51 protein-coding genes and 1 pseudogene (1 of these 52 only partly in view) are annotated in these 57501 nt (G+C 61.1%); 25 read left to right on the forward strand and 27 right to left on the reverse strand.

The annotated features are described in order from the left end of the window. Positions 1-382 (reverse strand): nucleoside-diphosphate kinase (ndk, locus tag QZ571_RS09395; RefSeq protein WP_295533791.1); only part of this gene is annotated, 382 nt, incomplete at its 3' end. Between the two features lie 232 nt (positions 383-614). On the opposite strand from ndk, the gene QZ571_RS09400 reads away from it, so the two are divergent. Next, positions 615-2504, forward strand: a complete 1890-nt coding sequence (locus QZ571_RS09400; RefSeq protein WP_295533793.1) for an ABC-F family ATP-binding cassette domain-containing protein — start codon at positions 615-617, stop codon at positions 2502-2504. Positions 2505-2677: 173 nt separating this feature from the next. After that, positions 2678-3676: a Fe(3+) ABC transporter substrate-binding protein gene (locus tag QZ571_RS09405; RefSeq protein ID WP_295533795.1), complete on the forward strand. Its 999-nt coding sequence runs from the start codon at positions 2678-2680 to the stop codon at positions 3674-3676. A 6-nt stretch (positions 3677-3682) separates the two neighbouring features. Here the strand turns inward: QZ571_RS09405 and QZ571_RS09410 are convergent, their stop codons facing one another. Further along, complete coding sequence (locus tag QZ571_RS09410; RefSeq protein WP_295533797.1) at positions 3683-4459, reverse strand: hypothetical protein; 777 nt, start codon at positions 4457-4459, stop codon at positions 3683-3685. Between the two features lie 137 nt (positions 4460-4596). Here QZ571_RS09410 and QZ571_RS09415 point away from each other — a divergent pair. The 6 genes and pseudogenes from QZ571_RS09415 (at position 4597) to QZ571_RS09440 (ending at position 10926) form a co-directional block, all read left to right on the forward strand. Then, a pseudogene (locus QZ571_RS09415) lies at positions 4597-5532 on the forward strand (nucleoside hydrolase). A gap of 120 nt (positions 5533-5652) precedes the next feature. Continuing rightward, positions 5653-7083 carry a YdiU family protein gene (locus tag QZ571_RS09420; RefSeq protein WP_295533799.1) on the forward strand — a complete coding sequence of 477 codons (1431 nt, stop codon included), beginning with the start codon at positions 5653-5655 and terminating at the stop codon, positions 7081-7083. Between the two features lie 26 nt (positions 7084-7109). Next, on the forward strand, positions 7110-7826 hold the full coding sequence (locus QZ571_RS09425; RefSeq protein ID WP_295533801.1) for an endonuclease/exonuclease/phosphatase family protein: 717 nt from the start codon (positions 7110-7112) through the stop codon (positions 7824-7826). Positions 7827-7891: 65 nt separating this feature from the next. After that, entirely contained in the window at positions 7892-8770 is an 879-nt protein-coding gene (locus tag QZ571_RS09430) for a DMT family transporter (RefSeq protein WP_295533803.1), read from the forward strand. A gap of 93 nt (positions 8771-8863) precedes the next feature. Then, a complete protein-coding gene (eno, locus tag QZ571_RS09435; protein ID WP_295533805.1) occupies positions 8864-10138 on the forward strand; it encodes a phosphopyruvate hydratase in 1275 nt (424 codons plus the stop codon). A gap of 107 nt (positions 10139-10245) precedes the next feature. Then, positions 10246-10926: a haloacid dehalogenase type II gene (locus tag QZ571_RS09440; protein ID WP_295533807.1), complete on the forward strand. Its 681-nt coding sequence runs from the start codon at positions 10246-10248 to the stop codon at positions 10924-10926. A 79-nt stretch (positions 10927-11005) separates the two neighbouring features. Here the strand turns inward: QZ571_RS09440 and QZ571_RS09445 are convergent, their stop codons facing one another. Continuing rightward, a complete protein-coding gene (locus tag QZ571_RS09445; protein WP_295533808.1) occupies positions 11006-12115 on the reverse strand; it encodes an anhydro-N-acetylmuramic acid kinase in 1110 nt (369 codons plus the stop codon). Between the two features lie 59 nt (positions 12116-12174). Here QZ571_RS09445 and tyrS point away from each other — a divergent pair, with 59 nt between their 5' ends. Further along, positions 12175-13422: a tyrosine--tRNA ligase gene (tyrS, locus tag QZ571_RS09450; protein WP_295533810.1), complete on the forward strand. Its 1248-nt coding sequence runs from the start codon at positions 12175-12177 to the stop codon at positions 13420-13422. 33 nt (positions 13423-13455) lie between these two features. Here tyrS and QZ571_RS09455 read toward each other — a convergent pair whose 3' ends face one another. The 5 genes from QZ571_RS09455 to QZ571_RS09475 all read right to left on the reverse strand — a co-directional run bounded on the left by QZ571_RS09455 (position 13456) and on the right by QZ571_RS09475 (position 19037). Next, a complete protein-coding gene (locus tag QZ571_RS09455; protein WP_295533812.1) occupies positions 13456-14424 on the reverse strand; it encodes a GAF domain-containing protein in 969 nt (322 codons plus the stop codon). 145 nt (positions 14425-14569) lie between these two features. Further along, entirely contained in the window at positions 14570-15337 is a 768-nt protein-coding gene (locus QZ571_RS09460) for an RlmE family RNA methyltransferase (RefSeq protein ID WP_295533814.1), read from the reverse strand. Beyond that, entirely contained in the window at positions 15337-16479 is a 1143-nt protein-coding gene (locus QZ571_RS09465) for a Ppx/GppA phosphatase family protein (protein WP_295533816.1), read from the reverse strand. Before QZ571_RS09465 ends, QZ571_RS09460 begins: the two co-directional genes overlap by 1 nt. Before the next feature lie 542 nt (positions 16480-17021). Next, complete coding sequence (locus QZ571_RS09470; RefSeq protein WP_295533818.1) at positions 17022-17942, reverse strand: manganese-dependent inorganic pyrophosphatase; 921 nt, start codon at positions 17940-17942, stop codon at positions 17022-17024. Between the two features lie 87 nt (positions 17943-18029). Next, the gene (locus QZ571_RS09475) at positions 18030-19037 is read right to left on the reverse strand and encodes a TraB/GumN family protein (protein WP_295533820.1); all 1008 of its coding nucleotides are present in this window, start codon (positions 19035-19037) and stop codon (positions 18030-18032) included. Positions 19038-19222: 185 nt separating this feature from the next. Between QZ571_RS09475 and QZ571_RS09480 the strand changes: the two genes are divergently transcribed. Beyond that, positions 19223-19510 (forward strand): co-chaperone GroES, encoded by a 288-nt coding sequence (locus QZ571_RS09480; protein WP_295533822.1) that lies wholly within the window; start codon positions 19223-19225, stop codon positions 19508-19510. A gap of 63 nt (positions 19511-19573) precedes the next feature. After that, entirely contained in the window at positions 19574-21220 is a 1647-nt protein-coding gene (groL, locus tag QZ571_RS09485) for a chaperonin GroEL (RefSeq protein ID WP_295533824.1), read from the forward strand. A gap of 71 nt (positions 21221-21291) precedes the next feature. Here the strand turns inward: groL and QZ571_RS09490 are convergent, their stop codons facing one another. After that, on the reverse strand, positions 21292-21594 hold the full coding sequence (locus QZ571_RS09490; protein WP_295533826.1) for a YciI family protein: 303 nt from the start codon (positions 21592-21594) through the stop codon (positions 21292-21294). Between the two features lie 103 nt (positions 21595-21697). On the opposite strand from QZ571_RS09490, the gene QZ571_RS09495 reads away from it, so the two are divergent. From QZ571_RS09495 to QZ571_RS09535, 9 genes are all read left to right on the forward strand, one after another. Next, the gene (locus QZ571_RS09495; RefSeq protein WP_295533828.1) at positions 21698-22453 is read left to right on the forward strand and encodes an SDR family oxidoreductase; all 756 of its coding nucleotides are present in this window, start codon (positions 21698-21700) and stop codon (positions 22451-22453) included. Position 22454: 1 nt separating this feature from the next. Further along, complete coding sequence (locus tag QZ571_RS09500; RefSeq protein WP_295533829.1) at positions 22455-23123, forward strand: HAD family hydrolase; 669 nt, start codon at positions 22455-22457, stop codon at positions 23121-23123. Between the two features lie 5 nt (positions 23124-23128). Next, a complete protein-coding gene (locus QZ571_RS09505; RefSeq protein WP_295533916.1) occupies positions 23129-24073 on the forward strand; it encodes a sugar-binding transcriptional regulator in 945 nt (314 codons plus the stop codon). 138 nt (positions 24074-24211) lie between these two features. Further along, entirely contained in the window at positions 24212-25531 is a 1320-nt protein-coding gene (locus QZ571_RS09510; protein ID WP_295533831.1) for a sugar ABC transporter substrate-binding protein, read from the forward strand. 78 nt (positions 25532-25609) lie between these two features. After that, entirely contained in the window at positions 25610-26482 is an 873-nt protein-coding gene (locus tag QZ571_RS09515) for a carbohydrate ABC transporter permease (protein WP_295533833.1), read from the forward strand. A 3-nt stretch (positions 26483-26485) separates the two neighbouring features. Then, on the forward strand, positions 26486-27316 hold the full coding sequence (locus QZ571_RS09520) for a carbohydrate ABC transporter permease (protein ID WP_295533835.1): 831 nt from the start codon (positions 26486-26488) through the stop codon (positions 27314-27316). 10 nt (positions 27317-27326) lie between these two features. Further along, positions 27327-28322, forward strand: coding sequence for an ABC transporter ATP-binding protein (locus QZ571_RS09525; RefSeq protein ID WP_295533836.1), 996 nt, complete (start codon positions 27327-27329; stop codon positions 28320-28322). Further along, positions 28322-29083: an L-iditol 2-dehydrogenase gene (locus tag QZ571_RS09530; protein ID WP_295533838.1), complete on the forward strand. Its 762-nt coding sequence runs from the start codon at positions 28322-28324 to the stop codon at positions 29081-29083. Before QZ571_RS09525 ends, QZ571_RS09530 begins: the two co-directional genes overlap by 1 nt. A gap of 1 nt (position 29084) precedes the next feature. Further along, positions 29085-30548: a mannitol dehydrogenase family protein gene (locus QZ571_RS09535; protein WP_295533840.1), complete on the forward strand. Its 1464-nt coding sequence runs from the start codon at positions 29085-29087 to the stop codon at positions 30546-30548. A gap of 46 nt (positions 30549-30594) precedes the next feature. Here QZ571_RS09535 and QZ571_RS09540 read toward each other — a convergent pair whose 3' ends face one another. The 7 genes from QZ571_RS09540 to QZ571_RS09570 form a co-directional block, all read right to left on the reverse strand. Further along, positions 30595-30945, reverse strand: a complete 351-nt coding sequence (locus QZ571_RS09540; protein WP_295533842.1) for an H-type lectin domain-containing protein — start codon at positions 30943-30945, stop codon at positions 30595-30597. 100 nt (positions 30946-31045) lie between these two features. Then, on the reverse strand, positions 31046-31447 hold the full coding sequence (locus tag QZ571_RS09545) for a F0F1 ATP synthase subunit epsilon (RefSeq protein WP_295533844.1): 402 nt from the start codon (positions 31445-31447) through the stop codon (positions 31046-31048). A 9-nt stretch (positions 31448-31456) separates the two neighbouring features. Next, positions 31457-32878 (reverse strand): F0F1 ATP synthase subunit beta, encoded by a 1422-nt coding sequence (gene atpD / locus QZ571_RS09550; RefSeq protein WP_295533918.1) that lies wholly within the window; start codon positions 32876-32878, stop codon positions 31457-31459. A 14-nt stretch (positions 32879-32892) separates the two neighbouring features. Next, positions 32893-33771 (reverse strand): F0F1 ATP synthase subunit gamma, encoded by an 879-nt coding sequence (locus tag QZ571_RS09555; protein WP_295533846.1) that lies wholly within the window; start codon positions 33769-33771, stop codon positions 32893-32895. Between the two features lie 21 nt (positions 33772-33792). Beyond that, complete coding sequence (gene atpA, locus QZ571_RS09560) at positions 33793-35322, reverse strand: F0F1 ATP synthase subunit alpha (protein WP_295533848.1); 1530 nt, start codon at positions 35320-35322, stop codon at positions 33793-33795. Next, the gene (locus QZ571_RS09565) at positions 35323-35883 is read right to left on the reverse strand and encodes a F0F1 ATP synthase subunit delta (RefSeq protein WP_295533850.1); all 561 of its coding nucleotides are present in this window, start codon (positions 35881-35883) and stop codon (positions 35323-35325) included. A gap of 410 nt (positions 35884-36293) precedes the next feature. After that, a complete protein-coding gene (locus tag QZ571_RS09570) occupies positions 36294-37052 on the reverse strand; it encodes a methyltransferase domain-containing protein (protein WP_295533852.1) in 759 nt (252 codons plus the stop codon). A gap of 62 nt (positions 37053-37114) precedes the next feature. Here QZ571_RS09570 and gloB point away from each other — a divergent pair, with 62 nt between their 5' ends. Continuing rightward, positions 37115-37885, forward strand: coding sequence for a hydroxyacylglutathione hydrolase (gene gloB / locus QZ571_RS09575; RefSeq protein ID WP_295533854.1), 771 nt, complete (start codon positions 37115-37117; stop codon positions 37883-37885). A 45-nt stretch (positions 37886-37930) separates the two neighbouring features. Here the strand turns inward: gloB and QZ571_RS09580 are convergent, their stop codons facing one another. After that, complete coding sequence (locus tag QZ571_RS09580; protein ID WP_295533856.1) at positions 37931-39028, reverse strand: transglutaminase-like domain-containing protein; 1098 nt, start codon at positions 39026-39028, stop codon at positions 37931-37933. Between the two features lie 159 nt (positions 39029-39187). On the opposite strand from QZ571_RS09580, the gene QZ571_RS09585 reads away from it, so the two are divergent. From QZ571_RS09585 to QZ571_RS09595, 3 genes are all read left to right on the forward strand, one after another. Further along, positions 39188-40438 (forward strand): HPP family protein, encoded by a 1251-nt coding sequence (locus tag QZ571_RS09585; protein ID WP_295533858.1) that lies wholly within the window; start codon positions 39188-39190, stop codon positions 40436-40438. 289 nt (positions 40439-40727) lie between these two features. Next, on the forward strand, positions 40728-43049 hold the full coding sequence (gene clpA / locus QZ571_RS09590) for an ATP-dependent Clp protease ATP-binding subunit ClpA (protein ID WP_295533860.1): 2322 nt from the start codon (positions 40728-40730) through the stop codon (positions 43047-43049). Between the two features lie 54 nt (positions 43050-43103). Beyond that, positions 43104-44021: a M23 family metallopeptidase gene (locus tag QZ571_RS09595; RefSeq protein WP_295533862.1), complete on the forward strand. Its 918-nt coding sequence runs from the start codon at positions 43104-43106 to the stop codon at positions 44019-44021. A 10-nt stretch (positions 44022-44031) separates the two neighbouring features. Here the strand turns inward: QZ571_RS09595 and QZ571_RS09600 are convergent, their stop codons facing one another. Continuing rightward, positions 44032-45912 (reverse strand): sodium:proton antiporter, encoded by a 1881-nt coding sequence (locus QZ571_RS09600; RefSeq protein WP_295533864.1) that lies wholly within the window; start codon positions 45910-45912, stop codon positions 44032-44034. A gap of 261 nt (positions 45913-46173) precedes the next feature. Here QZ571_RS09600 and QZ571_RS09605 point away from each other — a divergent pair, with 261 nt between their 5' ends. After that, on the forward strand, positions 46174-47796 hold the full coding sequence (locus tag QZ571_RS09605; protein WP_295533866.1) for a DEAD/DEAH box helicase: 1623 nt from the start codon (positions 46174-46176) through the stop codon (positions 47794-47796). A 109-nt stretch (positions 47797-47905) separates the two neighbouring features. On the opposite strand, the gene QZ571_RS09610 is transcribed toward QZ571_RS09605, so the two are convergent. The 9 genes in view from QZ571_RS09610 to QZ571_RS09650 are tightly spaced (at most 49 nt apart) and all read right to left on the reverse strand, a layout consistent with a single transcriptional unit that may run on beyond the window. After that, entirely contained in the window at positions 47906-49531 is a 1626-nt protein-coding gene (locus QZ571_RS09610) for a ribonuclease J (protein WP_295533920.1), read from the reverse strand. A 47-nt stretch (positions 49532-49578) separates the two neighbouring features. Next, positions 49579-50355, reverse strand: a complete 777-nt coding sequence (locus QZ571_RS09615; RefSeq protein WP_295533868.1) for a type III pantothenate kinase — start codon at positions 50353-50355, stop codon at positions 49579-49581. Positions 50356-50373: 18 nt separating this feature from the next. After that, a complete protein-coding gene (locus tag QZ571_RS09620; RefSeq protein WP_295533870.1) occupies positions 50374-51132 on the reverse strand; it encodes a biotin--[acetyl-CoA-carboxylase] ligase in 759 nt (252 codons plus the stop codon). Next, positions 51122-52561 (reverse strand): NADH-quinone oxidoreductase subunit NuoN, encoded by a 1440-nt coding sequence (gene nuoN / locus QZ571_RS09625; RefSeq protein WP_295533872.1) that lies wholly within the window; start codon positions 52559-52561, stop codon positions 51122-51124. Before nuoN ends, QZ571_RS09620 begins: the two co-directional genes overlap by 11 nt. A gap of 12 nt (positions 52562-52573) precedes the next feature. Next, on the reverse strand, positions 52574-54112 hold the full coding sequence (locus QZ571_RS09630) for an NADH-quinone oxidoreductase subunit M (protein WP_295533874.1): 1539 nt from the start codon (positions 54110-54112) through the stop codon (positions 52574-52576). Further along, positions 54112-56253 (reverse strand): NADH-quinone oxidoreductase subunit L, encoded by a 2142-nt coding sequence (gene nuoL, locus QZ571_RS09635; RefSeq protein WP_295533876.1) that lies wholly within the window; start codon positions 56251-56253, stop codon positions 54112-54114. Before nuoL ends, QZ571_RS09630 begins: the two co-directional genes overlap by 1 nt. A gap of 7 nt (positions 56254-56260) precedes the next feature. Next, positions 56261-56566, reverse strand: a complete 306-nt coding sequence (gene nuoK, locus QZ571_RS09640) for an NADH-quinone oxidoreductase subunit NuoK (protein ID WP_295533878.1) — start codon at positions 56564-56566, stop codon at positions 56261-56263. Between the two features lie 49 nt (positions 56567-56615). Further along, complete coding sequence (locus QZ571_RS09645) at positions 56616-57224, reverse strand: NADH-quinone oxidoreductase subunit J (protein WP_295533879.1); 609 nt, start codon at positions 57222-57224, stop codon at positions 56616-56618. Continuing rightward, positions 57221-57501: the 3' portion of a carboxymuconolactone decarboxylase family protein gene (locus QZ571_RS09650; protein WP_295533881.1), read on the reverse strand. Its footprint extends 142 nt past the window's final position; 281 of the gene's 423 nt are visible here — the last part of the coding sequence; its start codon lies off the right edge, out of view; it ends in the stop codon at positions 57221-57223. Before QZ571_RS09650 ends, QZ571_RS09645 begins: the two co-directional genes overlap by 4 nt.

The following is a 57501-nucleotide window of genomic DNA, read 5'->3' on the forward strand; positions in this document are numbered from 1 at the left end:
CCGGCGCCGCGGTGGCTGGCGCATCCGTGCCATGCACCGAGTGTGCGCCCACGGCGAGCGCGAATTCCTTGCGGGTCGGGCCGTCAGCCGCGTCTGCGGGGTTGGTTGCGCCCATCACTTCGCGGTTTTTCAAGATCGCACTTTCGCCCTCAAGCACCTGAACGACCACCGGCTCGGACGCCATGAATTCGCACAGCTCGCCATAGAAGGGGCGCTCTTTGTGGACTTCGTAGAATTGACCCGCCTGATCCATGGTCAGTTTGATGCGCTTTTGGGCGACGATACGCAGACCGGCTTCCTCGAACTTGGCGTTGATCTTGCCGGTGAGGTTGCGACGGGTTGCGTCGGGTTTGATGATGCTGAGCGTGCGTTCGATGGCCATTTGTGACCCTTTCATTGGTGGTTCGTGGCCGGTCTGTCCGGCCCTGAATATCTCGCGCCTGCTAGCATGCAGGGCGGGGCTTGAAAAGCCCTCACGCGCGTGTCGCGCCCCCATATGCCACAGCTTCGTTGCAACTTGATGAAGGCCTGCACGCCTTTTATGGGCAACATTTTCGCCACCATCGACGCAGCGCCGATTGACGCGCCCGCCTGCCTGCTGCAAGGGAGGGCGCATGTTGCGCATCACAGATATATCCTATTCGATCGAAGGCCGCCCGCTCTTTGCAGGTGCCTCTGCCACCATCCCCGAGGGCCACAAGGTCGGCCTTGTCGGGCCCAATGGCGCGGGGAAAACCACGCTGTTTCGCCTGATCCGGGGCGAGCTGACGCTGGATGGCGGGGAAATCACCCTGCCCTCGCGCGCCAAGGTTGGCGGTGTGGCACAGGAAGTGCCCTCGTCCTCGACCTCGCTTTTGGACACGGTTCTAGCGGCGGATGAGGAACGCGCCAGCCTGCTGGCGGAATCCGAAACCGCCACCGATCCCCATCGCATCGCCGATATTCAGTCCCGCCTTGTCGATATCGACGCGTGGTCGGGCGAGGCGCGCGCCAGTTCGATCCTGCGCGGTCTTGGCTTTGACAATGAGGCCCAAGCCCGCCCCTGTTCGGATTTCTCGGGCGGATGGCGGATGCGCGTGGCGCTGGCGGGCGTGCTGTTTGCCCAGCCCGACCTGCTGCTGCTGGACGAACCGACCAACTATCTCGATCTTGAGGGCGCGCTGTGGCTGGAGCAATATCTGGCCCGCTACCCCCACACTGTGATCGTGATTTCCCACGACCGTGAGCTGCTCAACCGCGCGGTCGGCGCGATCCTGCATCTCGAAGAGCGCCAGTTGACGCTCTATCAAGGCGGCTATGACACCTTCGCGCGCACCCGCGCGCTGCGCCGTGAGGCCCAAGCCGCTCAGGCCAAGAAACAAGACACGCGCCGCGCACATCTGCAAAGCTTTGTGGATCGCTTTCGCGCCAAGGCCAGCAAGGCCAAACAGGCTCAGGCCCGCGTGAAGATGCTCGAAAAGATGGTGCCGATCACCGCGCCCGAAGAGGCCGCGCAACAGGTGTTCAGCTTCCCCGAACCCGAACAGCTCAGCCCGCCGATCATCACGATGGAGGGCGCGGCTGTCGGCTATGGTGGCCCCGCGATCCTCAAGCGGCTGGATCTGCGCATCGACCAAGACGACCGCATCGCGCTGCTCGGGCGCAATGGCGAGGGGAAATCGACCCTGTCGAAGTTTCTCGCCGGCAAGCTTGAGGCGATGGAGGGCAAGATCACCCGCTCGTCTAAGCTGCGCATCGGCTATTTCGCCCAGCATCAGGTGGACGAATTGCACCTTGATGAAACGCCGCTGCAGCACCTGCGCAGCCAGCGCCCCGACGAGGCGCAGGCTAAACTGCGCGCCCGTCTCGCTGGCTTTGGCCTGCGCGCCGATCAGGCGGAAACGGCTGTGGGCAAACTTTCGGGCGGGCAGAAGGCGCGGCTGTCGCTGCTGTTGGCGACGCTCGATGCACCCCATTTGCTGATCCTCGACGAGCCGACCAACCACCTCGATATCGAAAGCCGCGAGGCGCTCGTTTCGGCGCTGACGGAATATTCCGGCGCGGTGATTTTGGTCAGCCACGACATGCACTTACTTAGCTTGGTGGCCGATCGGCTGTGGCTGGTCAAAGATGGTGGCGTCGCACCTTATAACGGTGATCTCGACAGCTATCGCGCCGAATTGCTGGCCCCGGCTGCCCCGGCGGGCAAACAGAAACCGGCCAAGCAATCGCAAAAAACCGCGCCCACTGCACCCGCTACGCAAAGCGCCCCAAAGCCTGCGCGCGATGAACGTCAAAACCTGAAAAAGGCGCTGCGCGAAAGCGAGGCGCGCGTGGCCAAGCTGACCGAGATGCTCGAAAAGCTTGATGCAATCATGGCCGATCCCAAGCTCTATTCCGCCGCCCGCGCCGCCGAGGCCGAACGTTGGTCGAAGAAACACGCCGAGTTGCGCACCGCCATGACCCGCGCCGAGGCGCTTTGGCTCGAAGCGCTGGAAAAATTCGAGACGGCTGAAAAGAGCTGATCGCGCGCAAGGGCGCTGGCCCCTATCGTTGCTCCAAAACGACGCCCGGCTCGCTCACGCGCCGGGCGTTTCCTTTTCTGCGTCAAATTTATTTCCGATAATTTCACTCAACTATTGACGAAAGCGTGATCGCCTTCTACCTCTGGCCGCGAACCGCGTGACAGGAGAGAGACATGAAAACGCCCCTATCCCTAACTTTGGCTGCCCTGATCGCCAGCCCTGCGCTGGCCGATGTGAACGTCTATTCGCATCGCCAACCCGAGCTGATCGCCCCCCTGTTTGACGCATTCACCGCGCAGACCGGCATCAAAGTGAACACCGCATTCGTCGATAAAGGCATGCTCGAACGCCTGCGCGCCGAGGGCAAACGCAGCCCCGCCGATCTGGTGCTGACGGTCGATATCGCGCGCATAGAAGAGGTCGTGGCTGCGGGCGTGACCCAGCCCGTCGATGACCCCGCCCTGATCGCCGCGATCCCGGCCAATCTGCGCGATCCGGGCAACCAGTGGTTCGCGCTCAGCACGCGGGCGCGCATCGTCTATGCCGCGAAAGATCGCGTCGCGCCGGGCGAAGTGACCACCTATGAAGATCTCGCCGATCCGAAATGGAAGGGCCGCATCTGCACCCGTTCTTTCACAAGCGATTACAACGTGGCGCTCACCGCCGCCTATCTTGCCCATCACGGCGAGGCCGCGACCAAAACGTGGCTAGAGGGCCTCAAGGCCAATCTCGCCAAACGCCCCGAGGGCAATGACCGCAGTCAGGTTAAATCAATCTGGGCGGGGCAATGCGATATCTCGCTGGGCAACACCTATTACATGGGCCAGATGCTGGCTGATCCCGAACAGCAGGAATGGGCCAATGCGGTGCGCCTTGAGTTCCCGGTCTTTGAGGGCGGGGGCACGCATGTCAACATTTCCGGTGTAGCGATGACCAAAGCCGCGCCAAACAAGGCTGAAGCGTTGAAGTTGATGGAATTTCTGGTCTCGGACGCGGCGCAGGAAATCTATGCCGAGACCAATCACGAGTTTCCCGTGAAACCGGGGGTAGCCCCTTCGAAACTGGTGGCAAGCTGGGGTGTGCTGAAGCCAGATATGCTATCTCTGGATAAGATCGCCGCGCTGCGCCCTGCCGCCCTCAAGCTGATCGATCAAGTCGATATAGACGGCTAAAGCGCGCTATTGCGCAGCGATTGCAAAATCCAGATCGGCGCCGATGCGCGTGCGCGCCATCGCGGCGATCTGGTCCATATCCTGCGCGTAACGTTTGCGCAGCTTGACGCTGTCGATCGCGTTGAACGCGGCCAACGGGGCGCCTTGGGGCTGGCGCGCGTGAAACGCCGCGAGACGTTGGATTTGATGGGGGTCCAGCGTGACATTGGCTCGGTGCAGGCGCTGCAACATCGCAATCGCACTATCGGGACGATCCAACTGGGGCGGCGTGCGCGGGTCCAACCGCGCGCCCGGCACCAAAGCGGCCAAGGCTTCCTCGACCAAAACCGGAGCGGGCAGCACCACGATCTCTTGCGGCGCAAGCGCTGCGTGCAGATCAGCAATGACCTGCGCCCAGCCCCGCGGACGCTCCATCAGCCGCGCCACCGCGCCCTCAAAGGGTTTCAGCGCGCGCCCTGTCGCCATATGACGCCACATCATCGGGTAATACTGATCATAGGGCAGCGTCTGGATCACCACCCGGCCAATGGGCGCATCAAGACGCCGCGCGAAGCGCATCGCATTCTTGCCCGCCTGCTCGAAAAAGCTGAACAGCCCGCAGCTCACATCGCCAATCAACTTCGCATCCAGATGAATCTGGCCGCTGCGATGGGGCCCCAGCACGGCCTCGCCATAGCCTGCCTTGGCAAGCTGCGCCTGCCCGCTGGCCAAACTACGCGCAACTTGCGCCCCAAGCGCCCCCGAGGCGGGCGACGCGATAAACAGGTGATGGTGCCGGCTCATGCTCTGCCTCCGGTTATTGCTGGCCTCAAAAATAGCGGCGCAATATGGCGAAAAGGCGCCCGATTGAGGAAGGTTTCGCGGCGGATGGACAACGCCCGCGCCCTGTCCCATCTTGGCACGACAGCGAGAGGGCAAACATGACGCGCAAGATCATCATCGACACCGATCCCGGCCAAGACGACGCGGTGGCGATTTTGCTGGCCTTGGCCAGCCCCGAGCTTGAAGTGCTCGGCATCACCTGCGTGGCGGGCAACGTGCCACTGGCGCTGACGGCGCTGAATGCGCGCAAAGTGTGCGAACTGGCCGGGCGACCCGATATGCGCGTCTTTGCAGGCTGTGATCGCCCGATGGCGCGCGCGCTGGTGACGGCGGAATATTTGCATGGCAAAAGCGGGCTGGACGGCATCGTTCTGCCCGAGCCCGAGATGGAATTGCAAGAGCAGCATGCCGTCGATTTCCTGATCGAGTCCTTACGCGAGTCCCCTGCGGGTACGATCACCCTCTGCCTGCTCGGCCCCCTGACCAACATCGCCACCGCGTTCGAACGCGCGCCCGATATTAAGGATCGCGTCGCCGAGATCGTGCTGATGGGGGGCGCCTATTTCGAGGTTGGCAACACCACGCCTGCGGCAGAATTCAACATTCATGTCGACCCACAAGCCGCTGAAATTGTGTTCAAATCAGGCGCTCAGATTGTGGTGATGCCGCTGGATGTGACCCATAAGGCGCTGACTTCGCGCGCGCGCATCGAGGCGTTTCGCGCGATGGGCACGCAGGTGAGTCACGCCGTTGCCAGCTGGACCGATTTCTTCGAGCGCTTCGATATGGCGAAATACGGCTAGCAGGGCGCGCCGCTGCATGACCCCTGCGTGATCGCCTATCTGCTGGCGCCCGATCTGTTCACCGGGCGCCATATCAATGTCGAGATCGAAACCCAGTCCGAGCTGACAATGGGCATGACTGTCGCCGATTGGTGGGGCGTCACCAATCGCGCGCCCAATGCGCTGTTCATGGGCGATATTGAGGCGACCGGATTTTATACGCTCCTGAGTGAGCGCATTGCACGGCTTTGAGGGCTGCGGGGGCGCTGCCCCCTCTGGCCTGCGGCCATTCACCCCCGGGATATTTCAATCAAGAGGAAGAGGGATTGGGATCATCGCCAGCGCGGCCTATATTATGCGAAAGGAGCGCGCATGACCCTCAATTTCGACAATAGCTACGCTCGGTTGCCAGCCGATTTTTTCACCCCCCAGCAACCCGATCCGGTGCCAGAACCAAAGCTGGTGGCCCTCAATCGCGATCTTGCTGCGCGCCTGGGGCTGGATTGCGATTGGCTGGAAAGCCCCGAGGGGGTGGAAATGCTGGCAGGCAACCAGATGCCCGCAGGCGCCGAGCCGATCGCGCAGGTCTATGCGGGGCATCAATTTGGCGGGTTTGTGCCGCGCTTGGGGGATGGGCGCGCGGTTTTGCTGGGCGAGGTTGTGGCGCCGGACGATGCCCATTTTGATCTGGTGCTTAAAGGTGCGGGGCGCACGGCGTATTCGCGTGGGCGCTCGGATGGGCGGGCATGGATCGGACCGGTCTTGCGCGAATATGTGCTGTCTGAGGCCATGGCCGCACTTGGCCTGCCCACCACCCGCGCGCTGGCCGCCGTCACAACGGGCGTATCTGTATCGCGCGATGGTTGGGGGCGGCCCGGCGCGGTCTTTACGCGCGTCGCGGCAAGCCATATCCGCATCGGAACCTTTCAATATTTTGCGGCGCGCGGTGATGTCGACGCTTTAGAAACGCTGTGTAACTATTCGATATCACGTCATTTTCCAGATGCGGAGGGGCCGCTGGGCCTGTTGCGCGCCGTTGTTGCGGCGCAGGGCGACTTGATCGCGGGCTGGATGTCATTTGGCTTTGTGCATGGTGTGATGAACACCGATAACATGGCGATTTCGGGCGAAACGATTGACTATGGCCCCTGTGCTTTTCTGGATGCCTATCACCCGCAAAAAGTGTTTTCCTCGATTGATCAATTCGGGCGCTATGCCTTTGGCCAGCAGGCCCAAATCGCGATCTGGAATCTGGCGCAACTGGCCAATTGCTTGCTGCCGTTGATGGGCGAGAAAGATGCCGCGATCGAGGCCGCCAGCGCAGCGGTGGACAGCTTTATTCCGATCTATCAGGCGGCGTGGCTGAAACGGTTTGGCGCAAAGATCGGGCTGGCGGATGCAGGCGAGGATGATCTGCCGCTGATCCATTCCCTGCTGGAACGCATGGCCACGGAACAGGCCGACTTCACCCGTGTTTTCAGTGCCTTGCGGAGAAATCCTGACGCAGCCCGTATCGAGTTCACCGAAAGCATGGCCTTTGATCAATGGGCCGAAGGCTGGCGCGCTCGATTGCAACGCGAACCTAACCCAGAGGCCGTGATGGCGGGGGCCAATCCGATGCGCATTGCGCGCAATCATCAGGTCGAAGCGATGATCGAGGCGGCATTGTCCCAAAATTACGCCCCGTTTCACCGCTTGAACGCTGCCCTTGCGGACCCGTTTGCGCCCGATGCACGTTTCCTGAAATATGAAACCGCGCCACGCCCCAATGAACGCGTCTCACGCACCTTTTGCGGGACTTGAACCTCACCCCTCAACACATTGAAATCATGACACTTCGGATCGCCTCTTACAATTTGCACAAATGCGTGGGCGCGGATGGGCGCCACGACCCAGGGCGCATCATCGCGGTGATGAATGCGCTGCAAGCGGATGTGATTGCACTGCAAGAGGTCGACAAGCGGATGGGCGCGCGCCCGGCCGCATTGACCCAAAAGCTGATTGAGGCCGAAACCGATTTTGAGCGCCACGACATGCCGCGCACTGGCCCGGACAGTTTGGGCTGGCACGGGCAGGTGGTGCTGGTGCGGCGCGGCACCCGGGTGCTGGGCGTCGAGGCGATCACCCTGCCCGGCCTTGAGCCGCGTGGGGCGCTGGCGGTGCGCATTGCGCCCGATAACGGCGGCCCCTTCACGATGGTGGGCGCGCATCTGGGGTTACGGCGCACGGATCGGCGCGCGCAGTGGACGCGGATTGCCCAACTGATGCGGGACGCGCGCCCCCATCCGGCGCTTGCGATTGGCGACTTTAACGAATGGCGCCACGAGCGCGGTTTTGAGACGCTGACGGGGTTTCACGTGCACGCCCCCGGCGCGAGCTTTCCCGCACGCGCGCCCTTCGGGCGGTTGGATCGGATCGTGACCGCGCCGGGGCTGCGGGTGGTGCGCGCGGGCGTGCTTGATACGCCGCTGGCGCGCGTGGCCTCGGATCATTTGCCGATCTGGGCCGATATCGGCGGGATCGTGACGCGCGCGCAGCGAATCTAGCCGCCCTTGCCCCGCGCCGCCTGCCCCGATAAGGCTTCGATAAATCTCCGTTCTCCGAGAGCCGCATGGACCTGAGCCGCGAAAATTTCCAAGGCAGTTTGCTAATGGTCGCCGCGATGGCGGGCTTTGCGCTGGAGGACATGTTCGTCAAAGCATTGGGCGAGCGGCTGCCCGTCGGCGAGGTGCTGATGCTGCTGGGCACCGGCGGCGCGACCCTGTTTGGCGCAATCGCGCTGTGGCGGCGCGACCGGCTAATCTCGCGCGATCTGCTGGCGGCGTCGGTCCTGCTGCGCAATAGCGGTGAAATCCTTGGTACCGTCTGCTTCGTCGCCGCAGTGATTTTCACGCCCCTCGCTCAGGCCTCGGCAATTTTACAGGCCACACCTCTCGCGGTCACCTTGGGCGCGGCGCTGTTCTTTGGCGAGGCGGTGGGCTGGCGGCGTTGGTCGGCGATCTGGGTCGGCTTTCTTGGCGTGCTGATCGTGATCCGCCCCGGTACCGAAGGCTTCTCGATACTGTCGCTTTTGCCCGTCGTCGCGGTGATCGGGTTGGCCGCGCGCGATCTGGCCACGCGCAAAGTGCCCCGCGCGATCACCTCGATGCAGCTTGCAACCTACGGGTTTGGCGTGGTGGTGCCCGCGGGCGCGGTGATCCAAGCGCTCAGCTCCGCACCGATGCTGATGCCAAGTGCTGCGGAATGGGCGATGATCGCGGGCGCGCTGCTCGTCGGGCCTTTGGGCTATTACGCGCTGATCCTCGCGATGCGGATCGGCGAGGTCTCGGTGATCGCGCCCTTTCGCTATGTGCGGCTGATCTTTGCGGTGATCATCGGCTGGGCCGTCTTTGCCGAGCCCCCCGATCGTTTCACCTTGCTGGGCGGCGCGGTGATCGTGGGATCAGGGCTTTATACGCTGTGGCGCCAAGCCAGGTTGCGCCGCCGATAAAGGCCACGCAAATTTCATGCAGCGCGCTCTTTTCGCGCGCCCCTCACCGGTCTATAGATTTCTCGAACTAAATTCACCCATAAGGGGAGCGCCATGAGCACCATCATCGACATTCACGCCCGCGAAATTCTGGACAGCCGGGGCAACCCCACGATCGAGGTCGACGTGATCCTCGAAGACGGCACGATGGGGCGCGCGGCTGTGCCCTCGGGGGCCTCGACGGGCGCGCATGAGGCGCATGAACGCCGCGATGGCGACAAGAACCGCTATTTCGGCAAAGGCGTGCTTGAGGCGGTGATGGCCGTGAATGGCGAGATTGCCGAGAACCTTGTGGGCGAGGACGCCACCGAGCAGGTCGAAATCGACCGCGCGATGATTGAACTCGATGGCACCGAGAACAAGGGCCGTCTGGGTGCAAACGCTATTTTGGGCGTCTCGCTGGCCGTTGCCAAGGCCGCCGCTGACACCTCGGCGCTGCCGCTTTATCGCTATATCGGCGGCACCTCGGCGCGCATCCTGCCGGTGCCGATGATGAACATCATCAATGGCGGCGAGCATGCCGACAACCCAATCGACATTCAGGAATTCATGATCATGCCGGTCAGCGCGGGCAATATCCGCGACGCGGTGCGCATGGGCTCGGAAGTGTTCCACACGCTGAAAAAGGAACTCTCGGCGGCGGGGCTGAACACCGGTTTGGGCGATGAGGGCGGTTTCGCGCCGGAACTCAGCTCGACCACGGCGGCGTTGGACCTGATCCTGAAATCCATCGAAAAAGCGGGCTATAAACCGGGCGAAGATATCTATCTCGCGATGGATTGCGCCTCGACCGAGTATTACAAGAACGGCAAATATGAGATGACCGGCGAGGGCCTGAGCCTGAGCTCGGAAGAAAACGTCGACTATCTCGAAAAGCTGCTGGGCGCCTATCCGATCATCTCGATCGAAGATGGTATGGCCGAAGATGACTGGGCTGGCTGGAAGCTGTTGACCGAACGTCTGGGCGACAAGGTGCAACTGGTGGGCGACGATCTGTTCGTGACCAACCCGGTGCGTCTGGCCGATGGCATCAAGCAGGGCGTGGCAAACTCGATGCTGGTCAAGGTCAACCAGATCGGCACCCTGACCGAGACGCTGCAAGCCGTCGATATGGCCCATCGCGCGGGCTATACCAACGTCATGAGCCACCGCTCGGGCGAGACCGAAGACTCCACCATCGCCGATCTGGCCGTGGCCACCAATTGCGGGCAAATCAAGACCGGCTCGCTGGCGCGCTCGGACCGGCTCGCGAAATATAACCAGTTGATCCGCATTGAAGAAATGCTGGGCGAGACTGCGGAATACGCTGGCCGCTCGATCCTGAAATAAGGTTTCATCTAGCCCAAAATACTCCCGCCGGAGGCACCCGCCTCCGGCGGGTTTTCCATGCCCGCAATAAGCTTGCCTGCCCCTGCCAATGCGCGCAAACTGAGGGCATGACCCAAGCGCTCCTGTTTGATGTTTTTGGCACCTGCGTTGATTGGCGCAGCGCTATCGCGCGTGCCGTGACAAAGGCCCTGCCCGGCGTCGATGCGCTGGCTTTTGCAGATGCGTGGCGCGGCGAATATGACCCTGCGATGGCGCGAATCCGGGCGGGCGATCGCGGCTATGTCGCGCTGGATGATCTGCACCGCGAAAACCTGCACCGGGTGGCCGAGCGGTTTGGCGTGCGTGCCCCTGACGCCCTTGCGCAGGCTTGGGAGCGGCTTGATCCGTGGCCCGACACGGTCGCGGGCCTGCACGCGATTGCTGCGCGCGCGCTGATCGCGCCCTGTTCCAACGGGTCTATCGCCTTGATGGCGCGGTTGGCCAAACACGCGCTTCTGCCTTGGCACTGTATCTTGGGGGCCGATATTGCGCGCGATTACAAACCCAAGCCCGCAGTTTATCTCGCCGCGTGCGATGCCCTGCGCCTGCCGCCCGAGGCGGTGATGATGGTCGCGGCACATAATAACGATCTAGCCGCCGCGCGCGCGCTTGGTCTGAAAACCGCCTTTGTCGCGCGCCCCACGGAATACGGCCCCAACCAAACCACCGATCTTGTTGCCGAAGCTGATTGGGACATCATCGCGCCCGATTTCTTGGTATTGGCAGACAGGCTGGTCGATGCGCGCTGATCAGATCGTCGCAGCCCTTGGCGTGCAGCCCCATCCCGAGGGCGGGCATTATCGCCAGATCTGAGTGGCACCGAATGCCTCAGCCGGGCTGAGAAATTTTGCCGCCCCCGATCAGCGCACCCACCCCGGTCGTTGACGGCCCCGAGGTCGGCAATCCGCGCGCCACGCGCACGGCCAGATAGGCGAATGCCTGCGCCTCAAGCATATCGCCGTCCAGCCCGATATCCTCGATCGGTTGCACCGGACAGTTCATGCGGGTTTGCAGCGCCACCATCAGGGCTGCATTCAACCGCCCGCCGCCCGTGACGTAAATCGCGCTTGGCGGGATCGGGTAATGCTCACCCCCGCGCGCCACGGCAGCGGCGGCGCAGGCGGTCAGGGTGGCGGCGGCATCGACATCACTCAGATCAGAAACCCGCGCAAGCATATCATGAAAATCGTTGCGATCCAGCGACTTGGGCGGCATACGCAGGAAATAGTGATGCTCCAGAAAGCCTTGCAGCGCGGCCTCATCGACGCGCCCTTCCAGTGCCAGCGCGCCGCCCTCATCCTGATCCAGCTTGCGCCGAATTCGCATCAAATCATTGATCGGCGCATTGGCAGGACCAGTGTCAAAGGCCAGCACGGCACCGGGCATTTCGGGCGCAGCTTGGCGCGGATCAACCCAGGTGACATTGCCCACCCCGCCGAGATTGAGAAACACCGCAGGCGCATCCAGCCCGGCATATTTCGCGCAAGCAAAGTGGAAAAACGGGGCCAGCGGCGCCCCCTGCCCGCCCATCTCGACATCGCTTGATCGGAAATCCCACACCACCGGACGCCCCAGCACCTCGGCCAGTACCGCGCCATCGCCCGCCTGATGGGTGCGCCGTGGGCCTTGGCGACCATCGGGATCATGCGCCAAGGTCTGGCCGTGAAAGCCGATGATACTGGCCTCGCTAAGCCCTGACAGGATTTCGGCATGCGCGGTTTCGACAACCTCGGCGGCGGCCTCGACACCATCCTCTCCGGGCCAACGGCCCAAAGCGGCATGCAATATGTCGCGTTCAGCGGGCGCATAAGGGCGATAGTCAGAGCGGCCGAAGTCCAGGATCCGCTCGCCATCACTCAGCACAAGGGCCGCATCGACCCCATCCAGTGACGTTCCCGACATCGTGCCTGCCGCCCAGACCGGCCCCGGTTTCAACATGGCTTCCCTCTCACCGCCCTGCCCGATATACGCACGCTGTTAGGAAAGGAACAAGCACGATGACCTACCATCCCAAATCAGACTTCATGCGCGTGATGATGGAGCGAGGCTTTCTGGCCGATTGCACCGATTATCAGGGGCTAGACGAGGCTTTGGTCAAGGGTGTCGTGCCGGGTTATATCGGCTTTGATGCGACGGCGAGTTCGCTGCATGTCGGCTCGCTGATCCAGATCATGATGCTGCGCTGGCTGCAAAAGACCGGGCATCAGCCGATCACGCTGATGGGCGGGGGCACGACCAAAGTGGGCGACCCGTCTTTCCGCGCCGATGAGCGCCCACTGCTGACGCCAGCCCAGATCGACGACAACATCGCGGGCATCAAGAAGGTGTTCGCGAAATATGTCAGCTACGAGGGCGAGACCCCCGCGCTGATGCTGAACAATGCAGAATGGCTCGACGGGCTGAACTACCTCGATTTCCTGCGCGATATCGGGCGTCATTTCTCGGTCAACCGGATGCTGTCTTTTGAATCCGTCAAGTCGCGGCTGGACCGCGAGCAATCGCTCAGCTTCCTCGAATTCAACTACATGATCCTGCAAGCCTATGACTTCCTTGAACTCAACCGCCGCTACGGCTGTCTGGTGCAAATGGGCGGGTCGGATCAATGGGGCAATATCGTGAACGGGATCGACCTGACGCGCCGGGTGCTGGACCATGAGATTTACGGCCTGACCTCGCCGCTGCTGACCACGTCGGATGGCAAGAAAATGGGCAAAAGCCAGTCGGGCGCGATCTGGCTGAATGCGGATATGCTAAGCCCTTACGAGTTCTGGCAATTCTGGCGCAACACGACCGATGCCGATGTGGGCCGGTTCCTCAAGCTCTATACCGAATTGCCGGTGACAGAATGCGACCGCCTCGGCGCGCTGGAAGGGTCTGAGATCAACGAAGCCAAGGTGCGCCTTGCCAATGAGGTCACGGCGCTTTGCCACGGCTGGGACGCCGCACGCACCGCCGAGGCCACCGCGCGCGAAGTGTTCGAAAAGGGCGGCGTGGGCGATGACCTACCGACCTTGACGCTGAGTGCGGATGATCTGGGTGAGGGCATCAGCCTTGCGCAACTCGTCGTGCGCTCGGGTCTTGCGAAAACGGGTAAGGACGGCAAGCGACTGATCTCTGAGGGCGCGCTGAAGGTGAATGACGAGGGCTGCACCGATGCGGGCCGGATGTTCACCGCCGCCGATCTGGCCCAGCCGGTGAAGCTGTCAGCGGGCAAAAAGCGCCACGCGCTGGTCGAACTGGGCTAAGCCAGAACGCCGTCCGGGAAAATCCGGGCGGCGCTACACGTCCAGTTGCAACTTCTTGGCCTTGCGATAGAAGGTCGCCCGCCCGATCCCCAGATCGCGCGCCGCTGCCGAGACATTTCCGCCGTTGCGCGCCAAGGCCCGCGCCATCGCAGCACGTTGGGCCTCTTGCAGACCGCCGCGCACCCCCTGCCCGATCAGGTCATTGGCGGGCAATTGGCCGATCTGCTCGGTGTTGATCCCCAGATATTTCCGCGCGGCCCGCGTCGCGCCGACCACCAGATCGTCACGGTTGAGCGCCAGCAACATCACCCCTTGCGGCGCGTTCTCACCGGGCCCCGCCGACAGGATGCGTGCGCCCTGAAAGGCGGCGCGAAACAGATCGCCCTCGATACGTAGTGCGGCGTCTTGCGCAGTCAGCGCGACAAGGCTGGCATAGCCTTCGGTCATATCCTCACGCGCGGAACTGACATCGATCACCCCCGCCAGATCGCCCTGCGCGCCAAAGACCGGCGCGCCTATGCAGGTCAGCCCGGTATTGCCCGCGCGAAAATGCTGATCGCGCCACACGGTCACCGCGCGCCCCTCGGCCAGACAGGTGCCAATGCCATTGGTGCCCTGCGCGCCCTCGGACCAATCCGACCCGGGCGCAAGGTTCGAGGCGTGAAAATCCCCCGCATCGCCTGCGCGCACACGTTCATCCAGAATCAACCCGCCCGCATCCGACAGCAACACCGTGCAGCCCGCATCGCAGGCCGCGCGCGCCAGCCGATCCAGCACGGGGGCCGCGATTTGCAGCAACAAACCAGAAGCCTCGCGCCGGGCGCGGATCTCGGCTTCACTCAGGCGCGCATCCAGCGGCATATCGGCCGGGTCGATCTTGTGATGGATCATCGAGCGGCGCCAGCTGGCCGCAAAGCCCGCCCGCCCCGCCGCCTTGGGCGAAGAGACCACCTCACGCACGATATCGGCGTGGTGACGTTGCGATGAGCGATGCAGCGACATGCGAAAGCCTCCCCTCTTGCGCAAATTCTCTAGCGAGAGGGTAGTCCGATTCGGGGCTGGCGCAATCAAAATTCGCCGCGATCCGGGCGTGAGACTGTCTTAGAAACGAGACAGTGCGGACAGGCGCCCAAACCGCTCGTGAGGCTTATGCTTCGCTCTGATCCTCGGCGTCATCCTCGGATCGACCAAGATGGCGGCGGCCGCGAAAGCCCTGTGCCACAACAAATTTTTCAGAACTATTCGCGCGCGAAGCTGGCGGCTTTACATTCGCAACCTTGTCAAAATTCTTCTTTAACGTGGTCAGAAGAACCTGCTCCGTGCCCCCCGCTAGCACTTTTGCAACAAAAGTGCCGCCCTCTTCCAAAACGTCAAAGGCGAACTCCGCAGCGGCTTCGCACAAGATGATGATGCGCAAATGGTCGGTGTTTTGATGGCCCGAACTGGAGGCCGCCATATCCGACATCACCACATCGGCCTTGCCTCCGAGCCATTCCTTGACCTTGTCATCCGCACCCTCTTCGAGGAAATCGAGCTGATGAATCTCGGCACCCGGCACATGATCGACCTCTTGCAGATCGATCCCCAGAACGGTGCCCACGCGCTTGCCCGATTTCTCGCCCAACGCATTGACCCGCTTGACCGCGACTTGCAGCCAGCCCCCGGGCGCACAGCCCAGGTCAACAACCCGCGCACCGGGCACGAGGAAGCGATATTTCTCGTCCAGCTCCAATATCTTATAGGCCGCGCGACCGCGATAGCCCTCTTTCTTGGCGCGCACGACATAAGGGTCATTGAGCTGGCGTTCGAGCCAAAGCGTCGAGGACAGCTTGCGTCCCTTGGCGGTCTTGACGCGCACGCGCAGATCGCGCTCGCCGCGCCCGGAGGTGTTTTTGCCACTCGGTGTCTTTGCCATTATTCCATCTCTTCCAACACGCCGTCCCCGGCCATCTGCGCGTATAGCAGACCTTCGCGCAGACCGCGATCCGCAACGCTCAACTGATCGGTGGGCCAGACCCGCATTAGCGCCTGCAAGATCGCCGCCCCCGACATAATTAGCGTGTGACGGTCGCGCCCAATGCGCGGATCCGCGCGCCGCCCCGCCGGCCCCAGCGTCAGGAACGAGCGGATCACCGCATCAATCTGCGCCGAGTTCATCATCAGCCCGTCCACCCGATTGCGATCATAGCGCTTGAGCCCAAGGTGACAGGCCGCAACCGTGGTGACCGTGCCGCTTGTGCCGATGATTTGGAAACCCTCTTGCGGGCTGCCCGAGGCATAAGGGGTAAAATCGGCCAGCTTTTCCTCAAAGAACCAGCTCATCAACGCAAAGCGCGCGGCGTCATCTTCGACATCGGCGAATTGGTCTTTCAGCGTCGCCACTCCCAACGGCACCGAAATCCAATCGACCACGCGCGCCGCCGGAATTGGCCCGTCGGGCTGGTTAAACCCCTGCCCCAACCGCATGATCGCGCGCGCCCGGTCGCCCGGGGGCACGTCTTCGAGGTCGATCCAGACCAGCTCGGTCGAGCCGCCCCCGATATCGACCACCAGCACCTGTTCAGATTTCGGACTGACCAGCGAGGCGCAGGAAATCACTGCCAGCTGGGCCTCTTCCTCGGCGGCGATGATTTCCAGCGGCAAGCCAGTTTCGCGGCGGACATAGCGCATGAAATCGCGCGCATTCTTGGCGCGCCGACACGCCTCGGTCGCAACAAGACGCATCCGTTTGACGCCATGCGTATCAATTTTGCGGCGACAAATTTGCAAGGCCTGCACCGTGCGCGCCATCGAGTTGCGCGACAGTCGGCCATAGGTTTCAAGACCTTGGCCAAGCTGGACCGCCTTGGAAAAGCTGTCCACGACCTGAAACTGCGCGCCCATGGGTCGGGCGATCAGCATCCGGCAACTGTTGGTGCCAAGATCTAGGGCAGCGTAAAGCTCCCCCGCCTCAGCGGTCTGGGTCGCGGACTGCTCGACCAATGGCGGCTTTCCGGGAGACCCGGATCGTGCCGTTTTCGGGAGCGCGCCCGCCGACCGGGGACGCCTGGGCGCCATAATCACGCCCTCCGATTTCAAGTTACCTTGACGCTACAGTGTTGCCCTGTGCGGTTCAAGGGAGCGTTGCGTGGAAGTGATAGGTATTGGCGCGCGAGACGTGGCGGAATGCGTGCCTGCGCGACGGCTTTACGGGCGTTTGCTCAGCGCCTGCGCCTGTGCTTTCGCACCTTTTGGTGCGCATTCGGGCTGCGAGGGCTGCGTTGTCAAAGATCTGCGACTGACCTGATGCGGATTGGCCGGAGGCCTTCAATCTGAACAATCCTATCGAACGCAGCACCGACAATCGTGGGCGCGAGGCCCGACAGATACGCGACAGATCAATGTCACCGATCACACCAAGCCGCGCAAACGGGTGATGCCCTTATCAGCTTTCAGAGGCTTGCAACCGCGCCATCTTGGTAGGTTTATAAATAGCGTTTCGGGCAGATCATCTTTTCAAACGACAATCCGTTCCGGATAAAGCCGAGGCTGTGTCCGCCTCCCCTCGGGAAATTCAAGAAATGCTAAGGGGGAGAGCCACGCCCTCCCCCAATCCTTGATTACAGCTTGAGCGACGGGATGATCTGCTTTTTGCGGCTCATCACGCCGGGCAGCACGACCGTGTCGCCCGAGACGGTGGCGCCAAAGCTTTTCTCGGCCACAGTTTTCACCAGATCGTTCGGGATCAGGAAGGTCGCCTCTTCGTTGAGGATGTCGACCACGAACAGCAGCACCTGATCGACGCCATCTTCGCGCGCCACATCGGTCATCGACGCCATCAAGCTGGCCTTGCGATCCAGCACCATTTTCGGCGCAGTGGTTTCCAGCACCGAGACGCGGAACTTGGTGCCCTCGACGGCATATTCCTTGGAATCCATGCGCAGCAATTCGGCATCGGAGAATTCCGACACATCCGATTTCGCTTCAAACATCTTGGCGGCCAGATCGCCGATATCGACGCCCAGATCCTTCGCCAGCGCCTCGCAGACCGCGCGGTCGTGATCGGTCGTCGTGGGCGAGCGGAATTCCAGCGTGTCCGAGATGATGCAGCTCAGCATCGCGCCTTTGATGCCCTTGGGGGCCTTGGCAATATCGTCACCCATCAGATCATACATGATGGTCGCGGTGCAGGCGAGCGGGCGCATCGTGATGTCGATCGGGCCTTTGGTTTCCAGCCCACCGGCCAGCTTGTGGTGGTCGATAATCTGCACAATATCCGCGCTATTGATGCCAGCGGGCAGCTCGGCGGGGTTGTTGGTGTCCACGATCACTACCTTGTCGCCCTCAGCCACGTCCGAGATGATCTCGGGCTTGTCCAGACCCCAATGCTGGATCACGAAAGCGGCCTCGGTATTGGGTTCGCCCAGCAGGCAGGGCGTCGCGGGGATGCCTTTGACTTCAGAGAGATACCACGCCCAAGCGATGGGCGAGCCGGTGGAGTCAGTATCGGGGGCTTTGTGGCCGAAAACTTTGGTGCTCATGAAGGAATCCTTGGGATTGGGCGTGATTTTGCGCGCTTTATAGGGCCGCATCGCTGCTTTGTCACCTGCCCTGCGCGGCCGTGTCGCTCAATCAAGGCGTGTGATCGTATAGCCGTCTTGTTGCAGCAAATAGAGCAAGCCCTGATCGCCTGACAGATGCAGCGCGCCGACCGCAACCACGACCGGGCCTTTGGTGGCGGCGGCCTCGATCTCGGGCAGCCAATTGTGGTTGCGCGCCACCATCAAGAGGTCTTCGGACAGCTTCATTTGCCGCTCGACCTCAACCGGTGCCATGCCCCCGGCAATCGCCTGTTCACGCGCCAGCTCCCAGATGATGCGCGGCTCGCCCCGGAAATACAGGTCCGCCATCGTGACGCCCATATCATCGGCCAAAGGCGCACCCACGACAGCCGCGCGCAGCATCTCCAGCGAATCCGCCTCGCTGATCGAGTTGAACAGCGTGAAAACGGTATCCCAAGGTTCCAACGCGCGAATCGCGACCTTGTCGGTCTGGGCGGCCTGCATCAGCACCTTATCAAGCCCCTTGCCCCCGGCCCCCATATCCTTGACCGCGCAGGGCGGCAGCGACAGCGTCATCGCAACAAAAGCCGGGCGCATTTTGGCGGCCAGAAAGGCGGGCATGCCATGGGCCGCCAGTGCCGTCTTGGTCAGTTCCCATTCGGCGGGGGACAGCAGCTCGGGCAGCGTCTTGCCCTTGGAAAACATCAGCGTCGGATCGGCCATCATCGCCTTTTGCAGCCGTGCCTCCTCATCGGGTCCGGCCTCGACCAGCAGCGCGCTGGCGTGTTTAAGCGCCTCTTGCACCTGTGCTACCAACGCATCGTGGCGCGGATCGGGCAGATGATAGGTGCCCGCCAGCGTGATGGTCTGATCCCCCTTGGTGGCAGAAAACACGAGTCCCTGCGCGAAGGGCACGGCATGGGCGGCGGCCTCAAGGCGGGCCTGTTCGGCCTTGGGCAAAGCGTCAAAAAGATCGCTGCCAGAGCATTGCGCGCCGACCGGCAAGGCAAGCGCAACCCAAAGCACGGGCATCAAGACGGGGGCCAGCAACTGGCGCAGGGGGCGAAGGGTCATCATGGGCGCACAGTGCCACGCAGCGCGGCGCGCGCAAAGTGACAAACGTGTTCACCAGGCGCGGGCATTTTTCGCCAATCGGGTGTTGACAGAATGGGGGTGCAGTGACTAACTCCGCCATCGTTAGCACTCGTGTTAGATGAGTGCTAAAAGCTTTGAACCTGGAACCTTAGGGAGTAAGCCAGATGGCATTTAAACCGCTGCATGACCGTGTGCTGGTCAAACGCGTCGAAGGCGAAGAGAAAACCAAGGGTGGTTTGATCATCCCCGACAGCGCCAAAGAAAAACCGGCTGAGGGTGAAATCATCTCGGTTGGCGAAGGCGCACGCAAGGATTCGGGCGAGCTGATCGCACCGAGCGTGAAAGCTGGCGACCGTATCTTGTTCGGCAAATGGTCGGGCACCGAGGTCACGCTTGATGGGCAAGAACTGCTTATCATGAAAGAAAGCGACATCATGGGCATCATCTCGTAAGGCCTTAGCCTTTCGCAGATACCCTGATTTCCAACGAAATTTTCAGTCAAGGAGCCAAAAGACATGGCAGCCAAGGACGTCAAATTCTCCACCGACGCACGCGACCGGATGCTCAAGGGCGTCAACGTACTCGCTGATGCGGTGAAAGTTACGCTGGGCCCGAAAGGCCGCAACGTGGTCATCGAAAAAAGCTTCGGCTCGCCGCGCATCACCAAAGACGGTGTGTCGGTTGCACGTGAAATCGAACTGAGCGACAAGTTCGAAAACATGGGCGCGCAGATGGTCAAAGAAGTGGCCTCGCGCACCAATGATGAGGCCGGCGACGGCACCACCACCGCGACCGTGCTGGCACAAGCCATCATCAAAGAAGGCCTCAAGGCCGTGGCCGCGGGCATGAACCCGATGGACCTCAAGCGCGGGATTGATCTGGCGACCTCGAAAGTGGTTGCAGCGATCAAAGCCGCGTCGCGCCCGGTCAAAGACCAGGACGAAGTGGCTCAGGTCGGCACGATCTCGGCCAATGGCGAAGAGACCATCGGTCGCTTCATCGCGGACGCTATGCAAAAAGTTGGCAACGAGGGTGTGATCACCGTCGAAGAAAACAAAGGCATGGAAACCGAGGTTGAAGTCGTCGAAGGCATGCAGTTCGACCGTGGCTACCTGTCGCCCTACTTCGTCACCAATCCCGACAAAATGGTTGCGGATCTGGAAGACTGCCTGATCTTGCTGCACGAGAAAAAACTCAGCTCGCTCCAGCCGATGGTGCCGCTGCTCGAGCAGGTGATCCAGTCCAACAAGCCGCTCTTGATCATTGCCGAAGACGTCGAAGGCGAAGCCCTTGCGACCCTCGTCGTGAACAAGCTGCGTGGCGGTCTGAAAATCGCAGCCGTCAAGGCTCCGGGCTTTGGTGATCGTCGCAAATCCATGCTGCAGGACATCGCGATCCTGACCGGTGGCCAGGTGATCTCGGAAGATCTTGGCATGAAGCTGGAAAATGTCGGCATGGACATGCTGGGCACCGCGAAAAAAGTCTCGATCACCAAAGAGACCACGACCATCGTGGACGGCGCTGGTGACAAGGCCGAGATCGAAGCTCGCGTCGCTCAGATCCGCACCCAGATCGAGGAAACCACCTCGGATTACGACCGTGAGAAGCTGCAAGAGCGTGTGGCCAAACTCGCCGGTGGTGTGGCTGTCATCCGCGTTGGCGGCATGACCGAAACCGAAGTGAAAGAGCGCAAGGATCGCGTCGATGACGCGCTCAACGCAACCCGCGCTGCCGTTCAAGAAGGCATCGTTGTTGGCGGTGGCGTGTCGCTGGTTCAGGCCGCTAAGGTTCTGCACGGCATGACCGCAGCAAACAGCGACCAAGAAGCGGGTATCGCCATCGTGCGCCGCGCTCTTGAGGCTCCGCTGCGTCAGATCGCTGACAACGCTGGCGTCGACGGCGCTGTCGTGGCCGGCAAGGTCCGCGAAAGCGACGATCTGAACTTTGGCTTCAATGCGCAGACCGAAGAATATGGCGACATGTTCAAGTTCGGCGTGATCGATCCGGCCAAAGTGACGCGCACCGCTCTTGAGGATGCGTCCTCGATCGCAGGTCTGCTGATCACCACCGAAGCCATGATCGCCGAAAAGCCCGAGCCTAAAGGCGCTGGCGGCGGCGCACCCGACATGGGTGGCATGGGCGGCATGGGCGGCATGATGTAATCAGCCGTTCCCGCTTGGAACTTTGGGAAAGGGCGCCTTGCGGGGCGCCCTTTTTCATGACTGCCCGTGGCTTAGCGTAACCCTTGCGCAACCATCGTCGGGTTGAACTCGATCACCCGATATTGCGCAACGCCCGCAATCTGAAAGGGATCACGCCGGAGCAACGCCTCGATCTCGGCCCGCTCGGTGCCAATCGCGATGATCACCCCACCATCGCGCGGCACCTTCGCCCCCGAGGCCAGAAAGCGACCCGCCGCGTATTGCTCTCTGAGAAACGCCCGGTGCGGCTCCAAAAGCGCGTCAACCTCTGCCATCGGCGCAAGATAGCTGAGTTCGGCCACGAAAAGATGCTGTCCTTCGCAAAGTATCGTCATTGTCTTGTCCATTCTGTTGCGATCGCAAAAGATAGTTCGCCGCCCTGCCCTGTCGACAGCGCTTGCGCCACGCGATAGCGTCGCGCGAAACGAGGAGGAACAGATGATCGACGTAGCATTGGTAACGGGGGCGGCGCGTGGCATTGGCCTTGCGACGACAAAACTGTTTCTGGAAATGGGCTGGCAGGTTGTGATGCTGGATCGCGACGTCAAGGCACTTGAGGCGGCGAGCAGCGCGCTTAACGGCACCCATCCGATCCTATGCGACATTTCCGATCCCGAGCAGGTCGCCATCATGGCCGAGGAAGTCGGGCGGATCGCGCAATATGGCCTCAAAGCGGTGGTCAACAACGCGGGCGTGGCCGAATTCGGCCCGATCGGCGAGACCGATTTCGCGATGTGGCGCCGCGTGATGGCCACCAATCTCGACGGCATGTTTCTGGTTTCCCAGGCGCTGACGCCGCTTTTGGCCAAGGCGAAGGGTGCGATTGTGAATATCGCCTCGATCTCGGGGCTGCGCGCTTCGACGCTGCGGGTGGCTTATGGCACCTCCAAAGCGGCGGTGATTGCGCTGACCGAGCAGCAAGCGGTGGAGCTGGGCGAGTTGGGCATTCGCGCCAATGCAGTCGCGCCGGGGCCGGTGCGCACCAAACTTGCGATGGCGGTGCATTCCCAAGAGATCATCGACGCCTATCACGATGCGATCCCGCTCAATCGCTACGGATCGGAACGCGAAATCGCCGAGGCCATCGCCTTTCTCGCCTCGGACAAGGCCAGCTTTGTGACCGGGCAGCTTTTGGCCGCAGATGGTGGGTTTGGGGCAACTGGCATCGGCCTACCTGCGTTGAGAAAGCACTAAAATGTTCGATTTGTGCATTTTTGATTGCGACGGGGTGCTGATCGATTCCGAAATCATCTCGGCCAATATGCTGATCGCAGAGCTGCGAAACCTGGATGTGAATATCGATCTCGATTACGTCGCACGCAATTTTCTGGGCCGCTCTTATCCGACGGTGATGAAACAGATCCGCTTTGAATTCGGTCTCGATCTGCCCGAGGATTTCGAGGCGCGCTACCGCGCCCGCTTACTTGCGGCCTTTGAATCAGACCTGCGGGTGATGCCCGGCGTGAGCGACGTAATCGCGCAACTCGGTGTGTCGTGGTGCGTGGCAACCTCATCCAGCCCGCAGCGCGCGCAGCGGTCGCTGGAAATTGTCGGGCTGGATAAGCAGGTACAGGGCCGGATTTTCACCGCCAGCGAAGTTGCGCAAGGCAAACCCGCGCCCGATCTATTCTTGCATGCCGCGCGCCAGATGGGCGCTGATCCTGCCCGCTGCGTGGTGATTGAAGACAGCCTGACGGGCATCCGCGCAGGGCTGGCGGCGGGCATGACGGTGTGGCGCTTTACCGGCGGCAGCCATCTGCACGGGCGGCCGCTGATGCGCCCCGCCGATGCGATTGCGCAACTAGAATTTGCCTCTTTCGACGAATTCTTTCATCTTGGTCCCAATATGAGGGCCGCTACATGAACCGGATGAATGAGATCGAGGCCACCCGCGAGGACGAGGCTGCCCGCGCGGGATGGCTTTATTACGTGGGCGGCATGACGCAAGATCAGATCGCGGCCGAGCTGGGCGTTTCGCGCCAGCGTGCCCAGCGACTGGTCAGCCGCGCGGTTTCGGACGGGCTGGTGCGGGTGCGCATCGAGCACAAGATCGGCGCCTGTCTGGAACTGGAGGCCGCGCTGCGCCGTCGCTTTCAGTTGCAAACGGTGCGCGTCGCCCCCTCGCTGGGCGAAGGCGGCGACCGGGCACGCGCCACCGCCCCGCTGGCGGCGACTCTGCTGGAGCGCATCCTTGCGCGGCCCGAACCGCAGGTGATCGCCTTTGGCACCGGGCGCTCTTTGAGTGCAATGGTCGAAGAGGTGATGCAGCCCCCCGCCATGGCCCATAAGATCGTCTCGTTGATTGGCAATATCGCGCCCGATGGGTCTGCCAGCATTTACGATGTGATCATGCGCTTGGCAAACAAGCTGCACCTACCCCACTATCCGATGCTGGTGCCGGTGATTTCGGAAAGCGCCGAGGAACGCGCGATGTTTGACCATCTCAAGCCGGTGCAGGCGGTGCGCCGCTTGGCCGCGCAGGCGGATGCGACCTTTGTCGGGGTGGGCCAGTTGGGCGACGACGCGCCCGTCTACAAGGACGGGTTCGTGACCCTCTCAGAGTTGCGAGAGTTGCAAAACGCAGGCGCGATCGGCGAGCTGGTTGGGGCGTTTTACGACGTGCAGGGACGTTACATCACGACACAAACCACCGAGCGATTTGGCTCATTTAAGATCGCACGCAACGGCGACGCCCCCAAGATCGCGATCGCCGCAGGAGCCTCAAAACTGGCGGCGATTCGAGGTGCTTTGGCGGGTGGATTGATCAATGGATTGGTCACCGACGAAGACACCGCGCGAAGTCTCGTCCAATAAGACTATTCATTTCATAACCTTATTCGAACTTCAAAGGTCTCCACGTCGCCGTGGAAATTGATGATTGACAGAATCTACTGTTTGAATGAGTATTTTCTCACGTACTGGGCATTTGCTCAGAATATCTGGGAGGATATCATGACACTCACGTTCCGGGCGCTTCTTGGCGCCTGTGCTCTTGGTGCGCTTGCCACCGCGGCATCCGCTGAGACCACGATCACCGTAGCCACTGTCAATAACGGCGACATGGTCCGCATGCAGGGCTACATGGATGATTTTTACAAGATGCATCCCGACATCAAGGTCGACTGGGTGACGCTTGAAGAGAACGTCCTGCGCCAGAAAGTGACGACAGACATCGCCACCAAGGGCGGCCAGTTCGACGTTCTGACCATTGGCACCTACGAGGTTCCGATCTGGGCCAAGCAAGGCTGGCTGGTGTCGCTCAATGACCTGCCTGCCGAGTATGACGTGAACGATTTGCTGCCCGCGATCCGCTCGGGTCTGACGGTCGATGGCAATCTTTACGCCTCGCCCTTCTATGGCGAAAGCTCGTTTGTGATGTATCGCAAGGACCTGATGGAGAAGGCCGGGCTGCAAATGCCCGAAAAGCCGACCTGGGGCGATATCGAGAAAGCGGCCGCGGCGATGACCGACAAGGCCAATGGCGTCTACGGCATCTGCTTGCGTGGCAAAGCGGGCTGGGGCGAGAACATGGCCTTCTTGTCGGCGATGGACAACTCGATGGGCGGCTCGTGGTTCAACATGGATTGGAAACCCCAATTCGACTCCGCGCCATGGAAAGAGACCCTGACCACCTATCTTGACCTGATGAACAAATACGGGCCTCCGGGCGCTTCGTCCAACGGGTTCAACGAAAACCTCGCGCTGTTCCAGCAGGGCAAATGCGGGATGTGGATGGATGCGACGGTGGCGGCCTCGTTCGTGACCAACCCCAAAGATTCCACCGTGGCCGACAAGGTTGGCTTTGCGCTGGCCCCCAACAAGGAAGGCGTCGACAAGCGCGCCAACTGGCTATGGGCCTGGAGCCTCGCCATTCCGGCAGGCACCAAACATGAAGCCGCAGCCAAGGCCTTCATCGACTGGGCAACCTCCAAGCACTACACCGAATTGGTTGCCGCCAAAGAAGGTTGGGCCAACGTGCCTCCGGGAACGCGGACCTCGCTGTATGAGAACCCCGAGTATCAAAAGGCGGCCCCGTTCGCCAAGCTGACGCTCGACTCGATCAATGCGGCCGATCCCAAGCACCCCTCGGTGCAGGACGTGCCCTATACCGGCGTGCAGTTCGTTGCGATCCCCGAGTTCCAAGGCCTCGGCAATGCAGTGGGCCAGCAGTTCTCGGCAGCCCTTGCGGGTCAGATGACCGCAGAACAAGCCTTGGAGAGCGCGCAAAGCCTCACCGAGCGTGAGATGAAGAAAGCCGGTTACCTCAAGTAATCCGCTTTCCATCTATCTCTTGGGGCAGCCTGTATTCGGGCCGCCCCTTCCCCCTCTTTCATTGCCGGAGCCGGACCCATGTCCACGCAAGCCTCGCGCGCTGCCGCGCGTCTGATGATATCGCCCTCCGTTATTCTTTTGTTTTTGTGGATGGCCGTGCCGCTGGGCATGACATTGTGGTTCTCGTTCCAGCGCTATAACCTTCTGATGCCCGGCCAGACTGGCTTTGTCGGCTTTCAGAACTACGAATATTTCCTGACCGATCCCGCCTTTTTCACCGCCCTCTGGAACACCTTGTTCCTCGTCGGAGGCGTGTTGCTGATCACCATCATCGGCGGGATGCTTTTGGCGCTGCTGCTCGATCAGGCGATCTTTGGCCAAGGCATCGTGCGGGTGCTGGTGATTGCGCCCTTCTTCGTGATGCCCACGGTGTCGGCGCTGGTGTGGAAGAACTTCTTCTTCAATCCGGTGAACGGGATATTCGCCTATATTGCGCATTTCTTCGGCTTTCCCGCCTATGATTTCCTCGCCCAAGCCCCGCTTTTGTCGATCACGCTGATTGTGGCGTGGCAATGGTTGCCCTTCGCGACGTTGATCTTGCTGACCGCGCTGCAATCGCTTGATAGCGAGCAGCTTGAGGCCGCCGAAATGGATGGCGCCAGCATCTGGTCACGGTTCATCTATATCATGGTGCCGCATCTGTCGCGCGCCGCGACCGTGGTGATCCTCATTCAGACGATCTTCCTGCTGTCGACCTTCGCTGAGATCCTCGTGACCACCAATGGCGGACCGGGCATCGCCTCGACCACGCTGACCTATCTCGTCTATGTCCAATCGCTGCTGCAATTCGACGTCGGCGGCGGGGCGGCAGGCGGCATCGTTGCTGTGATCTTGGCCAACATCGTTGCGATCTTCCTGATGCGGATGATCGGCAAGAATCTGGAGACCTGAGAGATGGCGCGCAAAACCTCAAACCGCCGCAAGCTGGTGATGACGATCCTCGCCTGGAGCGTCGGCTTCGTGATCTTCTTCCCGATCCTGTGGACGATCATCTTGTCGTTCAAGACCGAGGGCGACGCGATCAAGACCCCGTTGCAGGTGCTCACCTCGCATTGGACCTTTGAAAGCTACACCTTGGTGCAGGAACGCTCGAACTATTTCCGCCACTTCATGAACTCGGTGGTGATCTCATTCGGCTCGGTGATCCTGGCGCTGATCATCGGCATCCCCTCCGCTTGGGCGATGGCCTTTGTGCCGGGCAAACGCACCAAGGATGTGCTGATGTGGATGCTCTCGACCAAGATGATGCCCGCTGTGGGTGTGCTGGTCCCGATCTATCTGATGTTTCGTGACTGGGGGCTGCTGGATACCCGCACCGGCCTGATCATCGTGCTCTGCCTGATGAACCTGCCGATCGTGATCTGGATGCTTTACACCTATTTCAAGGAAATCCCCTCGGAGATCCTTGAAGCCGCCCGGATGGACGGCGCGGGTCTGCGCAGCGAGATCTTGTATGTGCTCACGCCGATGGCAATCCCCGGCATTGCCTCGACGCTGCTTCTCAACGTCATCCTGTCTTGGAACGAGGCCTTCTGGACCCTCAACCTGACAGCGGCCAAAGCTGCGCCGCTGACGGCTTTCATCGCCGCATATTCCAGCCCCGAAGGGTTGTTTTACGCCAAACTCTCTGCTGCCTCGACGCTGGCAATCGCACCGATCCTGATCCTTGGCTGGTTTAGCCAGAAACAGCTTGTGCGTGGCCTGACCTTTGGCGCTGTGAAATAAGGAGATCCCCATGGGACAGATTGAACTCAAAGGCGTCACCAAGCGCTTTGGCGATGTGGAAGTCATCCCGCCGCTGGATCTGCATATCGGCGAGGGCGAATTCGTGGTCTTCGTTGGCCCCTCGGGCTGCGGTAAATCCACGTTGCTGCGCCTGATTGCCGGGCTGGAAGACGTGTCGGGCGGCCATATCGAGATCGACGGCCAAGATGCCACCGACCTGCCCCCCGCCAAGCGCAGCCTTGCAATGGTGTTCCAGTCCTACGCGCTGTATCCGCATATGTCGGTGCGCAAGAACATCGCGTTTCCGCTGAAAATGGCTAAGGCCGATCAGGCAACGATCGACGCCAAGATTGAGAATGCCGCGCGCATCCTCAACCTCACCGACTACCTGCATCGCCGCCCCGGCCAGCTTTCGGGCGGGCAGCGTCAGCGGGTTGCGATTGGCCGCGCCATCGTGCGCGAACCGGCGGCGTTTTTGTTTGACGAGCCGCTCTCGAACCTTGATGCGGCGCTGCGCGTGAACATGCGGCTCGAGATTTCCGAGCTGCACCAAAAGCTGAAAACCACGATGGTTTACGTCACCCACGACCAAGTCGAGGCAATGACCATGGCCGACAAAATCGTGGTGCTGCATGCCGGCGTGATCGAGCAAGTCGGCTCGCCGCTTGAACTTTATCGCAGCCCGCGCAACAAGTTTGTGGCAGGCTTCATCGGCTCGCCCAAGATGAACTTCGTCGAGGGCCCCGAGGCCGCCAAGCACAACGCCCACACGATCGGAATCCGCCCCGAGCATATCAATGTCTCGGCGACCGAAGGCGCGTGGAAGGGCACCGTTGGTGTGTCCGAACACCTCGGCTCGGACACGTTCCTGCATGTCGATACCGAATTCGGGCTGATCAACGTGCGCGGCGATGGCGAGATCGACCTGCATTCGGGTGACAGCGTCTGGCTTAGCCCCGATCTGTCGCAACTGCACAAGTTCGACGCGGCAGGGCTTGCGATCTGATGCGCCTCTCGGGAAAACGCGCCCTGATCACCGGTGCCGCGCGCGGCATCGGGCAGGCATTTGCCGAAAAATACATCGCCGAGGGTGCGCAGGTCGTGATCGGCGATATTAATCTCGAGCGCGCTCAAGACACCGCCGCCGCAATCGGCGCGACCGCCCTGCCCCTTGATGTGACCGACCCGGCCAGCATCGAGGACGCAATGGCCGCGCTGCGCGCCAGCGGCGGAATCGATATCTTGATCAACAACGCTGCGATCTTCACCGCAGCCCCTTTGGTCGAGATCACCCGGCAAGATTACGAACGCGTCTTCAAGATCAATGTCGAGGGCACGCTGTTCATGATGCAGGCGGCCGCGCGCGAGATGATCGCGCAGGGCCGTGGCGGCAAGATCATCAACATGGCAAGCCAAGCCGGGCGGCGTGGTGAGGCCTTGGTGGCGGTCTATTGCGCCTCCAAGGCGGCGGTCATCAGCCTCACGCAATCGGCGGGGCTGAACCTGATCGAACATGGCATCAACGTGAATGCTATCGCACCCGGTGTCGTGGATGGCGAGCATTGGGACGGCGTCGATGCCTTCTTTGCCAAATACGAGGGCAAGGCACCGGGCCAGAAAAAGCGCGAAGTCGGCGCGGCGGTGCCCTTTGGGCGCATGGGCACGGCACAGGACCTCACCGGGATGGCGGTGTTTCTGGCCTCGGACGAGGCCGAATATATCGTCGCCCAGACCTATAATGTCGATGGCGGGAATTGGATGAGCTGACATGAAACTCTCAAACGAAACGCTTGATCTTCTCCCAGATGATGTGGCGCGCCCCGGCTATGACCGCAGTGATCTGAGCGCGGGAATCGTCCATATCGGCTGCGGTAATTTCCATCGCGCCCATCAGGCGGTTTACCTTGATGACCTGTTCAACCTGGGGATCGGCCATGACTGGGCGCTGCTCGGCGCTGGCGTGCGCGCAGGCGATGCCAAGATGGGCGAAGCGCTGATGGCGCAAGACGGTATGTCGAGCGTGATCGAGCTGGACCCAAGCGCGAAATCGGCCCGCGTGATCGGCGCGATGACCGGCTTTGTGCCGGTGGCCTCGGGCAATGCGCCCCTGATCGCGGCGATGTCAGACCCGGCGATCCGCATCGTCTCGCTCACCGTGACCGAGGGCGGCTATTTCATCGACCCCGAGACCGGCACCTTCAGCCCCACCCATCCCGATATTGCCGCCGATGCGGCCAATCCGGACGCCCCCGAGACCGCCTTTGGCGCGATGATCGCGGCCCTCAAGGCGCGCCGCGCGGCGGGTGTCGCGCCCTTCACCGTGATGTGCTGCGACAACGTTCCCCATAATGGCCATGTCACGCGCGATGCGGTGGTCGGGCTGGCACAGCTGTCCGACCCCGAACTGGCGGGCTGGATCAAAGCCAACGTCGCCTTCCCCAATTCGATGGTCGACCGCATCACCCCCGCCACCGGCCCGCGCGAGCGCGCTTTGGCGGAAAGCTTTGGGCTGGAGGATGCCGCCCCCGTTACCTGCGAGCCGTTTCGCCAATGGGTGATGGAGGATCATTTCCCCGCCGGCCGCCCGGCGCTGGAGAAAGTCGGCGTGACCTTCACCGATGCGGTAGATCGTTTTGAGACGATGAAGATCCGCATCCTGAATGGTGGGCACGCGATCATCGCCTATGCTGGTGGTTTGCGCGATATCGAATTCGCCCATGAGGCGATGGCCGATCCCCAGATCCGCGCCTATCTCGACAAGATCGAAACGACCGAAATTCTGCCGATCATCCCCCCCGTGCCCGACACCGACCTGCGCGCCTATAAGCAACTGATTTTGGAGCGGTTTTCAAATCCCGAAGTGGCCGACACGATCCGCCGCCTGTGCTTTGACGGGTTCAACCGACAGCCGAAATTCATCATCACGTCGATCCGGGACCGGCTGACGCGGGGGCTAGACTGTGACGGGCTGGTTTTGGCAAGCGCACTGTGGTGTCGCTATTGCTACGGCACCACAGAAACCGGTGCCGAGATTGCGGCAAACGATCCGAATTGGGACCGTCTGGTGGCGCAGTCCAAAGCGGCGAAAACCCGCCCCGCCGCTTGGCTCGAAATGTCGGAAATCTACGGTGATCTTTCGAAAAACGACGCGCTAGTGGCGCAGTTCACCAAGACGCTGAAGGATGTCTGGGCACGCGGTTCGCAGGCGGTGATCGCGGATTACCTGAAGTAAACGCCACGCGGAATAAAAGCACTTGGGCGCAGGGTCACACCTGCGCCTAGTGAATATCCCAATCGTCGGCGTTGGCACAGGCACCCATCGCCAGCCAATCCGAACGCACCCGCGCCACACGGGTATCCCCCCAGGTACGAAACACGATCACGAACCCCTCGGGGGTGACCATCTCGGTGGAAATATCCATTCGGCCATTGTGTTTTTGATCAATGTCCCACATCGACAGCGCGACATGCACCAGCGGCTTGGCTGAGAAAGCCTCGGCAAAACTGACCAATTTGCGCAGTTCGCGCGGGCCATCGCCCGTCCACATCGCGCCACCATCCTGATAATCGGAAAACAACACGATGGAGCCTTGCTGCATCCCCATGCGATGGCTTTCGACCGTGATCATGGTGACTGACCTCCCTGCCCGATTGCGCGATCTTACGCGGCTCACTGCCCAGAAAAAAGCCCCGGAAAAACCGGGGCTTGTTTCGTGTCTTTTAACCGGCTCACAGCGTCATATGAGTGCCCATGGCTTCCATATCCGCCAGCAATTTGGCGGTGAGATCTGCCACCGACGGGTGAGCCTCTTCGTGCACGCGGCGGGCCTCTGCGATCAGCTTGTCGTGGACTTCACGGGTGAATTCCTCGGCAGGCAACGAGCGTTCGGCCAGTACCGTCACACCCTCGGGGGTGATCTCGGCAAAGCCACCCGTCACGGCGTAGCTGTGCGTTTCCGAGCGGGTCACCAAGGTGAGCCGACCGGGGCGCAGCGTGGTGAGCATCGGCGCGTGGCCGGGCATCACCGTCAGGTCGCCATCCGCGCCCGGCACCATGACCTCGATCGCTTCCTCTTCCGAGGCGAGCTTGCGCTCGGGTGCGACCAGATCGAATTGCATCGTGTCGGCCATAACGCCTCCTTACGCCGCAGCGGCGAGTTTCGCAGCTTTCGCTTTCACATCCTCGATGCCGCCAACCATGTAGAAGGCACCCTCGGGGAGGTGATCGTATTCGCCCGCCACAACCGCCTTGAACGAGCTGATCGTGTCTTCGAGCGGCACCTGAACGCCGTCAGAGCCGGTGAAGACTTTGGCCACGTCGAACGGCTGGCTGAGGAAACGCTGGATTTTCCGGGCACGGGCCACGGTCAGCTTATCCTCTTCGGACAATTCGTCCATCCCGAGGATGGCGATGATGTCTTGCAAAGCCTTGTAGCGCTGCAGGATTTCCTGCACGTCGCGCGCCACGCGGTAATGCTCTTCACCCAAGATCAGCGGGTCCATCAGACGCGAGGTCGAGTCCAGCGGGTCCACAGCCGGGTAGATACCCAGTTCCGAGATCGCGCGGTTGAGAACCGTGGTTGCATCAAGGTGCGCGAAGGTGGTCGCAGGTGCCGGGTCGGTCAAGTCATCCGCAGGCACGTACACGGCCTGGATCGAGGTGATCGAACCGTTCTTGGTCGAGGTGATACGTTCCTGCATCGCGCCCATGTCAGTCGCCAGCGTCGGCTGATAGCCCACAGCCGAAGGAATACGACCCAGAAGTGCGGACATCTCAGAACCTGCCTGCGTGAAGCGGAAGATGTTGTCGACAAAGAACAAAACGTCGGTGCCGGTTGCGTCGCGGAACTGCTCGGCCAAGGTCAGGCCGGTCAGCGCAATACGCGCACGCGCGCCCGGAGGCTCGTTCATCTGGCCAAAGACCAGTGCGATTTTCGAATCCGGCAGATTGTCGGGGGTCAAAACGCCCGATTCAATCATCTCGTGATACAAATCGTTGCCTTCACGAGTCCGCTCGCCCACACCGGCGAACACGGACAGACCCGAGTGCACCTTTGCGATGTTGTTGATCAGCTCTTGGATCAGAACCGTCTTGCCCACACCGGCACCGCCGAAGAGGCCAATTTTACCGCCCTTGGAGTAAGGCGCGAGCAGGTCGATCACCTTGATGCCGGTGACGAGGATCTGCGCCTCGGTCGCCTGATCCGCAAAGTCGGGTGCGGGGGCGTGGATCGGGCGGTACTCGTCAGCCTCGACCGGGCCCTTTTCGTCCACCGGCTCGCCGATGACGTTCAGGATGCGACCCAGCGTCGCCGTGCCAACCGGCACCGAGATCGGGCTGCCGGTGTCTTTCACCGGTGCCCCACGTACGAGGCCTTCGGTGGCGTCCATCGCGATGGTGCGCACCGAGCCTTCGCCCAAGTGCTGCGCGACTTCAAGCACCAGACGCTTGCCGTTGTTGGTTGTTTCCAGCGCGTTGAGGATCGCGGGCAGCTCGCCGTCGAACTGCACGTCCACGACGGCGCCGATGACCTGGGTTACCTTGCCATTGCTTGCCATGATTTTCTCCGGTTCCGTCAGAGCGCCTCAGCGCCCGAAATGATTTCGATGAGTTCCTTGGTGATCGCGGCCTGACGCGTGCGGTTGTATTCGATCGTCAGTTTGTCGATCATTTCGCCCGCATTGCGCGTCGCACTATCCATAGCCGACATCCGCGCACCTTGTTCCGAGGCCGCATTTTCCAGCAGCGCCGTAAAAAGCTGCGTGGCGATCCCGCGCGGCAACAGATCGGCAAGGATCTGCGTTTCGCTGGGCTCGTAATCGTAGTTCACCGAGGGCGTTTCTTCGCCTTCCTCCGGTTCATAGGAGGCAGGGATGATCTGCTTGGCGGTCGGCGTTTGCGAAATCACGCTTTGGAAGACCGAGAAGAAGATCGTCGCAACGTCGAACTCATCCTTGTCAAAGCGTGTCAGCAAATCGCGCGCCACGCCTTGCGCGTCGTCATAGCTCAGGCGTTTGACGTCGCTGAAATCGACGTGACCCACGAAATACTGGCCGTATTCCCGGCGCAGCGAATCGCGACCCTTCTTGCCGACGGTGAGGATTTTCACCTCTTTGCCCTCGGCCAGAAGCTTGGTGGCGTGTTGACGCGCAAGCTTGGCGATGTTGGCGTTGAAGCCACCGCAAAGCCCACGTTCCGCCGTCATCACAACCAGCAGATGCACCTTGTCTGCACCCGTGCCCCCGAGAAGGCGCGGCGCATTGTCCGAACCTTTCACCGAGCCCGCGAGCCCCGCCATCACGGCATGCATCCGTTCGGCATAGGGGCGTGCGGCTTCGGCGGCCTCTTGGGCACGGCGCAGCTTGGCTGCGGCGACCATTTGCATCGCCTTGGTGATCTTCCGCGTGTTCTTGACGCTTCCGATCCTGTTTTTCAGGTCCTTAAGGCTAGGCATATCCCTGTCCTTTCAGGCCAATCACGCGAAGGTCTTGGCGAATTCGTCAATGGCGGCTTTCAGCTTGTCAGCTGCGTCACCCTTGATCTTGGGATCTTCCTGGGTGAGCCAGTCGAGGATGTCTTTGCGCGAATTGCGCAGATAATCCAGCAAGCCCTGCTCAAAACGGCCAACCTGTGCGACCGGGATCGAATCGAGGAACCCGTTCGTGCTTGCAAAGATCACAGACACGATCTCGGCGTTGGTCAGCGGCGAATATTGCGGCTGCTTCATCATCTCGGTCAGGCGTGCGCCCCGGTTCAGAAGCTTTTGCGTTGCCGCATCCAGATCCGAGCCAAACTGTGCAAACGCCGCCATCTCGCGATACTGAGCCAGTTCCAGTTTCACCGGACCCGCCACCGTTTTCATCGAGTTGGTCTGCGCCGAAGAGCCAACGCGCGACACCGACAGACCGGTGTTCACGGCGGGACGGATCCCTTGGTAGAACAGCTCGGTTTCGAGGAAGATCTGACCGTCGGTGATCGAGATCACGTTGGTCGGAATAAACGCCGACACGTCGCCGCCCTGAGTTTCGATGATCGGAAGCGCGGTCAGCGAGCCCGAGCCGAAATCTTCGTTCAGCTTGGCCGAACGCTCGAGCAGGCGAGAGTGCAGATAGAACACGTCACCCGGATAAGCTTCGCGGCCCGGCGGGCGACGCAGCAAGAGCGACATTTGGCGATAGGCCACAGCCTGCTTGGACAGATCGTCATAGATGATCAGCGCGTGCATGCCGTTATCGCGGAAATATTCCGCCATCGCGGTCGCGGTATAGGGCGCGAGATATTGCATCGGCGCGGGGTCGGATGCGGTTGCGGCGATGATCGTGGTATATTCGATCGCACCGGTTTCTTCGAGCTTTTTGACAAGCTGCGCCACGGTCGAGCGTTTCTGACCGATCGCGACATAGAAGCAATGCATCTTATTGTCGGGCGAGGCGTCGTTATACGATTTCTGGTTCAGGATCGTATCGAGCGCGATCGCGGTTTTACCGGTCTGACGGTCACCGATGATCAATTCGCGCTGGCCACGCCCGATCGGGATCATGGCGTCGACCGATTTAAGGCCGGTTGCCATCGGTTCGTGAACCGATTTCCGCGGGATGATGCCCGGTGCTTTGACGTCGGCCACACGGCGCTCGGTGCTCTCAATGGCGCCTTTGCCGTCGATTGCATTGCCCAGACCGTCCACGACGCGACCCAGCAGACCTTTGCCAACCGGCACGTCCACGATCGAGTTCGTGCGTTTGACCACATCGCCTTCTTTGATGTCTTGGTCAGAGCCGAAGATCACGACGCCGACATTGTCGGATTCGAGGTTCAGCGCCATCCCGCGGATACCACCGGGGAATTCGACCATTTCACCGGCCTGTACGTTATCGAGACCGTAGACGCGCGCAATACCGTCACCAACCGACAGCACACGACCGACTTCGGCCACTTGGGCGTCTTGCCCGAAATTCTTGATCTGGTCCTTGAGGATCGCAGAAATCTCAGCTGCTTGGATGCCCATTTATCCGACCTCTTTCATGGCGTTCTTGAGAGTAGCGAGCTTTGCGCGGATCGACGTGTCGATCATGCGCGAACCCAATTTTACAATCATACCACCGATGAGGCTTTCATCGACAGCGGTGTCCAGTTTAACGGTTTTACCCGTTTGCTTTTTCAGCGTTTCAGCCAGTTTCTTGGCCTGTGCAGCAGAAAGTTCCGAGGCCGAGGTGACCTCGGCCGTTACTTCGCCTTTTTCGTCAGCGATCAGATTGCTCAACGCGCTCAGCAAATGGGGCAACGTGAACAGGCGACGCTTGGCCGCCATCAGTTGCAGCCCGTTGCTCATGGCACTGGACAAGCCCATCTTGCTTGCCAGCGCTGCGACGGCATTCATCTGCTCATCGCGCGTATAGACCGGCGAAACGGCCACATCGCGCAGATCAGCAGAGCTTGCGAGCGCCTCACGCAAAGCCGCGACATCACCCTCAAGGGCTTTGATGCCTTTCGCCTCACGCGAGAGTTCAAAAATTGCAATCGCGTAGCGCCCCGCGATGCTTGCGGAAATCGAAGCTGGTTCGGACACGTCCACCCTTCCGATGCTTGTTGCCCCCGTTCCGCGCCCAACGGGCCCGGCGGGAGGTCTCCCCCGGCACAAGAAACTCGTCTTTTGTGCCACATATCGGAGAGGTGAGTAGCAGAGCAATTCCCCCCTCGCAACCATCTTGAACACCAGAATGTGAGCGAAAGACCGCATTTTGCCCTTCGTCGCGATAAGGTGACAGTGCGTGGGTTCAAATGACGGCGCTAACACAAAGAATTACACGGTTTGACCGAATCCGCAGCAGATCTTCTCACTAGGGTGATTCACCCCCGCTACCGCCGGGAAAATCGTCGGAATCGGACCCGATTGCAGGCGTGAGGTCTTGTGCACGTCGCGGGGCGCTTTCATATGCCCCACCATTTCACCATGACAAGCCCCCCGGCGAAGCGCGCTTAAATCGGCTTGGAGACCGGCTTTACCGCGCCCTCTAAAATCGACAGCGGGCGGCGCACGCGCGCGCCCAAGCCGCTATCATGGCGCGCATGGACCTGCTTGGAGACCTCAAGCACGATCACCCCCGCCGCCAGCACGCCTGACACTTTGGTGCCCACCCGCTCCCACATCGCCGCCGAGCGCAGCCAGAAGCGGCGATGGCTGGGCGGAATATAAAGCGCTGCGGTTTGGCGTTCCGGCACAAAACCCGAGCGGCGCGCCAATTGATCAAGCTGACCTGCGGTGAACGGTTTGCCAAAGCCGAAGGGCGTCGATTCGCTTGGGGCCCAAAGACCGGCGCGATTGGGCGCGATAAACAGCGCGCGCCCCCCCGGCCCCAGCACGCGCCAGCACTCCGCCATCAACGCCTCGGTATTATCCGAGGTTTCCAGCCCATGCATCACGATCAGCCGATCCACCCGCCCGGTTTCGATCGGCCAGCGGGTTTCTTCGCACAGCACCGACACATTGGGCTGCCCCGCAGGCCAAGGCATCACGCCCTGCGCCGCAGGCATCAGCGCAATCACCCGGCGCGCGGGTTCCAGATAGGGACGCAGCAGCGGTGCGGCAAACCCGTATCCCGCCACCGTCTGCCCGCCCATGGCAGGGCCGGTGGCAGGCCACATCGCCAGCACCTTGTCGCGGATCGCGCGTTGGGCAGCGCGTCCAAGTTGCGTCCGGTAATAGAAATTCCGCAGGTCGAGCACGTCGAGATGCATTGCGTGTCGGTCCTCCTTTGGCTTAGCTATGTTACAAGATACTCAAAGCGGTAGAAAACGCCATGTCCGTCGAATTGCTCATCGTGCCCTGTCTCGCCGATAACTACGCCTATATCGTGCATGAGGCCGCGACCGATACCACAACCGTGATCGACGTCCCCGAGGCCCCGCCGGTCCTCAAGGCGCTGACGGAGCGTGGCTGGAAAGCAAATCTGATTTTGCTCACGCATCATCACGCCGATCACATTGATGGTGTGCAGGCCCTCGCAGGGGCCACCGGGGCGAAGGTTCTTGGGGCCGCCGCCGATGCCCATCGCCTGCCGCGTCTGGCCCAAGCGCTGCAACCCGGCGAGATGATCCCGATCGGAATGGAAAAGGTCGAGGTGATGGATGCGCCCGGTCACACCGTTGGCCATCTCGCCTATTACTTCCCCGAGGCGGGGCTGCTGTTTTCGGGTGATAGCCTAATGAGCTGGGGCTGTGGGCGGTTATTTGAAGGCTCGGCGGCACAGATGTTTGAGACCTTGCAGCGCTTTTGCGAGCTGCCCGATGAGACGCTGGTTTGCTCGGGGCATGAATATACCGAGGCGAACGGCCGCTTTGCCCTTAGTCTTGAGCCCAACAATCCCAACCTGCTGGCGCGCATGGCCGAGGTGCGCGAGGCCCGCGCCCAGATGCGCCCTACCCTGCCCGTCGAATTGGGTCTTGAGAAAGTCACCAACCCGTTCCTGCGCGGCGATGACCCAAAACTGCGCGCGGCTCTTGGCTTGCCCGCCAACGGCACCGCGCTTGAGGCCTTTACCGAGGCGCGCGCGCGCAAGGACCGGTTCTAAGGCTCGGGCGACACGCCCAAGCCGTCAGATCATCCTGCGATCAGATCAGGCGCTTAGTTCGTGCGCGGTGATCTGGTAGACGAACGCCTCGGGATCCAGCGAATCTTGGCGTTTTCCGTCAATTTCAGCCTGCGGATACATCAGATAGGGCAGCATCGGATTGCGTGAGCCCGGCAGCGTCACGTCATGGGCGTAGTTATAGGCGACCCAGTTGCCCTCCCACGACCCGAACAGCGCGCGCCGCACATCGACCACCTTGGGGTTATCAAGCGCCAGATGTCCCGCGCCCTCTTGCAACATGACCTTGCGCACATCGGCGGGGTCCACCGCGACCCAACCAAAGCCCGTGAGGAACACTTCGGCCCGGCAATGCTGCGCCTTGCTGATATCGGGGGAATTCGCGCCAAGGCTTTTGTAGCCGAATTTCGAGGGTGCTACGCGAATGCCGTAAACATCGCGCGCCGGCAGCCCCGCCGCGCGCGCCAGCCCAACATACAGCGCGTTAAGATCGGCGCATTTCCCGCTCAGATCGCCCATCGCCAGCATCGAGGCCACATCGCCCAAGCCACAACCGGGTGTCTTGGGATTGCGCACGGTATTCTCGACGATCCACTCGTAGATGCGGCGAGCGCGGTCCAGATCGGACGTAGCGCCCTTGGTGATCTGATCGGAGGTCTGTTTCACCAACCCATCGGTCGGGATCAGATGCGTCGGCGCGGTGTAGCGCGCGTGGTCCTGCGTGCTGAGCGCCGGAACGTTGCAGGGGGCGGACAGGTCCACCGCGCGATTCTGCGTCGCGGCGATCGTGCTGAGTTCAAGCGTATGCGCCTCGTTGCCACCCTTCCAGATCGCATGCACAAAGCTTTCGCCCTTGATGGGGTCGGTCTGCACGCTGGCGCTATCGGCGTTTCCCGTCCAGCTGATCGCGCCCGGCTTCATCCAATCCGCAGCGGTGACCGAAGGCACGGGCAGCCAGAGTTGCGCGCCCGTCTCGCTGGCAGGCAGCGTGACGCGGGTGCGCAATTCAAAATGACGCCAGCCATCGGGTTTGGGCGTAAACCCCGCGCGCGCGATGGTTGGCAGCATCGCGCCAAGCGCAGAGGCCGAGCCGATCTTCATAAGGGTGCGTCTGGTGATCTGCATGGCTGCGCTCCGTTTTTTCTGGCCCGTCTGTAGGCTTGAGCACGCGCAAGAGCAAGGCCGCCAGAGCCTCGCCCTCCCCAGCGCCCAATTGCGCGCCCTGCTTGCATCCAACGCCAGTAGCGGCGATATGTATCACGCCCGTTCACAAGTCCAGTTCGCATGCCCCTCCCTGTTTTATCCCAAGAAATTCGCCGCCAAATCCGCCGTTTCGGCCCCTCGATGGGGCGCCGACCGGGGATTGATATTCTGCGTGGCGCAATCGGCGCGGGTCTTGCGATTTTCCTTGTGACCTTCGTCGTCGACACCCTGCCCCATTCGCGTCAGGCGGGCATTTATCTGGTCTCATCCTTCGCCTCGACAGCGGTGCTATTATTCGTGCTGCCCAATTCGCCGCTTGCGCAGCCTTGGGCCTCGATGATGGGAATGCTGATTTCTGCCGTGGTGCCGATCTTGGTGTTGCAGATGATCCCGCCCCCCTATGCCGACGGGCTGGCCGTGGCGGCTGCGATTGCGACGATGATGGCGGCGCGCGCGTTGCATCCGCCTGCTGCGGGGATCGCGCTGTTGGTGGTGCTCGAACATGAGGCGGGGCGTCATCTGGGACTAGAGTTTGCGATCTTTCCCATCGCCACGCTGACAGGGGTGCTGATCGTCTTCGCGATGATCTACAATCGCCTCTTCGGCATTTCCTACCCGACCCGACCGCTTTCGTCGACTTCAGATCAGAACATGCGCACGCGTGGCCCTGCCCGCACGCTGAGCCAGCGCGACCTGGCCGATCTGCTTGTCGAGTTCAATCATTCCGCCAACCTCGCCCCGGCCGATCTGGCGCGGTTGATGGCGGCTGCTGAACACCGCGCCGCCGAGGCGTTGCTTGCGGGCACTCGGGTGCGCGATATCATGACGCACAACCCCGTCACCGTGACCCCCGAGGCCCCGCTAAGCGAGATCGTGCGCAAGATGACCACCCTCAATGTGCACACGTTGCCGGTGGTCGATAGCCTTGGCTATTATCTGGGCCTCGTCGATCAGCATGACGCGCTTGATGAGCTGTTCAAGGAATTCGACCTGCTGCGCCGCCCGTTCCGCTTTCGCGCCGCCCCGCCCGAAGCCGAGGCGCGCGCGATCTTTCACACCGAAGTGCAAACCGTCGAGGGCGACACCCCCGTGGGCACCCTGCTCGAGCGGCTGGCACGGCGCGAGGCCCGCGTGGTGCCTGTCACCGAAGCGGGCCATCTGAAAGGCATCCTGACGCGCACCGACATCATGACCCTGCTGCTCAAACACTCTCCCGCCGCGCCCCATGACGACGCTATCGGGGATGCCGCCGCAATCGACACCGTCCCGAGCGAGCCAAACGTGGCACCACCCCAAGCGCCCGAGCCCGAGCGGCGCCAAACAGAAATCTAGCAAGCGCACGCCGAGTCGCCCAAGGTTTGTGCATGGCTCTTGAAACATAGCCGCCTCTCCCCCATTTCGTCTGGGTAACCCACAAACCCCCAAGATATTGCGCACGCTCCGTGCGCCAGCGCACCATCGCCGCGCGAAAGCGGCTGTTTTTATAGCGCATTTCGTATCGATGGCGTTTTTTGGGCACAAAAGACTTGAAGCGCGGCCAAATCCACCGAACTTTAACTATATGAGGCCAGGATAAGTGGAGGGTTCGCCCGCGCCGCATCCGCAGGATAAGGAGCAGAACATGCCATCGTTTTCCAACACGCTCGAACAGGCGATTCATGGCGCACTTGCGCTGGCGAATGCCCGGCGCCACGAATTGGCCACGCTGGAGCATCTCTTGCTCGCGCTGATCGACGAACCTGACGCGGCGCGCGTGATGACCGCCTGTGCCGTCGATATTGATGAATTGCGCCAGACCTTGGTGGAGTTCATCGACGAAGAACTGTCCACCTTGGAGACCGAGGTTGAGGGCTCTGAAGCGGTGCCCACTGCCGCTTTCCAACGCGTGATTCAGCGCGCTGCGATCCATGTGCAATCCTCGGGGCGCTCGGAAGTGACGGGGGCCAATGTGCTGGTCGCGATCTTTGCCGAACGCGAAAGCAATGCCGCCTATTTCCTGCAAGAACAGGATATGACGCGCTATGATGCGGTGAATTTCATCGCCCATGGCGTTGCCAAGGACCCCGAATTTGGCGAGGCCCGCCCGGTGACGGGGGCCGAGGAAGAACAGAAAGCCGAGGGGGCCGCGCAGCCCGGCGAAGCCAAGGAATCGGCGCTCGATAAGTATTGCGTCAACCTCAACGTCAAATCCGAAAAGGGCGATGTCGACCCGCTGATCGGGCGCGAACAAGAGGTTGAGCGTTGCATTCAAGTGCTGTGCCGTCGCCGCAAGAACAACCCGCTTCTGGTGGGCGATCCCGGCGTGGGTAAAACCGCGATTGCCGAGGGGCTTGCGCTTAAGATCACGCGCGGCGAAACGCCGGAAATCTTGTCGAAATCCACGATCTATTCGCTGGATATGGGCGCGCTTCTGGCAGGCACGCGCTATCGCGGGGATTTCGAGGAACGTCTGAAGGCTGTCGTCAAAGAGCTGGAAGAGCACAAAGATGCGATCTTGTTCATCGACGAGATCCATACCGTGATCGGTGCCGGTGCCACGAGTGGCGGGGCGATGGATGCCTCCAACTTGCTCAAACCCGCTTTGGCGGGCGGCAAGCTGCGCACGATGGGCTCCACCACCTATAAAGAGTTCCGCCAGCATTTCGAAAAAGACCGCGCGCTGTCGCGTCGCTTCCAGAAGATCGACGTGAATGAGCCCTCGGTGCCCGATTCCATCAAGATCCTGATGGGGTTGAAGCCCTATTTCGAAAAGCACCACGATATTCGCTACACCAATGATGCGATCAAAGTGGCTGTTGAATTGGCGGCGCGTTATGTCCATGACCGAAAATTGCCGGACAAGGCGATCGACGTAATCGACGAGGCGGGCGCGGCCCAGCACCTGCTGGCCGAAAGCAAAAAACGCAAAACCATCGGCCCGAAAGAGATCGAGGCCGTGGTCGCAAAAATTGCGCGAATCCCGGCGAAATCGGTCACCAAAAGCGATGCAGAAGTGCTGCGCGATCTTGAGAAAACGCTCAAACGGGTGGTGTTTGGCCAAGACAAGGCGATTGAGACGTTGGCCTCGGCGATCAAACTGGCGCGGGCTGGCCTGCGCGAGCCTGAAAAGCCGATTGGCAACTACCTGTTTGCAGGCCCCACGGGCGTCGGCAAAACCGAGGTTGCCAACCAGTTGGCCGACAGTCTGGGCGTGGAGCTCTTGCGGTTCGACATGTCGGAATACATGGAGAAACACGCCGTCTCACGCTTGATCGGCGCACCTCCGGGCTATGTCGGGTTTGATCAGGGCGGGATGCTGACGGATGGGGTCGATCAACATCCCCATTGCGTGCTGTTGCTCGACGAAATGGAAAAGGCGCATCCGGATGTCTATAACATCCTGCTGCAGGTGATGGATCACGGCAAACTCACCGACCATAACGGTCGCACGGTGGATTTCCGCAATGTGATCTTGATCATGACCTCGAATGCGGGGGCCTCGGACATGGCGAAGGCTGCGATCGGCTTTGGCCGCGACCGCCGCGAGGGTGAGGATACCGCCGCAATCGAGCGCACCTTTACGCCCGAATTCCGCAACCGACTGGATGCGGTGGTCAGCTTTGCACCGCTGTCGCGCGATGTGATCTTGAAGGTGGTGGACAAGTTCGTCCTGCAGCTTGAAGCCCAGTTGATTGATCGCAATGTGCATATTGAACTGACGCCGCAAGCCGCCAGTTGGCTGGCCGAAAAGGGCTATGACGACAAGATGGGCGCGCGCCCATTGGGCCGCGTCATTCAAGAGCATATCAAAAAGCCGCTCGCGGAAGAATTGCTGTTCGGCAAACTGACCAAGGGCGGCCTGGCCAAGGTCTCCGTCAAAGACGACGATCTTGTGATCACTGTCGAAGAACCTGGCAAAAAGCGGATCTCGGGTGCGAAACCACCCTTGTTGACAGCCGAATAAGCACGCGTGCTACGCGCCGCTTTGATAAGCCTCCTCGTCCCGGCCTTGCCCTGCATGGCCGGGACGATTTCTTTACAGCAACCGATCGACTGCACGCTCGGACAAAGCTGCTACATTCAGAATTATGTTGATCGCGATCCCGGCCCCGGAGCCGGGGATGTCGGCTGCGGACATCTGACCTATGACGGGCATAAGGGCACCGATTTTGCCCTGCCCAATGAGGCCGCAATGCTAGCGGGAGTGCAGGTGCTGGCAGCGACCTCCGGCAGGGTCAAGGCGATCCGCGATGGTGAACCCGACCGCGCCTTCGTCAACGGCGCTTCGGTTGCGGGCAAGGATTGCGGCAACGGAATTTTGGTTGAGATCGGCGATGGCTGGGAGACCCAGTATTGCCATATGCGCGATGGCTCTATCGCGGTCAAACCGGGCGCTCAGATCACGGCGGGCGAGGTTTTGGGCCTTGTGGGACAATCGGGCAAGGCCGAGTTCCCCCATCTCCACCTCTCGCTGCGCCATAATGGCAAGATCATCGACCCGTTTGACCCGGATATGGCGCAAACGTGCGCCCACAACATTGCGCAACAAGAGCTATGGGCCAAGCCCATTCCCTACACCTCCTCGGGGCTGTTGCAGCTTGGACTGGCCGATACGCCACCGCGATATGAGGCGATCAAATCGGGGATCGCCCCCGTTGCATCGCTGCCAAGAGACGGAGCAGCATTGGTTGTCTGGGTCTATGGGTTTGGCGCACAGGCGGGCGATACAATCACGCTTCGCCTACAAGGGCCCGACGGCTTTCACTTTGCCCATGACAGCACGATGACAAAGCCCAAAGCGTTGTTTTTCCAGTTTGCGGGCAAGAAAACACCGCCCGGCGGATGGCCTCCCGGACCCTATCAAGGCACGGTCACGCTGCGACGCGACGGCGCTGTAATCGCGCAGCGCAGCCAAACCATCACGCTGGGGCGCTAACGCCCCCCGCTTAGGGAATGGGCGCTGCAGGCCCCGGCTGACCAGACGGTTTTTCCGCGTCCTTGGCGCGCGCAACGCTTTCCTCTTCCAGCGTCTTTGCGGGCAATAGCGAAAAAATCCGCGCTCCCGTCTCGGCCTTCATGGCCTCGGGGTCGGTGACAAAGCGCAACTCTCCCTTGGCCGACACCACCAGAACCGGGGCCGCATCAGGGCGTTTTTTACGCCAATCCGACAAGGCGTATTCCTCAGTGATGCGGGTGGTACGAAAGACCCAGCCTTCCGCGAGCAGCGTCTCCCACCCCTCCAGCGTGCGCCCGGCCCCAAAGCGCCGCCCGCCAAGCTGTGTCGGCAGCGCGTGACGTTCGCGATCATCCTTCAGGCGCGGCACTTGCCACACCTTGTCGCGCCCCAGTTCCGGGGCCAGATCGGTCGCCACCAGCGTGTTATAGGCGTCATTATCGGTCGCGGCGAGCAGCGTGGAATAGGACATCAACTCAACCGAATCTTCAGCCGCCTCGCCCAGAATATCGCCGTAAAACGTCTTGACCCCCGAAGCGCGCGCGCGGATCAGATGGGCGTGGTTGGGATCGGTGATCAGCACCGGAATCTCGGCCTTCATCAGAACCTGCGCCAACGCGGTGGTAAAGCGCGATCCCCCGACGATCAGCAGCCCCGGCTTGTCGGTATTGGCCAGACCAAGCTTGCGCGCCAAGGGCGCCAGCGTGAAGCCATGCACGATCACCGTGACCAGCACCAACACAAAGGCCAGCGGCCCGATGCGCGCGCCATCCGCCACCCCCAGATCGGCGAGCCGTTGCCCGAACAGCCCCGCCACCGCGACCAGCACCACACCGCGCGGCCCGGTCAGCGCAATCAGCAGCCGTTCATTGCGCGCCAACCCCGTCCCGATCAAGGAAATCAGGACCGTCAAGGGCCGCGCCACCAGCACCACAAGCGCCACAAACAGCGCCGCATGCCAATCCAGCGCGGCTAGTTGGTCGACCTGAATATTGGCCGCCAGCAAGATGAACACGCCCGAGACCAGCAGCACGGTCGCATGTTCCTTGAAGCGGCGCAGTTCCTCGTAAGAGGGCAAATCGGCATTGCCAATCACCAGCCCCATCACCGTCACCGCCAACAACCCGCTTTCATGCAGCATCGAATTGGTCACCGCATAGGTCGCCAAAAGGGTTGCGAACAGCACTGGCACTTTCATGAATTCGGGCACTTTTCCGCGCCGGAAGGTCCAGGCAATCGCGTAGCCGACAAGCCCGCCAACTGCCCCGGCAAAAACGATGCCCAAAATGAGATGCCAGATCGCCTCGCCCATCGACAGATTCGAGCGCAGCGTCACCACCACCTCAAAGGCAAGCACGGCGGCCAGCGCCCCGATTGGGTCGTTGACGATGGCCTCCCATTGCAACAGCCGCGCGGGGCGACGCGCCAATTTCGCGGTTCGCAGCAAGGGCGCGATCACGGTCGGGCCAGTCACCACCATGATGCCGCCAAAGACCGAGGCCGCCTCCCAGCTTAGCCCCGCGCCGTAAACCAGCGCCAGCGTTGACAAAAGCCAGCCCAGCGGTGCGCCGATAAAGACCAGCCGCGCGACGCCGGATCTAGCATCACCCAGCCGATGCAGATCGAGCGTGAAACCGCCCTCGAACAGGATCACCGCCACCGCAAGCGCGATCAACGGCCCCAGAAGATCGCCAAATTCGAGGCTCGGGTTCAACAGCCCCGTCGCCGGCCCCACGATCAGACCAGCCGCGAGCATGAGAACGATAGCGGGCAGCCGCAGCCGCCACGCAAGCCATTGCGCCCCAACGCCAAACACCCCGACAAGCCCGAAGGCCATGACCGGACCAAGCCCCACCGTTTCTGCAACTGCCATACTTGTCCCTCAAACAATGCGGCCCAATTCAGATACGGGCCAAACCCACTCCAAAAGGTCAGGTTCCCGCATGTTATGCAAGAGGCGATAAACGGCCATGGCGCGCGCAAAGATTGACCTTTGCACCGCAATCAGTTAGGGGATTTTCAGCCTCGCAATCCGGCGAGGTCAGGTCAGGGCGCCCAATTTCCGTTGCGCCCTCATGTGTGCGCCGCCCGATGCGGCAGCCACCGGACGTAATCAGGAAACTTAAGGACGACGATGACGAAATTCTCTGATCTTAAACTGGACCCCAAGGTTCTGTCTGCTGTTGCCGATGCGGGCTATGAAACGCCCACGCCGATTCAGGCCGATGCAATCCCGCCCGCGCTTGAGGGCAAGGATGTGCTGGGCATCGCGCAGACCGGCACTGGCAAGACAGCAAGCTTCACGCTGCCGATGCTGACGCTGCTGCGCCGGGGTCGCGCACGTGCGCGCATGCCGCGCAGCCTCGTGCTGTGCCCGACGCGCGAACTGGCCGCGCAGGTCGCTGAAAACTTCGATCTTTACGCCAAGAACACCAAACTCACCCGCGCACTGCTGATCGGCGGCGTCAGCTTTGGTGAGCAAGACAAGCTGATCGACAAGGGCGTCGATGTGCTGATTGCAACGCCCGGCCGCCTGCTCGATCATTTCGAACGTGGCAAGCTGATCCTGACCGATGTGAAAATCATGGTCGTGGACGAGGCCGACCGGATGCTCGATATGGGCTTTATCCCCGATATCGAACGCATTTTCCAACTGACGCCCTTCACCCGCCAAACGCTGTTCTTCTCCGCCACGATGGCCCCCGAGATTGAGCGCATCACCAACACCTTCCTGCACGCCCCGGTGCGCATCGAGGTAGCCCGTCAGGCGACGACGGGGGTGAATATCACCCAGAAACTGGTGCAAATCACGCCCGAGCGGCGCGACCAGACGGCAAAGACCAAGCGCGAGTTGCTGCGCGCGCTGATTGAGGCCGAGGGCGAGGCCTGCACCAACGCGATCATCTTCTGCAACCGCAAGGTCGATGTCGATATCGTCGCGAAAAGCCTGCAGAAATACGGGTTTGATGCGGCCCCGATCCATGGCGATCTGGAACAGAGCCAACGCACGCGCACGCTGGAATCGTTCCGCGATGGCGGGTTGAAACTGCTGATTGCCTCGGATGTGGCCGCGCGCGGTCTGGATATTCCCGCCGTCAGCCATGTGTTCAACTACGATCTGCCGATGCATGCCGAGGATTACGTTCACCGCATCGGGCGCACCGGGCGCGCCGGGCGCAAGGGCGCGGCGATCTCGATCGCGACGCCCTCGGATGACAAGTATCTTCATGGCATCGAAAGCCTGATCGAGACGGAAATTCCGCGCGCTGTGCCGCCCGAGGGGTTCGAGCTGTCCGAAGGGGCCAAAACCGCGCCGCAAAAGCGCGATGATGCCAAAGGCGGTCGCGGCCGTGGCGGTCGCACGCGCGAAACGGGCACCCGCGAGGGCGGCGCTCGGTCAAACCGTGGCCCGCGCCCGGCGCGCGATCATAACAAGTCCGATCAACAGGGCGATTCGGCCGCGACAACCCCGATTGTGCAAACTCCGGTGGCCGAAACGGCCCCTGCCCCCGAGCCTGTCGCAGTTCCTGCGCCCGCTCCGGTGCAAGCTGTCGCTGCCAAGTCCGAGCCCAGCACCAACCACGAGCGTGATGACACGCGCCGCGCGCGCGGTGGCCGCAATCGGCGCGAGTCGGAGCGTGGTGGTTCGGTCGTCGGGATGGGCGATCATATGCCCGACTTCCTGACCCGCTCGTTCCGCACCAGCAAACCTGACACGGAAAGCGAAGTGGAAACCGAGGATAGCGCGGACAGCTAAGCTACGTTTCTTGAATAGCAAAACCCGCCAGAGTTTCCTCTGGCGGGTTTTTTCATGCCCACAGCGAGGGGCGGCGCAATCGCCGCCCTGCCCGGTTTTTCGCCTTGGCCTATTCGTCGACCAAGCGCGAGGTCACCACGATCACCTCGGGCTTTTTGCCGATCTCTTCCATCGAGACCTGACGCGCGATACGGCGCAGCGCCTCATCCATCTTCTCGTCATTCGACAGCACTTTTGCCGGAGCACGGTTGAGGAAATCCGACATCTCATCTTCGATCTGATCAATCAAAATGGCACCGCCGCGACCCTGCTTGGGCAGACCCATCGTCTGTACCCAAGGATCACCAAGCGGTTGATCCTGTTCGTCCAGAATCACCGTGACCAGAACCAGACCGTTCAGCGCCATGCGAATCCGCCCGCGCACCACACCGTCCATCGCGCCAATTTTGACCGAACCATCAATATAAGTCCGCCCGGCCTCGATATATTCGACCACTTTGGGCACCGTGCCCGTCAGATCGATCATCGAGCCATTGGTGGCCACTTCCGAGGCAATCCCCTTGGCTTGCGCGATCTTGGCATGTTCGCGCAGGTGGCGGTGCTCACCATGCATCGGGATCAGGATTTTCGGGCGCAGCAGGTCATGCACCGCCTCAAGATCGGGGCGGTTGGCGTGGCCCGAGACGTGATACAGCCCGTCATGATCGTCGATCACATCCACGCCCATCTCGGAATAGGCGTTCATGATGCGGATCACGCCGCGCTCATTGCCCGGAATGGTTTTGGACGAAAACAGAAAGCTGTCGCCCTCTTTCATCTCAAGACCCAGATATTTCCCGCGCGAAAGCTGTGCCGAGGCGGCGCGCCGCTCGCCCTGCGAGCCGGTGACGATCAGCATCAGATTGCCACGCGGCACATCCATCGCCTCTTCGGGCGGGATCGTGCCGGGCATCCCCTTGAGCACGCCAGTTTCCTGCGCAGCGCCCACCATGCGTTTCATCGCGCGCCCCAGCAGACAGACCGAGCGCCCCGCCGCAACGCCCGCCTCAGCGAGCGTTTTCAGACGCGCCACGTTTGACGCGAATGTTGTGGCCACAATCATCCCGGTTTGCTCGGCGATCAACTTGGTCAGCGGTTCGGCCAAGGTCGCCTCAGAGCGACCGGGCGCGGGCGAGAACACATTGGTGGAATCGCTCACCAGGACTTTCACGCCCTCACCTTCCTGCGCGATCTCGTGCCACAGGATCGGATCAAAGGGTTCGCCCACGATCGGATTGCCATCCAGCTTGAAATCGCCGGTATGCACGATGCGCCCGGCAGGCGTGTCGATGACCAGCGCCGAACTTTCGGGGATCGAGTGCGACACCGGCACGAATTGCACGGTGAACGGCCCGGCGTCGATGGCATGCGGGCGCGGCTCGACGATCTGGATCGTTTCGGCGGGAATCCCGGCCTCTTCGAGTTTCAGCTGCCCGATGCGGCCCGTGAAGGCGCGCGCAAAGACCGGTTTGCGCAGTTTGTTCCAAACATGGGCCAACGCGCCGATATGGTCTTCATGGGCGTGGGTGATGAAAATCGCCTCGATGCGATCGGCATTGTCCTCAAGCCAAGCCAGATCGGCCATGATCAGATCGACGCCGGGAGAGCTGTCCATATCAGGGAAGGTCACGCCCAGATCGACCACGATCAGCCGTTCTTTCCCCGCCGGCCCATAGCCATAGACGTAGGCATTCATGCCAATTTCGCCGGCACCACCAAGCGGAAGATAGATCAATCGTTCTGTCACGCGGTCAGTCCTTTATTGTAGTCATTCAGCAGGCGAAGGCCATGCATGGTGAGGTCTTCCTCGACCTTGTCGAAAAGATCGAACCCCTGATCAAACAGCGGCGCAAGCCCTCCGGTGGCGATCACCTTCATCGGGCGGTCACGTTCGACCCTTATCTGGCGCACGATACCCTCGACAAGACCAATATAGCCCCAAAACACGCCAGACTGGATACAGGCGACGGTATTTGTCCCGATAACGGCTTGCGGCTTGGAGATATCGACATGGGGTAGTGCTGCAGCGGATTGGTGCAGCGCCTCAAGGCTGAGGTTCACACCGGGCGCAATCACGCCCCCGATATAGGCCCCGTCGCGCGCCACCACGTCAAAGGTCGTCGCCGTGCCGAAATCGACCACGACAATATCGCCGCCGTGGCGATCAAACCCCGCCACCGCATTGACCAGACGGTCGGGGCCAACGGTTGTGCCCTCATCGACGCGCGGGGCCACGGGCAGCGCACATTCGGGTTTGCCCACCACCATCGGGCGACAATCGAAATAGCGATTGCACAGCACACGCAGGTTGAACACCACGCGCGGCACCGTCGAAGAGATGATCGTCTCGGTGATCTTGCCGGTGATCTCATGCAGGCGCATCAGCCCCGAGAGCCAGACGAAATACTCATCCGCCGTGCGTTTGTGATTGGTTTCCATCCGCCAAGTCGAGAGAAACGCGTTCCCGTCCCAGATCGAGAACACCGTGTTGGTATTGCCGCAATCGATACACAGAAGCATACCCGCCCCTTTTCGCACTCAAAAGAAAATATCGGCCGCCGCGATTGCGCGCGTCCCCTGTTGCTCACGCAGGATCAACGCCCCGCTATGATCAATCGTCTCAAAGATACCATGATGGGTTTGGCTGCCCACACGCGCCGTGATCTGCTCGCCCAAGCGCGCGGCGCGCGCCAGCCACGCATTGCGGATCGCGTCGAACCCGTAGTCGCGAAACTGCTGATCGTAGTGATCAAACGCTTGCGCAAGGATCGGCAGGAAGTCTTCGGGCGTCACCTGCATCCCGGTTTGCTGCGCCAGATTGACTGGCTGCATCGCCTCGCGTTCCAGCGTTTCGGGCGCGGGTGTCTGCGCAAGGTTCACGCCAATCCCGATCGCCAACTTGAGCTGCGCGCCCTGCCCCAGCGTCTCCAGCAAAATCCCCGCAATCTTGCCGCCGTCAAGCAGAACATCATTGGGCCATTTGATCGCGAACCGCGCATGGGGGCCTGCGACATGGCTTAGTGCTGCCTCCAGCGCGAGAGCCGCCACAAAGGAATAAAGCGCCGCTTGGGGGAGCCCGCCCTCGGGGCGCATCACGAGCGTGGCCGAGAAATTCCCCTCGGGTGCGCGCCAAGCCCGGCCCCGGCGCCCGCGCGCTGCCGTTTGCACCCGCGCGAAGATCCAGGCCGGACCCGAAAGGCCCGGCGCAAGCCGGGCCGCTTCGTTCATCGTGGAATCGACCGAAGCCAAGGCGTGACGCGCCACGCCCTCGGGCCAGCCCTTGTCCTTAGTTAACAAGGGCCGCCGCAGCAGCCTGCGCCGCACCTTCGATACCAAAGAGGTTGAAGACGCCAAACACCGTCACCAGCGCCGACGCCACCAACAGACCCCATTGCACAGCCGGCATCCGGTGATCGAGCGGCTCGACCTCTTTGCCGAAATACATGAAGTAGATGATGCGGATATAGTAGAACGCCGCCACAACCGAGGTCAGCACCCCCAGCAGCGCAAGCCAGATATAACCGCCCTGAATGGCCGCCGTCAGCACGGCATATTTTGCAAAGAAGCCCAGCATCGGGGGCACGCCCGCAAGGCTGAACAGCAAGATCATCATCGCAAGCGCTTTGGTCGGCTCGCGGCTGGCATACAGGTTGAGCGACTTGATATCGGTCACCGGCTGGCCATCGCGCTCCATCGACAAGATGAAGGCAAACACGCCCACATTCATCGTTACGTAGATCGCCATATAGGTCAGCATCGCCTGCACCCCGAACACGGTGCCAGCGGTCAGGCCAAGCAGGGCAAACCCCATATGGGTGATCGAAGAATAGGCCATCAGGCGCTTGATGTTGCGCTGGCTGATGGCGGCGAAAGAGCCCCAGATCATCGACAGACCTGCGAGAAGACCGATCACTTGGCCCCACTCGCCGGGAACCTGACCGAAGGCGTCAAACATCAGCCGCGCGATCAGCGCCATCGCCGCGACTTTCGGCGCGGTCGAGAAGAACGCGGTCACCGGCGTCGGCGAGCCCTCATAAACATCAGGCGTCCACATGTGGAACGGCACGGCCGAGACCTTGAACGCGAGACCCGCGATCAGGAACACCATGCCAAACAGCAGCCCCATCGGCAGCTGCCCGGCCTTCACCACTTCGATGATGCCCGCGAACTGTGTCGTGCCAGCAAAGCCATAGGTCAGCGAGGCCCCATACAGCAGGATGCCCGAGGACAACGCGCCAAGGACGAAGTATTTCAAACCAGCTTCCGAGCTTTTCTCACTATCGCGGCGCAGGGCGGCGACGATGTAAAGCGCCAGCGATTGCAACTCGAGGCCCATATAAAGCGACATCAGGTTACCCGCCGAGACCATCATCATCATGCCAACAACCGACAGCGTGATCAGGATCGGGAACTCAAAGCGCAGCAAGCCGCGACGCTCCATGTAATCCGCGCTCATCGCGAGGATCAGTGCGGCCGCGATCAGCACCAAGACCTTGGCAAAGCGTGCAAAGGCATCGTCGATGAACAAACCGCCAAACGCCTGATGCGTGCCACTGCCGCCCAGCCCGATCCAAGCCGCAAGTACCAGCATCACAGCGCAGGTGGCCCAAAGCAGCGTGGAGGCCAGCTTATCCTTGCCAAACCAGACCCCGACCAGCAGAGCCGCCATCGCAAAGATGGACAGCAAAAATTCCGGCAGGACGGTAGAGAAATCCGAAGCAGTCATCTCTGGGGCTCCTCAGTGTTCGACCAGGTCGGACAACAGATTGTCCGGCAGGGCTTCGTGATAGTTCTCGACCAGATTGGTCACGGAGGGTCCGATGATATTGGTTACCAGATCGGGATAGATCCCCAAGATCAGGGTCATCGCGACCATCGGCGCAAAGATCCACTTCTCGCGCGTGCTCAGATCGGTGATCGAGCGCAGGCTTTCCTTGATCAGATCGCCAAACACCACCCGACGATAGAGCCATAGCGCATAGGCCGCTGACAAGATCACACCCGTCGTGGCCAGCATCGCCGCCCAAGTATTCACTTGGAACGTCCCCACCAAGATCAGGAATTCCCCGACGAAATTGGCCGTACCCGGCAAGCCGACATTTGCCATGGTGAAGAACATGAAGATCAGCGCATAGGCCGGCATCCGTTTGGCCAAGCCGCCAAAGGCTGCGATCTCGCGGGTGTGCATCCGGTCATAGATCACGCCGACGCACAGGAACAGCGCGCCCGACACAAAGCCGTGGGCCACAACCATCATGATGCCGCCTTCGATACCCTGCTGCGTGCCCGAGAAGATCCCGAGCAGCACAAAGGCCATATGCGCCACTGAGCTATAGGCAATCACCTTTTTCATGTCGTCTTGCACCAGCGCCACGAGCGAGGTGTAGATAATCGCGATCACCGCCAGCCACATCGCCCAGGGGCCCACCACCATGTTGCCCACCGGGAACATCGGCAGCGAAAACCGCAAGAAGCCGTAATCCGCCAGTTTCAACAGCACAGCGGCCAGCACGATCGAACCGGCCGTCGGGGCCTGAACGTGGGCAGCGGGCAACCAGGTGTGCACCGGCCAAAGCGGCATCTTCACTGCGAACGAGATGAAGAACCCCAGCCAAAGCAGCGTTTGCACCCCGCCCGGGATCGTCACACCCAACACATGAAGCGGTGTATAGGGGAACTTGTCGCTCAGCAGGTTGGGCATATCCGTCGTGCCGGTGTGGTAATAGATATAGATAATCGCCACGAGCATGAAGACCGAGCCGAAAAACGTATAAAGGAAGAACTTGAACGCGGCATAGACGCGCTGCTTGCCCCCCCAGATGCCGATGATCAGGAACATCGGGATCAGACAGGCCTCGTAGAACAGATAGAACAGCACCAGATCGAGCGTGACAAACGTGCCGATCATCAGCGTTTCAAGCAACAGGAACGCGATCATGTATTCCTTGACGCGTTTCTTCACATCCCAGCTTGCCAGAATGACCAGCGGCATCATGAACGTGGTCAGCAGCACGAACAGGATCGACAACCCGTCGATGCCCACACGATATTGCAGCCCCATGATCCACTGGTAATGCTCGACGAACTGATAGTCGGTATTGGCGGGCTCAAACCCGGCCAGCAGGAACAGCGAGACAAGGAAAGTCACCGCCGTCGCCGTCAGCGCCAACCATTTGGCGTTGCGGTCCGCTGCCTCATTGCCGCCCCGTTGCACCAGCGCAAGGATCAGCGCAGCAACGGCGGGTATAAAGATGACAATAGAAAGCAGATGTTGCATCAGTTGCTCCCCCCGTTAAGCAAGACCCAGAACATCAGACCAACGATCCCGATCACCATCGCGAAAGCGTAGTGGAACAGATAACCCGATTGCATCCTATTGAGGAACCTCGTGAATGTCGGAACGATCCCCACAGCCACGCCATCAATGACGCGGTCGATAGAGCCTTCGTCCCCTTTCTTCCAGAACGTGTATCCCATCCAAAGCGCGGGGCGCACAAAGATCGCCTCGTAGAGCTCGTCGAAATACCACTTATTGAGCAGGAACCGGTGCAGGGCGGGTTGCGCCTCGGCCAGTCGTTTCGGCAGCGTGGTATCCTTGATATAGAACAGCCATGCCACGAACAGGCCCAACACCATCGCCACAAAGGGCGAGACCTTGACCCAGCTCGGCGCTTCATGCGCCTTCTCGATCACAGCGTTTTCGCCGTGCATGAAGATCGCGCCTTGCGGTGCGACGCCCGGCTGAGAGAGCACCGCCGCCGACGGTCCCATCTCGGGGGAATGCGCGGCATCAGCGGTCACCTCGGCCTCGGCCTGTGCCTCGGTCATCGTGTGGCCCGCACCCTCTGCGGTGGCCGTGCCGTGACCCTCGGCCATTTGCTCAGTGTGAGAGGGCAGACCAAAGAACTTCACCAGCTTGGCATGATCGCCAAAGAACACGTTATACCAGATCATCCCGGCAAAGATCGCCCCCAGCGACAGCACCATCAGCGGCACCGTCATCACCAAGGAACTTTCCTTGGCATGCTCATGCGCGTGATGATCGCCGCGCGGCTTGCCAAAGAAGGTCAGGAAGATCAGGCGCCACGAGTAGAACGAGGTAAACGCAGCCGCGATCACCAGCATCCAGAACCCGTAGCCCGAACTATCGCCCGCCCACACGCTTTCGATGATCGCGTCTTTGGACAGGAACCCGGCAAAGCCGAAATGGGTGAAGGGAAGGCCGACCCCGGTAATCGCCAGCGTGCCCGCAATCATTGCCCAGAAGGTGATCGGCACCTTTTTGCGAAGACCGCCGTAGTTGCGCATGTCTTGCTCGTGATGCATCGCGGTGATGACCGAGCCTGCGGCAAGGAACAACAGCGCCTTGAAGAACGCGTGCGTCAGCAGGTGGAACATCGCAGCCGAATAGACCCCGACCCCGGCAGCGGCAAACATATAGCCCAGCTGGGACATCGTCGAATAGGCGATCACGCGCTTGATGTCGTTTTGCACCAGACCAATCGTGGCCGCGACAAAGGCCGTGGTCGCGCCGATGATCAGGATGAACTCTTTGGCATGGGGAGCGTATTCATAAAGCGGCGACATCCGGCAAACCAGAAACACCCCTGCCGTCACCATGGTCGCGGCGTGGATCAGCGCGGACACAGGCGTCGGGCCTTCCATCGCGTCAGGCAACCATGTGTGCAAGAATAGCTGCGCCGATTTGCCCATCGCCCCGACAAACAGCAAGAAACCGATCAGTTCGACAGCGTTCCATTCGGTCCACAGAAAATGCAACTGGGTCTCGGCCAGCGCGGGGGCTGCGGCGAACACCTCATCCATCTTGAGCGCGCCGGTCATGTAAAACAGCCCGAACATACCCAGCAGAAAGCCGAAATCGCCTACGCGGTTGACGATGAACGCCTTCATCGCTGCCGCATTTGCCGAGGGTTTCTTGTAATAGAACCCGATCAGCAAATACGACGCAACGCCCACGCCTTCCCAGCCAAAGAACATCTGCAACAGGTTATCTGCCGTCACCAGCATCAACATGGTGAAGGTGAAGAACGACAGATAGGCAAAGAAGCGCGCCTTGTAATGCTCGGTGTCGGTCCAGTTCTCGTCATGGGCCATATAGCCCCAGGAATAGAGGTGCACGAGCGAGGAGACGGTGGTCACCACGATCAGCATGATCGCCGTCAGCCGGTCCATCCGGATCGACCAACTGGTGTCAAGCTCACCGGACTGAATCCAATTCATGATGTGGATGTGATGGGTTTGCCCATCGAGTGTCAGGAACACCATCCACGACAAGGCGCAGGCCAGAAACAGCAGCCCCGTGGTGAGAACCATCGCGCCCTTCTCGCCAATCACCCGCCAGCCAAAGCCACCAAGGATCGCACCGACAAGCGGGGAAAAGAGAATAATCGTTTCCATCTGTCCCTTACCCCTTCATCACGTTGACGTCTTCAACCTCGATCGAGCCGCGGTTGCGGAAGAACACAACCAAGATCGCCAGGCCGATCGCCGCCTCTGCCGCCGCAACGGTGAGAACGAACATGGTAAAGATCTGGCCCACGAGGTCGCCCAGATAGGCCGAGAAGGCCACAAGGTTGATATTGACCGCGAGCAGCATCAGCTCGATCGACATCAGGATGACGATGACATTCTTGCGGTTCACGAAGATGCCGAAAATGCCGATCACGAACAGCGCGGCCGCCACGCCCAGATAATGTTCCAAACCGATCATGCCTGTGCCCTCCGCTCGGGATTGTCTGCCTTGTTTTGCGTGCGCATCATCACAACCCCTGCCCCGGTTTCACATCCACCAGTTCCATCGTCTTGGCCGGGTCGCGATGCATCTGGGCAATCACGTTCTGGCGTTTGACATTCGTGCGATGGCGCAGCGTCAACAGGATCGCCCCGATCATTGCCACCAGCAAGATCAGCCCCGCCGTCTGGAACAGGTAGAGATATTTGTCATAAATCAGCATGCCGAGCGCTTCGGTGTTCGTCATCCCGTCGGGCATCGGCGACATCCGCAGGCTTTGCGCCATATCGGCCGTTTTCCACGCCCCGAGTGCCACGCCCAGCTGCACCAGCATGATCACCGCGACCAGCAGGCCCAGCGGCATATAGCGTGCCAGCTCTCCCTTGAGGGCCGAGAAATCAACGTCCAGCATCATCACGACGAACAGGAACAACACTGCCACCGCGCCGACATAGACGATGATCAGCAACATCGCGACGAACTCTGCCCCCAGCAGCACAAACAGCCCCGCTGCGGACAGGAAGGTCAGGATCAGCCACAGCACCGAGTGCACGGGGTTTTTCGAGATCACCACCATAAAACCCGCAACCACTGCCACGATGGCAAAAAGGTAGAAGGCAAATGCAAACACCGTCATGCGTTCTCTCCCGCGCTGTCGCCGCCCATCTCGTTAAAGACCACCTGCGCGATCTCTAGGCCACGGCTCATGGCGGGCACCCCGCCAAACATGCTCATCTGAAAGATCACTTCTGCGATCTCCCGCTGTGTTGCCCCGGCTTCAAGCGCGTTGCGGATCGCGAGGCGCAATTGCGGCTCGCCTTGTGATCCGGTCACAACAAGCCCCGCGATGGTGACCAGAAAGCGCGTGCGCGCATCCAGCCCCTCACGGTTGAAGGTCTTGCCGAAAAACATCT

It is taken from the genome of uncultured Thioclava sp. (assembly GCF_913064665.1).
Taxonomy (GTDB): domain Bacteria; phylum Pseudomonadota; class Alphaproteobacteria; order Rhodobacterales; family Rhodobacteraceae; genus Thioclava; species Thioclava arctica.

What these genes read in the sequence shown, in the direction of transcription:
- QZ571_RS09530 (WP_295533838.1), top strand. Translation starts at nt 28,322, where the DNA reads ATGCGCCTCTCGGGAAAACGCGCCCTGATCACCGGTGCCGCGCGCGGC.
- nuoK (WP_295533878.1), bottom strand. Translation starts at nt 56,566, where the DNA reads ATGATCGGTTTGGAACATTATCTGGGCGTGGCGGCCGCGCTGTTCGTG.
- QZ571_RS09545 (WP_295533844.1), bottom strand. Translation starts at nt 31,447, where the DNA reads ATGGCCGACACGATGCAATTCGATCTGGTCGCACCCGAGCGCAAGCTC.
- QZ571_RS09605 (WP_295533866.1), top strand. Translation starts at nt 46,174, where the DNA reads ATGACGAAATTCTCTGATCTTAAACTGGACCCCAAGGTTCTGTCTGCT.
- QZ571_RS09525 (WP_295533836.1), top strand. Translation starts at nt 27,327, where the DNA reads ATGGGACAGATTGAACTCAAAGGCGTCACCAAGCGCTTTGGCGATGTG.
- eno (WP_295533805.1), top strand. Translation starts at nt 8,864, where the DNA reads ATGAGCACCATCATCGACATTCACGCCCGCGAAATTCTGGACAGCCGG.
- QZ571_RS09505 (WP_295533916.1), top strand. Translation starts at nt 23,129, where the DNA reads ATGAATGAGATCGAGGCCACCCGCGAGGACGAGGCTGCCCGCGCGGGA.
- groL (WP_295533824.1), top strand. Translation starts at nt 19,574, where the DNA reads ATGGCAGCCAAGGACGTCAAATTCTCCACCGACGCACGCGACCGGATG.
- QZ571_RS09445 (WP_295533808.1), bottom strand. Translation starts at nt 12,115, where the DNA reads ATGTTGAAACCGGGGCCGGTCTGGGCGGCAGGCACGATGTCGGGAACG.
- QZ571_RS09495 (WP_295533828.1), top strand. Translation starts at nt 21,698, where the DNA reads ATGATCGACGTAGCATTGGTAACGGGGGCGGCGCGTGGCATTGGCCTT.
- tyrS (WP_295533810.1), top strand. Translation starts at nt 12,175, where the DNA reads ATGACCTACCATCCCAAATCAGACTTCATGCGCGTGATGATGGAGCGA.
- QZ571_RS09630 (WP_295533874.1), bottom strand. Translation starts at nt 54,112, where the DNA reads ATGCAACATCTGCTTTCTATTGTCATCTTTATACCCGCCGTTGCTGCG.
- QZ571_RS09475 (WP_295533820.1), bottom strand. Translation starts at nt 19,037, where the DNA reads ATGACCCTTCGCCCCCTGCGCCAGTTGCTGGCCCCCGTCTTGATGCCC.
- QZ571_RS09585 (WP_295533858.1), top strand. Translation starts at nt 39,188, where the DNA reads ATGCCCCTCCCTGTTTTATCCCAAGAAATTCGCCGCCAAATCCGCCGT.
- gloB (WP_295533854.1), top strand. Translation starts at nt 37,115, where the DNA reads ATGTCCGTCGAATTGCTCATCGTGCCCTGTCTCGCCGATAACTACGCC.
- QZ571_RS09580 (WP_295533856.1), bottom strand. Translation starts at nt 39,028, where the DNA reads ATGCAGATCACCAGACGCACCCTTATGAAGATCGGCTCGGCCTCTGCG.
- QZ571_RS09520 (WP_295533835.1), top strand. Translation starts at nt 26,486, where the DNA reads ATGGCGCGCAAAACCTCAAACCGCCGCAAGCTGGTGATGACGATCCTC.
- clpA (WP_295533860.1), top strand. Translation starts at nt 40,728, where the DNA reads ATGCCATCGTTTTCCAACACGCTCGAACAGGCGATTCATGGCGCACTT.
- QZ571_RS09535 (WP_295533840.1), top strand. Translation starts at nt 29,085, where the DNA reads ATGAAACTCTCAAACGAAACGCTTGATCTTCTCCCAGATGATGTGGCG.
- QZ571_RS09515 (WP_295533833.1), top strand. Translation starts at nt 25,610, where the DNA reads ATGTCCACGCAAGCCTCGCGCGCTGCCGCGCGTCTGATGATATCGCCC.
- atpA (WP_295533848.1), bottom strand. Translation starts at nt 35,322, where the DNA reads ATGGGCATCCAAGCAGCTGAGATTTCTGCGATCCTCAAGGACCAGATC.
- QZ571_RS09405 (WP_295533795.1), top strand. Translation starts at nt 2,678, where the DNA reads ATGAAAACGCCCCTATCCCTAACTTTGGCTGCCCTGATCGCCAGCCCT.
- QZ571_RS09480 (WP_295533822.1), top strand. Translation starts at nt 19,223, where the DNA reads ATGGCATTTAAACCGCTGCATGACCGTGTGCTGGTCAAACGCGTCGAA.
- nuoL (WP_295533876.1), bottom strand. Translation starts at nt 56,253, where the DNA reads ATGGAAACGATTATTCTCTTTTCCCCGCTTGTCGGTGCGATCCTTGGT.
- QZ571_RS09570 (WP_295533852.1), bottom strand. Translation starts at nt 37,052, where the DNA reads ATGCATCTCGACGTGCTCGACCTGCGGAATTTCTATTACCGGACGCAA.
- QZ571_RS09500 (WP_295533829.1), top strand. Translation starts at nt 22,455, where the DNA reads ATGTTCGATTTGTGCATTTTTGATTGCGACGGGGTGCTGATCGATTCC.
- QZ571_RS09600 (WP_295533864.1), bottom strand. Translation starts at nt 45,912, where the DNA reads ATGGCAGTTGCAGAAACGGTGGGGCTTGGTCCGGTCATGGCCTTCGGG.
- QZ571_RS09645 (WP_295533879.1), bottom strand. Translation starts at nt 57,224, where the DNA reads ATGACGGTGTTTGCATTTGCCTTCTACCTTTTTGCCATCGTGGCAGTG.
- QZ571_RS09465 (WP_295533816.1), bottom strand. Translation starts at nt 16,479, where the DNA reads ATGGCGCCCAGGCGTCCCCGGTCGGCGGGCGCGCTCCCGAAAACGGCA.
- QZ571_RS09440 (WP_295533807.1), top strand. Translation starts at nt 10,246, where the DNA reads ATGACCCAAGCGCTCCTGTTTGATGTTTTTGGCACCTGCGTTGATTGG.
- QZ571_RS09420 (WP_295533799.1), top strand. Translation starts at nt 5,653, where the DNA reads ATGACCCTCAATTTCGACAATAGCTACGCTCGGTTGCCAGCCGATTTT.
- QZ571_RS09490 (WP_295533826.1), bottom strand. Translation starts at nt 21,594, where the DNA reads ATGACGATACTTTGCGAAGGACAGCATCTTTTCGTGGCCGAACTCAGC.
- QZ571_RS09610 (WP_295533920.1), bottom strand. Translation starts at nt 49,531, where the DNA reads ATGAATGCCTACGTCTATGGCTATGGGCCGGCGGGGAAAGAACGGCTG.
- QZ571_RS09595 (WP_295533862.1), top strand. Translation starts at nt 43,104, where the DNA reads ATGGCCGGGACGATTTCTTTACAGCAACCGATCGACTGCACGCTCGGA.
- QZ571_RS09555 (WP_295533846.1), bottom strand. Translation starts at nt 33,771, where the DNA reads ATGCCTAGCCTTAAGGACCTGAAAAACAGGATCGGAAGCGTCAAGAAC.
- QZ571_RS09540 (WP_295533842.1), bottom strand. Translation starts at nt 30,945, where the DNA reads ATGATCACGGTCGAAAGCCATCGCATGGGGATGCAGCAAGGCTCCATC.
- QZ571_RS09615 (WP_295533868.1), bottom strand. Translation starts at nt 50,355, where the DNA reads ATGCTTCTGTGTATCGATTGCGGCAATACCAACACGGTGTTCTCGATC.
- QZ571_RS09470 (WP_295533818.1), bottom strand. Translation starts at nt 17,942, where the DNA reads ATGAGCACCAAAGTTTTCGGCCACAAAGCCCCCGATACTGACTCCACC.
- QZ571_RS09400 (WP_295533793.1), top strand. Translation starts at nt 615, where the DNA reads ATGTTGCGCATCACAGATATATCCTATTCGATCGAAGGCCGCCCGCTC.
- QZ571_RS09425 (WP_295533801.1), top strand. Translation starts at nt 7,110, where the DNA reads ATGACACTTCGGATCGCCTCTTACAATTTGCACAAATGCGTGGGCGCG.
- QZ571_RS09460 (WP_295533814.1), bottom strand. Translation starts at nt 15,337, where the DNA reads ATGGCAAAGACACCGAGTGGCAAAAACACCTCCGGGCGCGGCGAGCGC.
- QZ571_RS09455 (WP_295533812.1), bottom strand. Translation starts at nt 14,424, where the DNA reads ATGTCGCTGCATCGCTCATCGCAACGTCACCACGCCGATATCGTGCGT.
- nuoN (WP_295533872.1), bottom strand. Translation starts at nt 52,561, where the DNA reads ATGACTGCTTCGGATTTCTCTACCGTCCTGCCGGAATTTTTGCTGTCC.
- QZ571_RS09510 (WP_295533831.1), top strand. Translation starts at nt 24,212, where the DNA reads ATGACACTCACGTTCCGGGCGCTTCTTGGCGCCTGTGCTCTTGGTGCG.
- QZ571_RS09410 (WP_295533797.1), bottom strand. Translation starts at nt 4,459, where the DNA reads ATGAGCCGGCACCATCACCTGTTTATCGCGTCGCCCGCCTCGGGGGCG.
- QZ571_RS09430 (WP_295533803.1), top strand. Translation starts at nt 7,892, where the DNA reads ATGGACCTGAGCCGCGAAAATTTCCAAGGCAGTTTGCTAATGGTCGCC.